At 58.3% G+C, this 55,871-nt stretch carries 57 protein-coding genes and 4 pseudogenes (1 of these 61 running past the window's edge); 34 read left to right on the top strand and 27 right to left on the bottom strand.

The features are described from left to right. Positions 1–730, top strand: a 730-nt coding sequence (locus tag ACXAGF_RS22325) for a BID domain-containing protein (protein ID WP_475019756.1), incomplete at its 5' end; no start/stop codon positions are given. Positions 731–788: 58 nt separating this feature from the next. On the opposite strand, the gene ACXAGF_RS22330 is transcribed toward ACXAGF_RS22325, so the two are convergent. Next, positions 789–1,169, bottom strand: a complete 381-nt coding sequence (locus ACXAGF_RS22330) for a transporter substrate-binding domain-containing protein (RefSeq protein WP_475019757.1) — start codon at positions 1,167–1,169, stop codon at positions 789–791. 129 nt (positions 1,170–1,298) lie between these two features. Further along, the gene (locus ACXAGF_RS22335) at positions 1,299–1,847 is read right to left on the bottom strand and encodes a MarR family winged helix-turn-helix transcriptional regulator (RefSeq protein WP_475019758.1); all 549 of its coding nucleotides are present in this window, start codon (positions 1,845–1,847) and stop codon (positions 1,299–1,301) included. Between the two features lie 78 nt (positions 1,848–1,925). On the opposite strand from ACXAGF_RS22335, the gene ACXAGF_RS22340 reads away from it, so the two are divergent. Beyond that, on the top strand, positions 1,926–2,372 hold the full coding sequence (locus ACXAGF_RS22340) for a tautomerase family protein (protein WP_475019759.1): 447 nt from the start codon (positions 1,926–1,928) through the stop codon (positions 2,370–2,372). A gap of 23 nt (positions 2,373–2,395) precedes the next feature. Further along, positions 2,396–4,063: an MFS transporter gene (locus tag ACXAGF_RS22345; protein WP_475019760.1), complete on the top strand. Its 1,668-nt coding sequence runs from the start codon at positions 2,396–2,398 to the stop codon at positions 4,061–4,063. 223 nt (positions 4,064–4,286) lie between these two features. On the opposite strand, the pseudogene ACXAGF_RS22350 reads toward ACXAGF_RS22345, so the two are convergent. Further along, positions 4,287–4,412: pseudogene (locus tag ACXAGF_RS22350) on the bottom strand (IS630 family transposase); the annotation flags it as partial. 37 nt (positions 4,413–4,449) lie between these two features. Further along, entirely contained in the window at positions 4,450–5,265 is an 816-nt protein-coding gene (locus ACXAGF_RS22355; protein ID WP_475019761.1) for a hypothetical protein, read from the bottom strand. Positions 5,266–5,453: 188 nt separating this feature from the next. Here ACXAGF_RS22355 and ACXAGF_RS22360 point away from each other — a divergent pair, with 188 nt between their 5' ends. After that, entirely contained in the window at positions 5,454–5,582 is a 129-nt protein-coding gene (locus ACXAGF_RS22360; protein WP_475019762.1) for a hypothetical protein, read from the top strand. A 462-nt stretch (positions 5,583–6,044) separates the two neighbouring features. Here ACXAGF_RS22360 and ACXAGF_RS22365 read toward each other — a convergent pair. The 3 genes and pseudogenes from ACXAGF_RS22365 to ACXAGF_RS22375 form a co-directional block, all read right to left on the bottom strand. Then, positions 6,045–6,254 (bottom strand): annotated as a pseudogene (locus ACXAGF_RS22365) (hypothetical protein); the annotation flags it as partial. Further along, the gene (locus tag ACXAGF_RS22370; protein WP_475020008.1) at positions 6,220–6,351 is read right to left on the bottom strand and encodes a hypothetical protein; all 132 of its coding nucleotides are present in this window, start codon (positions 6,349–6,351) and stop codon (positions 6,220–6,222) included. The gene ACXAGF_RS22370 and the pseudogene ACXAGF_RS22365, both read right to left, overlap by 35 nt. A gap of 124 nt (positions 6,352–6,475) precedes the next feature. Further along, positions 6,476–7,174 (bottom strand): annotated as a pseudogene (locus tag ACXAGF_RS22375) (IS6 family transposase). A gap of 61 nt (positions 7,175–7,235) precedes the next feature. Here ACXAGF_RS22375 and ACXAGF_RS22380 point away from each other — a divergent pair. Continuing rightward, positions 7,236–7,457 carry an OST-HTH/LOTUS domain-containing protein gene (locus tag ACXAGF_RS22380; RefSeq protein WP_475019763.1) on the top strand — a complete coding sequence of 74 codons (222 nt, stop codon included), beginning with the start codon at positions 7,236–7,238 and terminating at the stop codon, positions 7,455–7,457. A gap of 146 nt (positions 7,458–7,603) precedes the next feature. Here the strand turns inward: ACXAGF_RS22380 and ACXAGF_RS22385 are convergent, their stop codons facing one another. From ACXAGF_RS22385 to ACXAGF_RS22395, 3 genes are all read right to left on the bottom strand, one after another. Beyond that, a complete protein-coding gene (locus ACXAGF_RS22385) occupies positions 7,604–8,728 on the bottom strand; it encodes an NAD/NADP octopine/nopaline dehydrogenase family protein (RefSeq protein ID WP_475019764.1) in 1,125 nt (374 codons plus the stop codon). Between the two features lie 50 nt (positions 8,729–8,778). Then, a complete protein-coding gene (locus ACXAGF_RS22390; protein ID WP_475019765.1) occupies positions 8,779–9,813 on the bottom strand; it encodes a pyridoxal phosphate-dependent aminotransferase in 1,035 nt (344 codons plus the stop codon). 314 nt (positions 9,814–10,127) lie between these two features. Continuing rightward, complete coding sequence (locus tag ACXAGF_RS22395) at positions 10,128–11,474, bottom strand: MATE family efflux transporter (RefSeq protein WP_475019766.1); 1,347 nt, start codon at positions 11,472–11,474, stop codon at positions 10,128–10,130. A gap of 337 nt (positions 11,475–11,811) precedes the next feature. Here ACXAGF_RS22395 and ACXAGF_RS22400 point away from each other — a divergent pair, with 337 nt between their 5' ends. Next, positions 11,812–12,741: a LysR substrate-binding domain-containing protein gene (locus ACXAGF_RS22400; RefSeq protein ID WP_475019767.1), complete on the top strand. Its 930-nt coding sequence runs from the start codon at positions 11,812–11,814 to the stop codon at positions 12,739–12,741. A gap of 35 nt (positions 12,742–12,776) precedes the next feature. Here the strand turns inward: ACXAGF_RS22400 and ACXAGF_RS22405 are convergent, their stop codons facing one another. Further along, the gene (locus tag ACXAGF_RS22405) at positions 12,777–13,043 is read right to left on the bottom strand and encodes a helix-turn-helix transcriptional regulator (RefSeq protein ID WP_475019768.1); all 267 of its coding nucleotides are present in this window, start codon (positions 13,041–13,043) and stop codon (positions 12,777–12,779) included. Positions 13,044–13,934: 891 nt separating this feature from the next. Between ACXAGF_RS22405 and ACXAGF_RS22410 the strand changes: the two genes are divergently transcribed. From ACXAGF_RS22410 to ACXAGF_RS22420, 3 genes are read left to right on the top strand one after another with little or no spacing between them, the layout of a single operon-like run. Then, on the top strand, positions 13,935–14,189 hold the full coding sequence (locus ACXAGF_RS22410) for a type II toxin-antitoxin system Phd/YefM family antitoxin (RefSeq protein WP_475019769.1): 255 nt from the start codon (positions 13,935–13,937) through the stop codon (positions 14,187–14,189). Next, positions 14,189–14,596, top strand: coding sequence for a PIN domain-containing protein (locus ACXAGF_RS22415; RefSeq protein ID WP_475019770.1), 408 nt, complete (start codon positions 14,189–14,191; stop codon positions 14,594–14,596). The genes ACXAGF_RS22410 and ACXAGF_RS22415 overlap by 1 nt, the downstream gene beginning before the upstream one ends. Positions 14,597–14,652: 56 nt before the next feature. Further along, the gene (locus tag ACXAGF_RS22420; RefSeq protein ID WP_475019771.1) at positions 14,653–15,702 is read left to right on the top strand and encodes a site-specific integrase; all 1,050 of its coding nucleotides are present in this window, start codon (positions 14,653–14,655) and stop codon (positions 15,700–15,702) included. A gap of 36 nt (positions 15,703–15,738) precedes the next feature. Here the strand turns inward: ACXAGF_RS22420 and ACXAGF_RS22425 are convergent, their stop codons facing one another. The 5 genes and pseudogenes from ACXAGF_RS22425 to repA all read right to left on the bottom strand — a co-directional run bounded on the left by ACXAGF_RS22425 (position 15,739) and on the right by repA (position 21,162). Further along, positions 15,739–16,266: an NUDIX hydrolase gene (locus ACXAGF_RS22425; protein ID WP_475019990.1), complete on the bottom strand. Its 528-nt coding sequence runs from the start codon at positions 16,264–16,266 to the stop codon at positions 15,739–15,741. Positions 16,267–16,517: 251 nt separating this feature from the next. After that, positions 16,518–17,478: pseudogene (locus ACXAGF_RS22430) on the bottom strand (3'-5' exonuclease). Between the two features lie 52 nt (positions 17,479–17,530). After that, complete coding sequence (gene repC, locus ACXAGF_RS22435) at positions 17,531–18,745, bottom strand: plasmid replication protein RepC (protein WP_475019772.1); 1,215 nt, start codon at positions 18,743–18,745, stop codon at positions 17,531–17,533. A 157-nt stretch (positions 18,746–18,902) separates the two neighbouring features. After that, positions 18,903–19,883 carry a plasmid partitioning protein RepB gene (gene repB, locus ACXAGF_RS22440; RefSeq protein ID WP_475019773.1) on the bottom strand — a complete coding sequence of 327 codons (981 nt, stop codon included), beginning with the start codon at positions 19,881–19,883 and terminating at the stop codon, positions 18,903–18,905. 55 nt (positions 19,884–19,938) lie between these two features. After that, positions 19,939–21,162: a plasmid partitioning protein RepA gene (gene repA, locus ACXAGF_RS22445; RefSeq protein ID WP_475019774.1), complete on the bottom strand. Its 1,224-nt coding sequence runs from the start codon at positions 21,160–21,162 to the stop codon at positions 19,939–19,941. 379 nt (positions 21,163–21,541) lie between these two features. Between repA and traI the strand changes: the two genes are divergently transcribed. The 12 genes from traI to ACXAGF_RS22505 all read left to right on the top strand — a co-directional run bounded on the left by traI (position 21,542) and on the right by ACXAGF_RS22505 (position 32,451). Continuing rightward, complete coding sequence (gene traI, locus ACXAGF_RS22450) at positions 21,542–22,168, top strand: acyl-homoserine-lactone synthase (RefSeq protein WP_475019775.1); 627 nt, start codon at positions 21,542–21,544, stop codon at positions 22,166–22,168. Between the two features lie 10 nt (positions 22,169–22,178). Next, complete coding sequence (trbB, locus tag ACXAGF_RS22455; protein ID WP_475019776.1) at positions 22,179–23,156, top strand: P-type conjugative transfer ATPase TrbB; 978 nt, start codon at positions 22,179–22,181, stop codon at positions 23,154–23,156. Then, complete coding sequence (locus ACXAGF_RS22460; RefSeq protein ID WP_475019777.1) at positions 23,146–23,520, top strand: TrbC/VirB2 family protein; 375 nt, start codon at positions 23,146–23,148, stop codon at positions 23,518–23,520. Before trbB ends, ACXAGF_RS22460 begins: the two co-directional genes overlap by 11 nt. Then, positions 23,513–23,812: a conjugal transfer protein TrbD gene (locus ACXAGF_RS22465; RefSeq protein ID WP_475019778.1), complete on the top strand. Its 300-nt coding sequence runs from the start codon at positions 23,513–23,515 to the stop codon at positions 23,810–23,812. The genes ACXAGF_RS22460 and ACXAGF_RS22465 overlap by 8 nt, the downstream gene beginning before the upstream one ends. A gap of 10 nt (positions 23,813–23,822) precedes the next feature. Then, a complete protein-coding gene (locus ACXAGF_RS22470) occupies positions 23,823–26,276 on the top strand; it encodes a conjugal transfer protein TrbE (protein ID WP_475019779.1) in 2,454 nt (817 codons plus the stop codon). Next, positions 26,251–27,051 (top strand): P-type conjugative transfer protein TrbJ, encoded by an 801-nt coding sequence (gene trbJ / locus ACXAGF_RS22475; RefSeq protein WP_475019780.1) that lies wholly within the window; start codon positions 26,251–26,253, stop codon positions 27,049–27,051. Before ACXAGF_RS22470 ends, trbJ begins: the two co-directional genes overlap by 26 nt. A gap of 4 nt (positions 27,052–27,055) precedes the next feature. Beyond that, entirely contained in the window at positions 27,056–28,237 is a 1,182-nt protein-coding gene (gene trbL / locus ACXAGF_RS22480) for a P-type conjugative transfer protein TrbL (protein ID WP_475019781.1), read from the top strand. Positions 28,238–28,256: 19 nt separating this feature from the next. Next, positions 28,257–28,919 (top strand): conjugal transfer protein TrbF, encoded by a 663-nt coding sequence (locus ACXAGF_RS22485; RefSeq protein WP_475019782.1) that lies wholly within the window; start codon positions 28,257–28,259, stop codon positions 28,917–28,919. 16 nt (positions 28,920–28,935) lie between these two features. Beyond that, complete coding sequence (trbG, locus tag ACXAGF_RS22490) at positions 28,936–29,733, top strand: P-type conjugative transfer protein TrbG (protein WP_475019783.1); 798 nt, start codon at positions 28,936–28,938, stop codon at positions 29,731–29,733. Between the two features lie 3 nt (positions 29,734–29,736). Further along, on the top strand, positions 29,737–30,171 hold the full coding sequence (trbH, locus tag ACXAGF_RS22495; RefSeq protein ID WP_475019784.1) for a conjugal transfer protein TrbH: 435 nt from the start codon (positions 29,737–29,739) through the stop codon (positions 30,169–30,171). 13 nt (positions 30,172–30,184) lie between these two features. Further along, positions 30,185–31,483: an IncP-type conjugal transfer protein TrbI gene (gene trbI / locus ACXAGF_RS22500; RefSeq protein WP_475019785.1), complete on the top strand. Its 1,299-nt coding sequence runs from the start codon at positions 30,185–30,187 to the stop codon at positions 31,481–31,483. A gap of 263 nt (positions 31,484–31,746) precedes the next feature. After that, a complete protein-coding gene (locus ACXAGF_RS22505; RefSeq protein WP_475019786.1) occupies positions 31,747–32,451 on the top strand; it encodes an autoinducer binding domain-containing protein in 705 nt (234 codons plus the stop codon). Positions 32,452–32,499: 48 nt separating this feature from the next. On the opposite strand, the gene ACXAGF_RS22510 is transcribed toward ACXAGF_RS22505, so the two are convergent. From ACXAGF_RS22510 to ACXAGF_RS22525, 4 genes are all read right to left on the bottom strand, one after another. Next, positions 32,500–33,435: a HEPN domain-containing protein gene (locus ACXAGF_RS22510; protein WP_475019787.1), complete on the bottom strand. Its 936-nt coding sequence runs from the start codon at positions 33,433–33,435 to the stop codon at positions 32,500–32,502. Positions 33,436–33,530: 95 nt separating this feature from the next. Further along, positions 33,531–34,028: an RES family NAD+ phosphorylase gene (locus ACXAGF_RS22515; protein ID WP_475019788.1), complete on the bottom strand. Its 498-nt coding sequence runs from the start codon at positions 34,026–34,028 to the stop codon at positions 33,531–33,533. Between the two features lie 8 nt (positions 34,029–34,036). Then, a complete protein-coding gene (locus ACXAGF_RS22520) occupies positions 34,037–34,387 on the bottom strand; it encodes an antitoxin Xre/MbcA/ParS toxin-binding domain-containing protein (protein ID WP_475019991.1) in 351 nt (116 codons plus the stop codon). A 185-nt stretch (positions 34,388–34,572) separates the two neighbouring features. After that, positions 34,573–35,031 carry a helix-turn-helix domain-containing protein gene (locus tag ACXAGF_RS22525; protein ID WP_475019789.1) on the bottom strand — a complete coding sequence of 153 codons (459 nt, stop codon included), beginning with the start codon at positions 35,029–35,031 and terminating at the stop codon, positions 34,573–34,575. An 873-nt stretch (positions 35,032–35,904) separates the two neighbouring features. Here ACXAGF_RS22525 and ACXAGF_RS22530 point away from each other — a divergent pair. Continuing rightward, positions 35,905–36,924: a C45 family autoproteolytic acyltransferase/hydolase gene (locus ACXAGF_RS22530; protein ID WP_475019992.1), complete on the top strand. Its 1,020-nt coding sequence runs from the start codon at positions 35,905–35,907 to the stop codon at positions 36,922–36,924. On the opposite strand, the gene ACXAGF_RS22535 is transcribed toward ACXAGF_RS22530, so the two are convergent. Beyond that, complete coding sequence (locus tag ACXAGF_RS22535; protein WP_475019790.1) at positions 36,921–38,084, bottom strand: hypothetical protein; 1,164 nt, start codon at positions 38,082–38,084, stop codon at positions 36,921–36,923. The genes ACXAGF_RS22530 and ACXAGF_RS22535 overlap by 4 nt on opposite strands. A 105-nt stretch (positions 38,085–38,189) precedes the next feature. Here ACXAGF_RS22535 and alr point away from each other — a divergent pair, with 105 nt between their 5' ends. From alr to ACXAGF_RS22550, 3 genes are read left to right on the top strand one after another with little or no spacing between them, the layout of a single operon-like run. After that, a complete protein-coding gene (gene alr / locus ACXAGF_RS22540) occupies positions 38,190–39,311 on the top strand; it encodes an alanine racemase (protein WP_475019791.1) in 1,122 nt (373 codons plus the stop codon). Continuing rightward, complete coding sequence (locus ACXAGF_RS22545) at positions 39,308–40,159, top strand: DMT family transporter (RefSeq protein WP_475019792.1); 852 nt, start codon at positions 39,308–39,310, stop codon at positions 40,157–40,159. The genes alr and ACXAGF_RS22545 overlap by 4 nt, the downstream gene beginning before the upstream one ends. A 10-nt stretch (positions 40,160–40,169) precedes the next feature. Then, positions 40,170–41,057: a TIGR01459 family HAD-type hydrolase gene (locus ACXAGF_RS22550; RefSeq protein ID WP_475019793.1), complete on the top strand. Its 888-nt coding sequence runs from the start codon at positions 40,170–40,172 to the stop codon at positions 41,055–41,057. Positions 41,058–41,069: 12 nt separating this feature from the next. Here the strand turns inward: ACXAGF_RS22550 and ACXAGF_RS22555 are convergent, their stop codons facing one another. Beyond that, positions 41,070–41,867 carry an IclR family transcriptional regulator gene (locus tag ACXAGF_RS22555; RefSeq protein ID WP_475019794.1) on the bottom strand — a complete coding sequence of 266 codons (798 nt, stop codon included), beginning with the start codon at positions 41,865–41,867 and terminating at the stop codon, positions 41,070–41,072. A 59-nt stretch (positions 41,868–41,926) separates the two neighbouring features. Beyond that, positions 41,927–43,261 carry an MmgE/PrpD family protein gene (locus tag ACXAGF_RS22560; RefSeq protein ID WP_475019795.1) on the bottom strand — a complete coding sequence of 445 codons (1,335 nt, stop codon included), beginning with the start codon at positions 43,259–43,261 and terminating at the stop codon, positions 41,927–41,929. 147 nt (positions 43,262–43,408) lie between these two features. On the opposite strand from ACXAGF_RS22560, the gene ACXAGF_RS22565 reads away from it, so the two are divergent. Genes ACXAGF_RS22565 through ACXAGF_RS22605 form a run of 9 tightly spaced genes read left to right on the top strand, consistent with a single transcriptional unit; the run spans position 43,409 to position 50,966 of the window. Beyond that, a complete protein-coding gene (locus tag ACXAGF_RS22565; RefSeq protein ID WP_475019796.1) occupies positions 43,409–43,717 on the top strand; it encodes a (2Fe-2S)-binding protein in 309 nt (102 codons plus the stop codon). Then, positions 43,714–45,105, top strand: coding sequence for an FAD/NAD(P)-dependent oxidoreductase (locus ACXAGF_RS22570; RefSeq protein ID WP_475019797.1), 1,392 nt, complete (start codon positions 43,714–43,716; stop codon positions 45,103–45,105). Before ACXAGF_RS22565 ends, ACXAGF_RS22570 begins: the two co-directional genes overlap by 4 nt. Next, positions 45,092–46,273: an NAD(P)/FAD-dependent oxidoreductase gene (locus ACXAGF_RS22575; protein ID WP_475019798.1), complete on the top strand. Its 1,182-nt coding sequence runs from the start codon at positions 45,092–45,094 to the stop codon at positions 46,271–46,273. The genes ACXAGF_RS22570 and ACXAGF_RS22575 overlap by 14 nt, the downstream gene beginning before the upstream one ends. Before the next feature lie 29 nt (positions 46,274–46,302). Next, the gene (locus tag ACXAGF_RS22580; protein ID WP_475019799.1) at positions 46,303–47,166 is read left to right on the top strand and encodes a substrate-binding periplasmic protein; all 864 of its coding nucleotides are present in this window, start codon (positions 46,303–46,305) and stop codon (positions 47,164–47,166) included. Between the two features lie 52 nt (positions 47,167–47,218). Beyond that, positions 47,219–47,989 (top strand): amino acid ABC transporter ATP-binding protein, encoded by a 771-nt coding sequence (locus ACXAGF_RS22585; RefSeq protein WP_475019800.1) that lies wholly within the window; start codon positions 47,219–47,221, stop codon positions 47,987–47,989. Then, positions 47,986–48,633, top strand: a complete 648-nt coding sequence (locus ACXAGF_RS22590) for an amino acid ABC transporter permease (RefSeq protein WP_475019801.1) — start codon at positions 47,986–47,988, stop codon at positions 48,631–48,633. The genes ACXAGF_RS22585 and ACXAGF_RS22590 overlap by 4 nt, the downstream gene beginning before the upstream one ends. A gap of 1 nt (position 48,634) precedes the next feature. Next, complete coding sequence (locus ACXAGF_RS22595; RefSeq protein ID WP_475019802.1) at positions 48,635–49,369, top strand: amino acid ABC transporter permease; 735 nt, start codon at positions 48,635–48,637, stop codon at positions 49,367–49,369. Beyond that, entirely contained in the window at positions 49,366–50,361 is a 996-nt protein-coding gene (locus ACXAGF_RS22600) for a dihydroxyacetone kinase subunit DhaK (protein WP_475019803.1), read from the top strand. Before ACXAGF_RS22595 ends, ACXAGF_RS22600 begins: the two co-directional genes overlap by 4 nt. Further along, the gene (locus tag ACXAGF_RS22605; RefSeq protein ID WP_475019804.1) at positions 50,358–50,966 is read left to right on the top strand and encodes a dihydroxyacetone kinase subunit L; all 609 of its coding nucleotides are present in this window, start codon (positions 50,358–50,360) and stop codon (positions 50,964–50,966) included. The genes ACXAGF_RS22600 and ACXAGF_RS22605 overlap by 4 nt, the downstream gene beginning before the upstream one ends. An 87-nt stretch (positions 50,967–51,053) precedes the next feature. Here ACXAGF_RS22605 and ACXAGF_RS22610 read toward each other — a convergent pair whose 3' ends face one another. The 4 genes from ACXAGF_RS22610 to traA all read right to left on the bottom strand — a co-directional run. Further along, entirely contained in the window at positions 51,054–51,140 is an 87-nt protein-coding gene (locus ACXAGF_RS22610) for a hypothetical protein (protein WP_475019993.1), read from the bottom strand. Positions 51,141–51,223: 83 nt separating this feature from the next. Next, positions 51,224–52,384, bottom strand: coding sequence for a conjugal transfer protein TraB (locus tag ACXAGF_RS22615; protein WP_475019805.1), 1,161 nt, complete (start codon positions 52,382–52,384; stop codon positions 51,224–51,226). Further along, entirely contained in the window at positions 52,374–52,940 is a 567-nt protein-coding gene (gene traF / locus ACXAGF_RS22620; protein ID WP_475019806.1) for a conjugative transfer signal peptidase TraF, read from the bottom strand. Before traF ends, ACXAGF_RS22615 begins: the two co-directional genes overlap by 11 nt. Next, positions 52,937–55,871, bottom strand: the 3' portion of a protein-coding gene (gene traA, locus ACXAGF_RS22625; RefSeq protein WP_475019807.1) for a Ti-type conjugative transfer relaxase TraA. It continues 374 nt past the right edge of the window; 2,935 of the gene's 3,309 nt are visible here — the last part of the coding sequence; the start codon falls outside the window, past its right edge — the gene reads right to left on this strand; the stop codon is at positions 52,937–52,939. The genes traF and traA overlap by 4 nt, the downstream gene beginning before the upstream one ends.

Below are 55,871 nucleotides of genomic sequence, written 5' to 3' on the forward strand. Positions count from 1 at the left end.
GATCACGAACTATGCACGCAGCATCGAGGATATCGCGCGCGAAAAGGCAAAGCCGGACTTCGACCAAGCGATGGAAGCGGTGCGGTCGGTGGGCCGAAAGGTCTATGTCGACCCGGAAAGTGCTGCGGTCAGAATCGGATCGGCGATCGTCGAGGCGGGGGCAGGCGGGCAGACACTTGCGAACTCCTTTGCCGAGCATCCGGAACGGTTCGGAGCGCTCCGCGGCAAGGCAGGGCTGTTTGGCGACAACGGGGACCGCAAAGCGGCGCGTCACTTCGCCAAAGCACTCGGTCATCACATCGCTTCGGCGGCCAAAACCTGGACGTGGCGGCTTGAGGCGGAACGTCAGTCTGAAATCTGGCAGCGCAACAATAGAGACCTGGTCGAAGTTCCCGGTCTCACAAATCGCTGTGAAGACATCCTCAAGCAGTTCGACGCGTTGCCGCAGGCTGAAAAGCCGAAGTTCCTCGCGGAGCTCTCGGGCACGCCGGAAGGGCGGCAGGTGCTTGAGGAGACCAAGACCATCGCCCATGCCCTTCAGCAGCGCTTCGGCAGTTCGGACCCGCGTGAGTTCAGGAAAGAGCTTGATCGGCTGGGATTGAAGGATGGGGCGATGATCGAGCGCGTCAAGGACGTCGCCCGCCTCGTCGATCGGACGCAGCGGACGGAGCTCAGCCGGAAGTACGAGCTGACACGAGGATTGAAGAAGGGGCTGGGTTTGAGCATGTGAGCGCACCAAGGCAGAAGCCCCATCGGGTCTTCGTCTTCGAGAAGCTCGCTTGCCTCCTTCAGTAGGACCGGTTCCTTGCCGGCGGCGGCGCGCATGTCGTTAAGCGCGCCGAGATGCTCGAAGTAGCTGCTCGATCGGCGAACGTGGACTTCCTTGCCTCCCAGATCGCCCCAACTTGACACCGGCTCGGCGGATGGGCCTGTTGCAAGCACCTCGGAGACGCCCGTGGCGAAGGGGCCATGAAATCAACGGTCTGCAACCGCTCCGGCGTGATCGTCAAAATGGCCGCGACGATGTCCCCCTTCCCGCTAATAAGTGCGGGCAGAAGCTGATAGCGTTGCGTCGGCACATAGGCCACGAGGATGCGCTCGATCTCCTCCTTGCGGTCCTTGTTGATCCATTGCTCCAGCGTGGTGCCCATCTCGACCGCCGTGTCCAACTGTTCGCCACCGTCAATGAGGTAGCTGATTATCAGCCAAGGGCTTCAGCTACCGTTAACCTGACATCACCCCGCCCCGAGTTAGCCGTATCGACGCTCGCGACGAGAGTTTTTTGCAGAGACGCCTAGTTACGAAGTACGCCTCCGCCGACGGGGAGTTGCTTCCGCTTGTATATCGCGTAGCGTCAGCATCTGAAACTTCTCAAGCGCCTCAATGAGTGGATCGCCGCCACCCTGCTTCGAGAACATTTCTTTGGCCGATTCTCGAATACGGTCTTGAGCAACGCGCCAGCTCGCCGTTGCATCTTTAAGCTTTTGTTTTCCAGCCGCGCTCAACAGAATGGTTTTCTCGCGCAAATCTTCAGTATTCTGGAATTGCACCCATCCCGCAGAATCAAGGACTTTAACGTTTCGCGAGATCGTAGTTTTGTCGAGAGCCGATTCCTCGGCAAGTTCGTAGAATGTTGCTGATCCAAGCCGGTCAAGCGCGCGCAAGAGGGAGAACTGAGTCAACAGGATACCATCGCCTTTGAGAGCTTCGTCATATAGGCGAGTCAGAGCCCTTGCTGATCGTCTGAGTTGAGTTCCGTAGCAATCAGTGAACATGTTTACTCCATGGGTTTTCATGAAGATAGCTGATTGCGGATGCATATGCAACGATAATGGTTGCATGTACATTGAAAGTGTATATCATCAACGCCCATCAAGGGCTTCGTGCAAGCAGTTTGATGCATATACATCGTTATGGAGGACTTTATGCCAACCTATTCCGTCATATCTGCAAACGTTCAACTCTCACCGGATCAGGAAGCGGAAATCTCCGCGGCCATCACGACAGCGCACCACGAGCATACCGCCGCGCCCGGCTTTTTTGCGCAAACGATTTTTTGCCCAGTCGGAGAGAAACGGCACTATATTGGCGGCAAACTAAACAATACCCGGCATATTTTTGTTCATGGAATGATCCGTGATGGTCGTTCCGTCGAGGTAAAGGCCGGGTTGATGACCGAGATCGCTGAGCGCGTCCGTACGATCGCAGGTGTAGGGCCTGAAGACATTTGGGTTTACCTGCAAGACATTGCGGCGACGCAAATGATGGAGTTCGGCCGTATCCTTCCTCAACCGGGCGCGGAAGCGGAGTGGCGCAAGGGCATCACCCCCGCAAAACTCGAGGCTTTCGCGAAAGCTGGCGTCATCGTCTAGTAGCTGTCAAAGGGGAGGAAAACATGACAATAGCAGACACCGCACCAGCTGAACGCTGGGCACCGCTTAAAGCAAGTGAGCGGAAGGTCATTTTCGCATCGTCGCTAGGAACGGTCTTCGAGTGGTACGATTTCTATCTGTACGGCTCGCTGGCGGCTATCATCAGCCATCAATTTTTCTCAGCCGTCAACGAGACTGCTGCGTTTATTTTCGCATTGCTTGCCTTCGCTGCGGGCTTTGCCGTCAGACCGTTCGGCGCGCTGTTTTTCGGCCGCTTTGGCGATACGATCGGCAGGAAGCACACCTTTCTGGTCACAATCATACTGATGGGCATTTCGACCTTCGCAGTCGGCTTGCTGCCTGGATATGCCACGATAGGCATCGCCGCACCGATCCTTCTGGTAGTGCTGCGCTTGATCCAAGGGCTTGCCATGGGTGGCGAATACGGAGGAGCGGTCATCTACGTCGCCGAACACGCACCGAACGGAAAACGAGGACTCCATACAGCGTGGATTCAAACCACTGCTACATTGGGCTTCCTGCTTTCGCTCGCCGTCATCCTCATTGTCCGGACCTGGCTGGGTGAAGAAGCTTTCGCAAACTGGGGATGGCGCATTCCCTTCCTGTTCTCGATTTTCCTCCTTGGAATATCAGTTTGGATTCGCATGTCCCTTCATGAATCACCGATCTTCCTGAAGATGAAGGCCGAGGGCAAGGCATCGAAGGCGCCAATCAAGGAGACCTTCTCCTCAAAGGAAAATGTGAAGTACATTCTGATCGCGTTGTTTGGCATGGTCGCTGGACAGTCCGTCATCTGGTACTCGGGGCAATTCTATGCACTGTTCTTCCTCACGCAGACGCTGAAGGTGGACGCCGTGACAGCCAGCCTGTTTATTGGTGCGGCATTGATCGTCGGAACGCCGATTATCCTGCTGTGCGGTTGGATGTCCGACAAAATTGGCAGAAAGCCAATCTTGGTCGCCGGCTTCCTGTTATCGGCCGTATTCTATATGCCGCTGTTCGGCCAGTTGACCGCTGCGGTCAACCCAAGGCTCGCCACCGCGATTGAAACCGCACCAGTTGTCGTCGTTGCCGACCCCAACTCTTGCTCGTTCCAGTTCAATCCAGTCGGCACGTCCGCGTTCACCAGTTCTTGCGATATCGTAAAATCGTTTCTCGCCAAAGCGTCGGTCAACTATACGAATGAACCGGCAGAAGCGGGGCACGTCGCGCATGTGCTGATCGGTGATGAGCGCATCGAAGCTTTCGAGGCCCGCGGACTAGACGCAGCAGCCCTCAAGGCAAGAACAGCAGAATTTGCCGGCAACCTTTCGGCAAAGCTCGCGGATGTCGGCTATCCGGCGAAAGCTAACCCAGCTGAAATTAATTATGTGAAGACATTCGCCGTCTTGTTCTGCCTGGTTTCACTGGTAGCAATGGTTTACGGCCCCCTGGCTGCGACGCTTGTGGAGCTTTTCCCAACGCGAATCCGCTACACCGCAATGTCTCTGCCCTATCATCTCGGCAATGGCTGGTTCGGTGGCTTCCTGCCAACAATGGCATTCGCGATGGTGGCCGCCACCGGGAATATCTACTTCGGTCTCTGGTATCCGATCGCTATTGCGTCGATGTCCTTCCTGGTCGCGATCTTCTTCCTGCCGGAAACGTCAAAGCGAAGCCTTGACGAATAAGCCAACAGGCGTGTCGGGCTCAGGCCCGTCACGCCCATTAGCCCGTAAGGGATAATCGGAGTCACGAGAATCGTCGCCGGAACGACAAACTGGTTTAAGTGGCTATGAGGGTGTCACTAAATGATTTGACAAATTGACTGATTGATTGAGTACGATGGCAACTGAGGTAAATGAGGTCAGCATGTGGCGATCCGCAGCGTTAGATGTGCTCGTTGAACGAGCGGTAGAGCAGGCTCGCGCCTGCCATCTCGATCGCGTCATGAACGCCTGCAGCCTTGTGGGCGGGTAAGTTGTCCATCACGACGATGTCGCCCTCCGCCAGGGTCAGGACCAGCACCTGCTCGACATAGCGGCCCATTGGATGAAGATGAATGCCGCGGCACCCGCTATTTCCACTTTTCGGCCCATGATCTCAATTCCTGTTTTGCTTTCTCCGGCCACTGCTTCACAGGCGGTTGAACAACGATTTTCTTTTCGTAAGGCTTCCAGGCAGCAAAGGCCTGTCGATCCTTGGCGGACAGGAAGAGCAACGCCTCCTCTTCCCCGCACATGTGCGGCGTACAGGTGGTTCCAACGTAATCGTCGCTCTTGAACTCGCCGCTCCCTATTCCAGTGATGATTTCCTGAAAGGCCTTGAGATCAGCGCCGAGGAGCGTCTTGAGCGTTGCCGCGATTTCGGAGTTCTGCAAAGCGTCAGAGGGATGCTGAAATGAACGCTCCCTGAGTGCCTGCCAGCCCGAATTGTCCTCTGCTACAAACGGCACGATCCCCAACTCCTTGAGACCGTCGGCGGGGGTCCAAGACCATTGCTCACGGCCCTTCCCAGGGATGTCCGGGGTCGAGAACACGACCTTATCTTCAAAGACCTCGTGTTCAATATACGCGCACGCATCGATCGGGCCATCGAAACGCGGCTTGCTGCCAGGCGGGAAGGACGCGACGAACGGAGTACCGTCGCACATATTTCCCCCATTGGAACTGCTGCCGATCAACGCCGGAACACCGCTCACAATGATCAGGTCATCGAACAGGAGAATGGCATTCCGGTGTATTTCTCGGCCATCGATTTTGAGGGCGCGCTCGGGATATTCACCCTCGATGCGGACGGTATGTCCGAACAGGCGTTCAACATCGATCGCCTTCGCCGGCTGAATTCCAGCGGGCAAAGCCGCAATCGCCACTATTAGAGCACTCCGTTTCATGCAGTCTCCAACGCAATCAGCGGTAGACCTGTAGCGTACCGCTGACGCAAGAGCAATTCGCGTCGTAGCAAGCCGACAACGATCATTGTTCCTTTGGAGGGATCGGTGCCAGATCATCCGGCCGCTGCGCTAAGCGCGACTGCATCCGTCAACCATTCTCTCATTCGAAAACTGGCTGGAAGATCAAGATGGCGACGTTCTCGGCGTTCGGAACCGGAGCCTTCCCCGAGCAACTCTTGGCCTATGACGGCAAATTTTTCGCCTCGGTCGATGTCGAAATGGACGGCCTCGATTTTAAAGTCGGCGTTCCCGACTGACAAAAGAAAAGGCTGCCCCTCGGTTGGCAGCCTTTAATGTCGCGCAACATTCATCAGCTTTTCTTTGTGATCTTGATCGATGAGATACAATCGTTCCAGAAAAAGAATGCACTGACGCGATTGCCCAACAGGTTGGCGTCTTCCGCAGGAGACTGAAACACGAGACGCTTGCCCTCGTAGTGGTGATGTCATGTCTGGATGGCGCCCGTTTGGCAATGTGGCTTTGGATGATGATTGAGCTTTGCGGGTCGGGTGCAGTCATGTCTCCGGCCTGTTTGCGCGGCACAATGGACCGCTGGCCCTGATGTTGTCCGCCTGAACCGATCCCTATCACGTTGACGCGCTGTTGATGCGCAAGACATCACCACGGGTTCTTCGGTTCGTGCGGTCCATTCCGCTTTCGCTGTCACATCATGTCATCGTCACTCCGCCAACTGTTTTGCCCGAAGGGCACTGTCGTGATCAGGTCGAGGCTGCGACCTCAGCGCTGCCGCCGGTGAAGTTGCCCGGCTGGAAGTCCATGTTCCTCGCCATGATCACCCAGGCGATGCGGGCGATCTTGTTGGCGAGCGCGACAGCTACAAGCTTGAACGGCTTCTCCGCCAGTAAGCCTCGCGCCCAATTCGCCAAGGGTGTGTCACTGCTCCCCTTCCTCATACGATAAAGCGCGGCGGGAGATGCGCAAGACAACCTGCCCATCGGCATCAACGCCGTGAACCTGGAAAACACTCTTTGCTATATCGAGGCCGATCGTCGTAATCTCTCCCATGGTGGGTGGCTCCTCTCAAGGTTTGCAACAACCTATTCTGGCACACTCGATGCCGTCGGAGGGCGCCATCCACCACATCACGTTGTTCATCGACAGGCGCAATGAGAGTTGCGTGGACCAAAAATCAGGACAGCGCGCCGGTCACAGCCCTCCAATGGGCCAATGCGCGGACGCGATAGAGATATGTGGAAAGAGCTGAGCGTCTCGGTGGTGCGACGAAGAGGTTTCGGACTGCCGAGAAGACGGACAGGAAGCGTTGCAATCCGCCTGGCGACCGAAATCCCTGCATGGCCCGCTCTCGTTTTCGCAAAGGCAGATGCGAGTTCTCGGCGCGATTGTTCAGGCCCTTATGCGATCGATGCTCGACAGCCGACATGGCATCGTGCCGCGCCATAGGAGCGAAGCTTGTCAGTGACGATGCGCTTTGGCAGGCATCCCTGCTTCTTCATCAACCTGATCAGGAGACGCTTGGCAGCCTTGGTGTTGCGCCGGCTCTCTGGACGATCTCGTCGAGAACGTAGCCTTCCTGATCGACCGCGCGCCACAGCCAGTGCTTCCTCCCGCCAATCGTCACGACCACTTCATCCAGATGCCACACATCGCTGGCCCTTGGCGGTTTCCGCCGCAAACGGCCAGCATAATCCGGGCCGAACTTCTTCGCCCAGCACCGGACCGTTTCTTAAGAGACGACAATGCCTCGCTCCAGCAGCATCTCTTCCACCAGACGTAGGCTCAGCGGAAATCGAACGTACAGCCAGACCGCATGGGCAATGACAGCGGGCGGGAAACGATGACGCTTATAACTGACAGTGGCTTGGATCATGGCTGCTGATTAGCAGCCAAGGGCTTCAGCTACCGTTAACCTGACATCACCCGCGCTCGATATGCTGGTCAAGGCCGTAACCGCCTCGGCCGATGAAGACGGACGCGCCAATCTTGCTCGCGTCGGCGCACATCTGGCAAAGCAAGCACCGGATTTCGACGCTCGTAATTATGGCTTTCCTCGTCTTAGCGACCTTGCCGAAGCGTCTGGCATCGTCGACGTCGAGCGGACCGGCGAGAACCCCAAAATCGTCATGGTGAGACTGAGGAAAGATCGCCGCTGATGTACTGAGGCGGATCTGCGCATCGGCGGACAAAAAAGTCACCTGGCATTTCATCCTCGGTGCATGTATTCGCTAAAAATCAGGTGTTGCGCCGGGATTTTCAGCCCATATGGTGCGGACATTTCCCGACGCTGTCGATTTGGCAGTTACAAATGCCCAATTGGCTCACGGTAGTCATAAAGCTGGCTGGACCGGACGTCACCGTTGTTGACAAGGTGAAGCAAGTCCCTCTTGGTCATGTGATTGATACCCAGCCGCTTCAAAGTGCGGCCCGTCTCGAAGTAGTTGATGCCGTTGATGACCGAGGCAAGTTCCACGACAGCGCGCATTGTCGGAACCTTAACGCCGACCAATGCCGCAAGATCGCACCAGGGCACCAGGACGTACGGGATATCTTCGGCGATAAACCTATCATGCATGCTGGCAGGTGCGGCTTTTGTGGCGTTGTGCACCTTTGTGTGATATGCGAAGTCCGACATTCGCTCGTAGTTGCCGCCATAGAATCCCGTCAATTCTTCCAAGACCGTCGGCAGCTCGAAGCCGAATGCCTCGCAAATTTTCAAACGCTCCCTGTCGGCGGTCTCAACGACATTCCCGACTGAGGGCGAAATCCCGTCCCGGTAGAAATAGAAGTCGCCTTTGGTGCTCTCGATCCATCCGGTGTTAAGAATCGCGGGAATGGCGTGAAGCACGCCGTTCGTGCAAAACATCCCTATCTCTAGGATGTTTTTGTACCAGTGGAGCGGGACGCCCAATATATCCGCTGCTATTTTCCGGTCTGGCGTGCTGATATTCGCTGGAAATGATGCGATAGGCAGATTAGCTTTGATGCCGGTTACGATAATCTCGCCGTCGCTCATCCGTGAGGCATATGTCGATCCGTTTGCTTCAAGAATGAGCCTTGCGTTCAATCTGCCGAAAGCGGCCAATGTGAAGAAATTGCCACTCATTACCGCAATGGTGTGGTTGCTCAGGTCAAATCTCTCCAGTTCCGCCACGATGTCCTCGTGACCATAGGAGGGGACGCCTACGATAAGGAAGCGGGAGAAGTTCACTGCTGCTGCCATATCCGTCGTCGTTGCGGGGTGAAATACGCCCTCGATCTTCATGCGCGCCGTTAGGCCGCCCTTGTCGCGAATCGCATCGATATTGCGCCGATGCTTCGGATGGCCGTAAAGAAGCACATCGATCCCCCGACGGGACAAATCGGCAGCGAAAGCGCAACCGCAGTTTCCAGCACCGATTACAGAAACAGAATAGTTCGCATTCATCTCATTTTCCTTGTGAAACGCATTGTTTGAAAGGTTTACGAAGAAAGGTGCTATTCGCCGGCAGAAAGCTGCAGGCGGTTTTCGATTGCGCACGCGGCTTGCAAAGCCTCGCATACGCGGTCCAAGTCGGCCTCGGTCGGAACGGTAATGCGAAGCCAGTTCGCGATTTCCGGATAGTCAAACCTGCGGACAAGGATTTGGTAGGTTTCCAAACATGCCTGAAGATCTGCGCCGGAAACGGCCGGATGGCTGGCGAAAATGAAGTTCCCGTGCGGCTCGACTACATGAAAGCCGAGAGCGACCAGGTGCTTTTGCAACTCGTCACGCACCCGCAGCATCCGAACTGAAAATGCCTCGAACTCGTTGGCGCCGTCTAGGGCGCGAGCGGCCAAGGACTGGGCGACGACATTCACATTGTAAACGTCTTTCGACCGATCCAAAGCGGACACCATCTCTGCTGAGGCGATGCAATAGCCGATGCGCAACCCCGCGAGGCCGTAGTATTTGGAGAAACTGCGAACCACCGCCATGTTCGACAGTTTGCCAGCGACATTCAGCTGCCTGCTTTCAAAATCGCCGTAGCAATTGTCCCAGATCACGAAGTTATCCGAAGCCGTTGATATTTCGTCGATGAGGCCCGCTGTTCCCGTCGAGCCGGTAATCGCGTTGGGGGAGTCGATTACCGACAAGCCCGAAAACGATCTTAGATCTGCACGATTCAAGCCGCTAACATAGCGGTTAACGCCGAAATTCAGGCGTGAAGCCAGGATATCGTAGACCTTGTACCCGACTTGCGGCAGATTAATTTCACTGTGGGTTTGCCGTAGAATAGCAAAAATATCGGCGAGAACGCCGTCCGATCCGTTACCCACATATATGTTGGAAACACTGACCTCGTATAGCTTTGCCAGTCTGTCCCGTAGCTCTGCCGAGAAAGGGTCGGGGTAAGATGTGTATTTTATGCTTCGGTCGCCGCCTAACGCATAATCCATCCAATCAGAGCTGATAAAATGGTTCTCGTTTCTATGTAAGCAGATCCAACCGGAATCATCGACAACCTTTCCCGCATCATATGATTTCGCCACGAAAAACCGCCCTTCTTGGAAAGTTGACTTTGGATACTTAGTCTTCCAGAAGCGATTTTGATCAATACATGATCGGCGGGAGGTTCATTCCATTTGGTTATGGAAGATGATCGTCACCAATGTGAGAGCGGTGGTGTGCCCGGTATTCCTGGGTTCTGCCTCCGCATTGCAGATTTCGCTGCGAACATGAACGGGCTAGTAAGCAGCTCCAATTGGAGCGCCTACTAGCCCGTGCAAGGTGGTTTTTGACATGTCCATCGTTGCGGATGAATCTGCCGGGTCACTCGGCTACCTAGCGTGCCCCTGAAGGCGACTTATACGTTGCCGAACGTCACGGCACGAAGGCGCGGAAGCGCCAGCATCAAGCTTACACCACGCGAAATCAGGAAAATGTGCAGCGCGAGCCAGAGCCCATAATTGGCCAGGTAGTGGCCTAGGACGACGAGCGCCGCTATGTAAACGGCAAATGACAGCAACATCATGTTTCGGAGCGTCGAAGACCACGTTGCTCCGAGATAGATTCCGTCCATCTGAAAGGCGAGAACACCGGTCAGGCCTGTGGCGGCCGCGAGCGGTAGATATTTTATCGCCTCGTCTCTTACCTCCTTTGAAGTCGTGATCAGATTGATGAGTTCAGTCCCCCATACGATGGCAATCACGCTGAACACTGCAGCCAAAACACCGCCCCAAACTGTCGTCAATTTGACCGCCTTATCAAAGGCCGGACGATAGCGCGCTCCTACTGCCCGACCCGCCAATTGCTCGACCGCGGCTGCGAATCCATCAAGAAAGAAGCCCGCGATGACCAGGAAGTGCATGAGGATGGCGTTTGCTGCGATTTCGACGGTCCCAAGGTGGGCGCCCTGCCTGGCGAAAAGGGCAAAGGCGCCCATGAGCACAAACGTGCGGATCAGGATGTCCCGGTTGAAGCCCATCAAACGCTTAACCGCCCTGCGATCGAGCAGGTCGCTCAAGGAAACCGGCACAATGCGCCTAAAGCCACTAAGCACAATTGCGATGCCGAGTATTGCTGCAGCGGTCTCTGCCGCAACGGCTGCCCAAGCGACACCGCTAACCCCCAGGTTGAGAAAGAGTCCCCACCATACCGACAGGCATATGTTGAGGACGTTTATCAGCACCTGGAGCCCCAAGGCGATCCGTGCTTCCCCTTTTCCGAGCAAATATCCGAGGATGACGTAATTCAGGAGGGAAAGGGGCGCGGCCAGCAAGCGAATTCGGATATAGGTGCGCATTGCCGCGTTAACCGCGTCAGATGCTCCCATAAACCATGTCCCCGCTAGCGCGATAATAGGGGCGGCAACGGCCAGCACAACGCCGCAGAGAAGCCCCAAGCCGGAGGCGCGCCAGAAAATCTGCTGCTCGTCTGCCGAATTGCGCGCACCGTATGCTTGCGCGATAAGACCTGTCGTGCCGGCCCGTAAGAAGTTGAAACTGGTGAACACCAAATCGAAGATGACGGCGCCGGCGGCTAGTCCGCCCAGCATTGCCACGTTATTGAGCTGTCCGACGACCGCCGTGTCCACCAGCCCGAGGAGAGGGGTGGTCAGGTAGGCTATCGTCATCGGCGCAGCTATGGCCAACACGACCTTATTCGTTACTTCAAATGCGCGGTCTTCCGACCGGTCATCCGTATGCATCATGGCCACAGTCCTATTATTTGTTGCAACGCATCTCACGGCGCGCGTCTCGGCACGCTCCATTTTTTTAGCAGTTCGTGAAAAACAGAACGCCTCAATTTCGGCTCCAACGAATTCGGGAAAGTTCTTCCTTGTTCAGCAGCTTGCACACATGAGAAAGTTGTGAAACCTATGGGCGGCAGATCTTTGGATTATCGACCTATTAGTGTTCCGACACCCATTCCTGTCTTCCGGCTTTGAGTCCAAAGCAAAAGCGCTTTGAACAGGTCTCGTTTAAAGGGCGGAATCAATACGAGATTGAGTACACATTCATTCCATTCAGTTATACAAAGAGGGCTAAGTGCGAATCCGGCAGATTGAGCTATTTCGTTTGGTTGTTCGCCATGGAACGCTGACAGCCGCTGCAGACGCCTTGTCCATTACCCAGCCTGCTGCGAGCAAACTTCTCGCCCAGCTCGAAAGCCATGTAGGACTGGAGTTATTTGAACGGACGAAGCGCCGTTTGATTTTGACACGGGAAGGTGAAGTATTTGCAGCCGAGGTTGAGCGCACCTGGGAAAGCATTCAGCGGCTTCAGCGCACCGCAGTCGATATTAGGCAACTGAAATTTGGGCGTTTGAACATCGCGGCGATGCCGAGTGTGGCGGGTTCATTCCTGCCTGCGATTGTCACGAAATTCTCGGCAAAAAAGAAGAATGTCTCGGTTTCAGTGCATGCGCGCACCTCCGACCGCATTCATGAGTGGGCGACTGCTGGTCAAATTGACATCGGTTTCACCCACAGCCGTGCTATTCACCCGCTGGTTTCAAGCGAGCTTCTCGTAAGAATTCCGGAGGTCTGCATCATGCCATCAAGTCATCGATTGGCGCTTGAGGAAAGCATCCAGCCCGGAGATCTGCAGGATGAGGAATTCGTCCGAATCGGCGATATCGGTGACATTACGGAAGCCGATCAGGTCTTTATGGACGCCCAAATCCGCCGAAAATTGAATCTGGAAACACCGATGGCCTTTGTGGCCTGTGACCTTGTTGCTAATGGAGCTGGCGTCTCTCTCGTAGACCAACTTACTGCGGTAAGCTACGGAAAACCTGGACTGGTATTTCGTCCATTCAAACCAAATCTCTATTCAGAGATCTGGTGCGTTCGGCCTAAAATGCTTAGGCCATCTGGCATCGCTGACGAGTTCCTACGCGCTGTCCACGATGGTATAGGAACAATCCTGCGGAACATGGATATTCGAGCCGAGCTTTGCGCTGGAAGGCCTCGATGAGAAGTCGCCCACACCTCGGGGCAACATAGTAGCACTTAGAATGTCGACAAACGCTTTGCCATCCACTCGACCATCATAGAGCTGCTATCGGCAGCATATCGCTCGTCGAGCACTTCGGACTGCACGATGCGGTCTGCCCGGAAATGGCGAAAATACCCGCGAAGCTCGCACCATGCAGCGATCAAGGTGACATCAACATAGTAGACCGTGGCGATCGGCCAGATAACACGTCGTAATCGGCGCTGCTGCTCATCAATGTAGGTGATGGCGATCTTGTGACATGCCCGGATGGCATTGCGCACATCGAGCAGCTCGATCCCTTCGGGACGAACCGCATCCCCTTCCTACACGTAGAACCTGCGGGATACGAGGTAAGAACGCAGCTCTTTAGGGATGGTGTGCTGAAGCTTGTTCAGCACACTCTCGGCCGCTTCCTGCAATATCGCGAATCCGATGAACGAGTTTGGCGCCTACGGTGATGGCCTCGATTTCCTCCATCGTGAACATCAGGGGCGGGAGATCAAACCCTTTGCGCAGCATATAACCAAGCCCCGGTTCACCCTCGATCGGGATGCGTCGCGCCGGTCTTTTCGACGGTTCCGGCTTCCGACTTCGCAATGCCGCTCTTTTCGGTCATTGGCGCACGTCCTGCGCCGGCGCTGTCGCGGTGATCATGCAAGACCGTCGAATAGGCGCTCTCAGCTCTTGTCAATCCGGACTTCCCGACGACAAACGTCGCCGAACCCGTTCTTTCCCTCAATCGTGATCGTCCATTCCACCGGGCCCGCCGGGACCGCCAGCAACCGGCCCAGACGGGCGCGGAGTCGCCGAGAATCATCCAGAAGAGCGTTAAAAACCGCATCCTCCTCGCTCGCCTCAGCGCTGCGCTGCCGCGGTCCATTCGGGCAGACGAAATGCGGGCGCAGCGTCTGAGGCAGGGGTTGGCGAGCGAATCCATGTCCAAGAATGTACACTGGATGTGCAGTTTAGGTCACCATTGGCGACATCAAGCGCACAGCCTGTCGTCACTTAATAATGACCGATAAACTTGCCTTATCGGACGTATTTTGATACGCGTTTCCTGGCCTGCTGTTGCGCATAAAAACCACGTTCTCGCAGGGGGATCGCCCTTCCCGCCGCTAGCTAATACGGCTATATCTGGCTAGACAGCCTAGCTAGAATGGAGCAAATGCATGGAATGGCAACTCCAGGACGCCAAGAACCAGTTCTCGAAGGTCGTTCAAAAGGCGCGCCACGAGGGGCCTCAGATCGTCACGCTGCGCGGCGAGCGCACGGCCGTCATTCTGTCCGCCAGCGACTATGATGCTCTGCGCGCCGGCCGGCCGACCCTGGTTGACGACCTGCTCGGCGGCCCGGCCTGGGACGATGCGCTTGCCGATGCGGTTGAAGCGCGCGACAACACACCAAGCCGCAGCGTTGCCTTCTAATGTATCTGATCGACACCAGCATCGTCTCGGAGGCGCGGCGTGGGACGCCGCAGGCGGTATCATGGCTCCGCTCCGTCGATCCCCGCAGCATCCACCTCAGTGCGCTGACGCTCTGCGAGATCATGCGCGGCATCGCGCTGAGACAGAAATCGGACCCGGAGGCTGCCGCTCACCTGACCGAATGGCTGCGCAAGCTGCGCCACGACCATGGCGACCGCATCCTGCCGGTGACCGACCAGATAGCCGTCGAATGGGGCCGCATCGCTGCGCTCCGCCCGCTCGGCGATATCGACGGGTTGATCGCCGCGACCGCGATTGTCCACGACCTGATCCTGGTCACACGCAACGTCGAGGATTTCGAGGCTAGCGACGTATTCGTGATCAATCCGTGGGAGACACCTGCGTGAGCGGCCCGGTGACAGGCCCAAAGCCGCCCACGGGTGATCTGTCAGAACCGTCCGGGGTGGCCACCGATGCACAGGATGGTGCTCTCCCCTCCCCTCCCCCGCCCCAGGAGCCCCGCCTGCCCGCGCATTTGCAGGATCTCACCGATCGCGCCCGCGGCTATGTCGAGGCGTCGAGTTCTGCCAATACGCGCCGGGCCTACGCCTCCGACTGGAAGCATTTCACCGCCTGGTGCCGGCGTCAGGGCCTTTCGCCCCTGCCCCCGGATCCGCAGGTTGTCGGCCTTTACATCACGGCCTGCGCATCGGGAACCGCACAACGTGGCCGGAAGGCAAACACCGTCTCCACGATCGAGCGACGCCTTTCGGCGATCAGCTGGAGCTGTGCCCAACGCGGCATGCCGCTCGAGCGCAAGGATCGCCATATCGCCACGGTGATGGCCGGTATCCGCAACACCCACGCCGCCCCGCCCCGGCAGAAGGAGGCGATCCTGCCGGAAGACCTGATCGCCATGCTGGAGACGCTCGACAGGGGAACCCTGCGCGGAATGCGGGACCGCGCCATGTTGCTCGTCGGTTTCGCGGGCGGCCTGCGCCGTTCGGAGATTGTCGGGCTGGACCTTGGACGGGACCAGACCGAGGACGGGCGCGGCTGGATCGAGATCTTCGACAAGGGGCTACTGGTCACGCTACGCGGCAAGACCGGCTGGCGCGAGGTCGAAATTGGCCGTGGGTCGTCGAATGCAACCTGCCCGGTCGTCGCTGTCGAGAGTTGGATCCGGTTCGCCCGGATCGCAAAGGGCCCCCTCTTCCGCCGTGTCCGCGGCGAGGGCAAGGACGTCGGAGCGAACAGGTTGAACGACCGTGAGGTCGCCCGCCTTGTCAAGAAGGCGGCCCTTGCCGCCGGCGTTCGCGGTGATCTTGGCGAAGGCGAACGGGCCGAAAAGTTCTCGGGCCACTCCCTGCGCGCCGGTCTTGCCACCTCGGCCGAAGTCGACGAGCGCTATGTCCAGAAGCAGTTGGGCCACTCCTCCGCGGAAATGACCCGAAAGTACCAGCGCCGGCGCGACCGGTTTCGTGTCAATCTCACCAAGGCATCCGGACTTTAGAGCCCCCTCCCCGCCTGTCGCATCGCCCACGAAGTGTCAGCTGCGGGGTTCTCTGGCTTTCGGCCTGAAGTTGACCAGCAGGGATTTCAGCTCGACTTCACGAACGCGCCAGGCCGCCTCGATCGGACTTACCCAGTTAAAAACGCGTTGTCCTCGTTCTTTGAAATCGGTCACAATCTCTGTCACTTCGATCTGAAACATTTCCACTACGCAGGGCGCAACATCGCCATCATCGAGTTCTTTGAGATAGGTGTAGCTGCCCACCGACTTCTTTTTCACCTTGCCGCGCACACCGGCTTCTTCCCACGCTTCGATTGCAGCCGATTCGTACGGCTTCTTACCCTTCATCAGCCATCCCTTGGGGATGACCCATCGCCGACTTTCGCGCGAGGTGATGACCAGGACTTCAATCTCGGCGCCATCCTCCTTGTAGCGGAAGCAAAGAGCACCGCATTGATGACGAAAAGCTTTGCCGAACAGTTTGTCCGGGGCTTGAGCAAGCTGTTGGAGCAGTGTCTGCGGATTGCCCGTCTCGGGCTTGCTGCCTCGTTTCCCTGACTTCATGATTAGGGAGGTTGCCAAATTTTCCCTGCTCTCTCAATTGCCTACAATATAAGATGACAGATTTATGACAGTCGATCCGATCGGGTCGTTGCCTGGAGACGGCCAGCAGAAGCCGAGGGAAGCGCCATGCCAGGGCAATATCAGGAGGAACGAGAAGGAGAGCAATCCCGGTGCGACAAGAAGGCGGTCAGTCCGGATTGCGAACGCCTTCATCGTGCCTGCTCACGGCGAAGGCGTCTATCATTGCCCATTCAGGTCTTGAACCGATCGAACGCTGTCAGATGCTTCATCCGCGGCTGGGCGTCATAACGGTAGATATCCGCACGTAGCCACGAAAGTTCTGTTTCAAGGTCCGCATCGGCAACTTCGATCCACCAGGCCTTCGGACGGCCATCGCTGCCATCGGACCAGCGATATCCCCTGCCCTTCAGTTGGTCCTTCAGATCAAAGGGGGCATTCTCAGCGTAGATCCGGATTCGCGAACGCTGACTAGCGCGGTACAACTCGGCGAATGCCGACCCAGCCGGGTTCTCAGTCTTTCGATCGAGCACCTCCAGCAGTGCGAAGCAGTCATCCACTGCCCGGTGCCCCTCATGAAAATACCCGGCCTGGCCGATGAGATAGCCGAGCTTGGTTCCCTCAAAACCACGCGCTTGCCAGTCGACCTCAGAAACCGAGCACGCCCACGCCTTGTGCTCAAACGTTGCGGTCAACGCCTCGCAAAAACGGGCGGTCGAAGGCCGCGTTGTGGGCGATGACCAGGTCTGCCGGTGCTATCAATGCCCCCAGCCGGTCAAGGTCGATCCTTTGTCCGGCGACCATGGCGTCAGTGATGCCTGTGAGCCTTGTGATATCCGCCGGGATCGGTCCTTTAGGCTGCTGCAGCCCGCCGTAGATGTCCGTCACCTCGCCGATCCGACCGCTCTCATCGAAACTGAAGGCGACGACGCCGATTTCGATGACCTCGTCCTTGCGCGGATTGAGCCCTGTGGTCTCGGTATCGACGATTACCCCGTGCAGAGGAAAGCCTGGCTCTGGCAACCGGGCAACGGGCCGTGGTTGAAGCTTCGTCAGGATCCGATAGCGGCCGGTCGCCTCCAGACGACGGACCATCTCATCCTCGGAGATGGTCAATCCCGCCGATGGCTCCTGGCATGTGCGTTTGTCCGCAATCGGCGCTGCTTCATCAAACATGTCGAACTGCACTTTCATTCGAGCCCCCTCAATTCCGGTCCACCCTCAAGCCTTTGCAATGCAGGATCGCTCAGCCCGTACTCTGCACCGGCTTTCCGTTCAACCGCAGCAGTGCCATCAGCATTGGCCCGAGCGAAAACTCCCCTCGTGCTGCCTTCCGTGTCAGATCTCGCAGGTATCCGCCAGCAGAGTTGATGTGCCCTGCCCGCTCGAGAATACAGGCCACCGCAACGGCCGCGTTCTCGGACCCCATGACCTCGCAGGCCTCCTGGTAGGCGGATGGGCTGATCCCCAGCATCGAGCGGACAGTCACGGCCGCAGACATCAGCTCGCGCCAGTTCGATATTGCCCCACCCTGGGCGTACATGGCGATCTCCGGGCAGGCCCGAAGCACCATACCCAACGGAAATGCCTTTATGGCCTCCCGCACCGTTTCATTGGGTGGCACCGCCGGCGCCCCCTGCTCATCTCGAGAGCTAGGTTCAAGTTCATTGCTGGATTCGGTATTTGAATTCTGTATGTGCTGACGGCATTCAGCACCATTGGTGTCGCTTTTTTGAGAAATAAGTTGGACTTCCAACAAGTTGATGACTTCTTCGTGCAGAAGCGTCAGCTCTTCGAGGCATTCTGCCAGTTCCCGCTCGGCTTTTGCCCGTGAAAGGCGGGCGAGAGCCGCCACGAAATGGTCCTCGACCATGCCCCAGTCGCCGGAGGCTCCCTCTTCGACGGCAGCTGTGATCAGCTTGCGGATATCTCGCCTGCAAATCGAGATCCGCTCCCTGACGACTTTCAGCCGACGGCGTTCTTCCTCAACCTGTTGCGCCATCTGGGCAAGCTCTTCGCAACGCGCCAGAAGCGGCGCGAGGCTGAAGCCGTAGGCCGCCTCGATCGCACCGTCCCTGCCCTTGCGCGCGTAGCGCTTGCCGTTGGGGCTATCATTGCGATGGATCAGGCCAGCATCGACCAGAAGCGCCAGGTTCTCCCGTAGCGTCGAACCCGCAATACCGTTCGCGCGCGCAGCGAGCTGTGCGTTTGAGGGAAAGACGATAAGGTTCTTCTCATCGCTGAGATCTGTCTCGGGGTAGAACGAGAGCAACGCATTCAGGACCGCGAGCGCCCTGTCTCTCAACCCCAGGAGCGTGCGCGCATCGCAGGCGTCCCGATAGACCTTCCACTTGTCGGCGGATTTGCCTTCCTTGATCCTGGCCGACTCGAACTGCCCTTTCACCAGGGCAAGCGTCATCGGCCGCCGCCCGAAGGGCGTCGTCACATTTCCACTCTGCATCTTCCTTCACCTTCCTATAGGCAAAAGAAATCCGCTCACCAAAAACGGTGCCAAAGACTCTTGACTGCGATTCGTGGAAATGCGATTCTCAGGCTGCTAAACGATGAGAGAGGCTTCCACGATGGTTACCGTCTGGGGGCCTTTTTCTTTTGCGTAACTAGTCTCCATTGCTTTGGTTGGTGGACAGGAACTCGGCATAGAGCCGGTCCAGATTCTCAGCCAGATATGCTCCGAACCGAGTGGCATTCTTCGACTTCATCGAGAGCGAGAATGCCTTCCCAGAATTCGTGAACTGCGCCGAGACCATCTTGTCAGCCGGAAGCCAACTGCCCTTGGCTTGGGCCGATGTCTTCTTGACGGGTTTTCCGGTCTTGTTGAGTGCCTCGAAGAGCTTGTTGAAGCGCTCGTCGCTGCCAAGCGAAGCGAAGGAGGCTTCCTCTACAATCTCTTTGACTCTGCCTTCATTGGCACTCTTTCCTACGAGCAACGACAACTCCAACCACCGTTCACGTCCGACTGCAGGTGTCGGGCCGATCGCTTCGATCACGGGGGAGGGTATCCGATCGGTCACTGACATCATCTTGGAGACCGCCGCGGCATTGGCGGCCAGGGATGAAGAAATGACGGAACGATCATAGCCCAAACTGTCCAGACGGCGCGCAAACAGTGCACGCTCGATGAAGGTCAGATTTGCACGCGCCGAATTCTCCTGGCCCTGCGCGATCACGTGGGTGCGGTCGTCAAGCTTCTTGACGACTGCCTTTACCTTTCGTCCGAGCTCCCTTGCCACGCGCACCCGGCGGTGGCCAAAAACAATCTGATAACGGTCGGCAGCTATCGGATGCGGCCGGACAAGGATCGGGGTGTCCTGACCCCGTTCCAGAATTGCCTGTTTGAGCTCTTCGAATTGTTCGTGATCGTCGTCCATCCGATCAGATACAAAAGAACCGTCGACGGAATCGGGATCAAGCTCGATGACCGCCTCTCCCTCCAGGAATTTTTCGGCCTGTTTCGACAACTCATCCAGCGAACGAACCATGCTGCGCGAGGCGCCACGCATCGGGTAGGACTGAACCGGCTCGAGTTGAGTGGGTTCAGTATCATCTACCAGTCCCGCCAAAAGATTTTTTCTCGCCATTGCCTGCTCCGACTACTGCAATCGACTGAACTTAAAAGAGAAATTGCCCTTTTTGTCAGCTGACAACTTTCCGTCCCCACGATTCGTGCACGAGATCCGCGATTTCGGCATTGACCGCATTCAGAGATTCCATTGCACGCTCGTACGTAGAGCGCGTCATCTGGTTCTTTTCGACCTCATAAAGCGTCTGCTTGGTGATCCCTGCGTCCGATATTGCGGTGGACTTCAGCATCTGGTTCTTCAGGACGAACTGATGGAACAGTGTCTGCATGAAGCCGACCATCTGCGCCTGTGGCCCGTCCATGGGTTCATAGCGCGTGATCAAGTAGCGGTACCATTCAAGATTGACCTCAGCTCCTGCGTCTCGGATCGGCTTGAGAATGCCGCCCAGCATCAGAAGGAACTGCCCCATCGACATGACATCCAGCATTTGGGGATGGATCGTGATCAGGACGCTGGTCGCCGCGGTCAATGCGGTGATGGTCAGGTAACCGAGTTGCGGCGGGCAATCGATTACGACGACATCGTAGCGATCGTCGACTTCAGCCAGCGCACGCGAGATGCGCGTAAAGAACGTCCTGCCGTCGTTGTTGTTCTTGTTCGCCATCGCGAGCGGCGTGTCGTACTCGAACTCCTGGAGCTCCAGATTGGCCGGCACGATATCGAGGCCGGGAAAATTGGTTGAGTGAATGATGTCCGTGATCGAGCGCCGTTCGCCATCGTAGCGAATTGCTTCGTATAGCGAGCGCGTCAGATCCAGCTCGGGTTGAAAGCCATGCAGCGACGACAGAGAAGCCTGCGGATCGAGGTCGACCGCCAGTACACGATGGCCGGTCAATGCCATGTACTGGGCAAGGTGCGCGGCAGTGGTCGTCTTGCCAGAACCACCCTTGAAGTTGACGACGGCAATCACCTGCAGCTTTTCGCCTTCGCGACGATGGGGGACGTAGGTTCTCGAATCCGAGCGCCCGTGTCGCTCCAGATAATGGCGCAAGTCAGCAATCTGCTCGGCACCGTAAGACCGCCTGCCGGATGAGGAGGTCTGGGGGAGGGGACCTTTCCCCTCAAGATGAAGCTTTTTCAGTGTGCTCTGCGAAACGCCCAGGTATTGAGACACCTCTGCCAGTGAAAACTGGCGAAGACCCTTCTTTGCATTGGGCGGGTATTGCTGCACACTCAGCAGATGCAGCTTCTTGGAGATCAAATCGCCCTGTTCAAGGATCATCTCCTCGAAGTGCATGGGCCGCATTGCACCCATAGTCGGCGTATTAGCGTTCATTGTGGGAGAGCTCCCGAATAACGGTTTTTGGCGGTTGTCAGCTATCTAAGCGTTATTCTGTCCGATTCTCAGGAGACCTGGCAAGCAATATAGGGTTAACGAGGCCCCAGTGAACTATTGTCGATTCCAGCGCGAACTGGATGGAAATTCCATTTTATCGTTTTATTTCCGGTACATAGGGGACATAAGCCGTCGCAGCAACGTAGAGAACTCCCCTGTGAATCCTACAATTAGAATGCGAGCATGTACCCTCCCAAAGGTGCCTTTGGCCTGTGTTATGGCCCGACTCACCCGTCCGCACCGCTGTAAGATCCTACAACTACACCCCGATTCGGATTTGTGCTGATTTCCCGTCCGCACAACAACGACGGGGAATTTCATGCAAATTATCGCGATCTCGGCACCACAGGATACCGTCGCAGCACAGCTGCTCCATGAACAGCACAGGCTTCGGGCCAGGGTGTTTTCGGGTCGTTTGGGTTGGGAGGTCCACGTCGAAAACGGCCTCGAGAAAGATCGCTTCGATGGCCTCGGGCCGACTTATATCCTCGCCGTTCAGACTGGTGGCCAGGTAGCGGGATGCGCGCGGTTGCTGCCGGCGACCGGTCCCACAATGGTAAATGACATCTTCCCGTCGCTTCTCCCGGACAGAACGCTCCGATCTCATTCGGCAATGGTCGAGAGTTCGCGGTTCTGCGTCGACACCAACGTGGGAGAGGGTAGGGGCTCGAGCACAATCCACGAAGCGACACGCGCCATGTTTGCAGGCATCGTCGAGTGGTCGATCGCAAACGGGTTCACCGAGATCGTTACAGTCACCGACCTCCGGTTCGAGAGAATTCTATCCCGGGTCGGCTGGCCACTCCAGCGACTTGGAGCACCGAGGAGAATCGGCCTCACGACCGCCGTCGCAGGAACGCTTCCTGCAGACCAGGGCACATTCCTGAGCCTACGGCCAACCAATTACAGTTCTCTCATCACCGTTCCCCTGGGTCAGGCCGCGTAAGGAGAAGCGTGTGCCCCAGCTTCGCTCTCACCCAAGGCTCGTGCGCAAGCTTCAGGAAGCCCTTGGCGACCAGATCTGCGTCGCGCTCGATGACAGCAATGTCGTCGAGATCATGCTCAACCCTGACGGTAGGCTCTTTATCGAAAGACTCGGCCTTGGCATGGCACCTGCCGGCGAAATGTCCTCGACCGCTGCCGAAATGGTAATTGGCACGGTAGCCCATGCGCTCCAATCCGAGGTCGATACGGTCCAGCCGATCATATCCGGTGAACTGCCAATTGGAGGTCATCGGTTCGAAGGTCTGCTGCCCCCGATCGTAGGGAAACCCACCTTCACGATCCGGCGCCGAGCGTCACGCCTCATTGCGCTTGATGAATACGTCCGGAGCGGCGTCATGACGACGGTGCAAGCCGGCACCATCAGGAGCGCAATCTGTTCACGCCTCAATATCATCATCTCTGGCGGAACCGGGTCGGGCAAGACAACGCTCGCCAACGCGGTGATCGACGAGATCGTCAAAAGTGCGCCGGAGGACCGGCTTGTTATCCTTGAAGACACGGCCGAGATCCAATGCACCGCCGAAAATGCGGTTCTCCTCCACACCAGCGATGTCATCGACATGGCTCGCTTGCTGAAAAGCACGATGCGCCTGCGACCCGATCGCATTGTCGTTGGAGAGGTGCGCGACGGGGCGGCCTTGACCTTGTTAAAGGCATGGAACACCGGCCACCCAGGCGGTGTGGCGACAATCCACTCAAATACGGCGACCTCTGCCTTGAGGCGCCTTGAACAACTGACCGCCGAGGCCAGCCAGCAGCCAATGCATGACGTGATTGGCGAGGCCGTCGATCTCATCGTGTCCATCGAGCGCACGCCTCGCGGTCGCCGGGTCCGCGACGTCATCCATGTCGAACGTTTCGTGGGCGGCCAGTACGAAATCCAATCAGACCAGCCCGCTGACGAACAGGAGGCGAGTCATGTTGCGTAAGAAATTTCCAATCGGCCTCACAGTGCCGATCCTGTTCCCATCCGTCACACCGGCCTTGGCAAGCTCTGGCGGCAGTCTGCCCTGGGAAGGCCCGCTCGAGAGAATTCAGGAGTCGATCACCGGCCCGGTCGCTGGCTACATTGCACTTGCAGCTGTCGCCATTGCGGGCGGCATGCTCATCTTCGGCGGAGAACTCAACGACTTCGCTCGGCGTCTGATGTATGTGGTCCTGGTCGCCGGGATCCTGCTCGGGGCCACGACCATCGTCGGCCTCTTTGGCGCAACCGGCGCTTCCATTGGCTTACCGGGCGAACAAACCTCCACCCTTCGGCCCTTCAGGGCAGGGGAGGGGACAGATGGCTGAGTACGTCTGCGGACTGAACCGAAACCGCATACATCGCGCGCTATCACGCCCGAACCTCCTTATGGGAGCCGACCGAGAGCTGGTCCTGATCACCGGATTGGCGGCCGTCATCCTGATCTTCGTCGTCCTGACGGTCTATTCAGCGCTTTTCGGAGTTGCAGTCTGGATCGTCGTCATCGGGATCCTTCGCATGATGGCGAAGGCCGACCCGCTGATGCGCCAGGTCTACGTGCGGCACATATCCTACAACCCCTATTACATGCCGACCACGACGCCGTGGCGGAAGTTCTGAGGCGAGGGCCATGGCACCTCTCAAGCGCTTCAGAACCACCGAGCCATCGTTCGCGGACATCGTCCCCTATGCCGGGCTCGTCGAAAATGGCGTTATGCTCTTGAAAGACGGAAGTCTGATGGCCGGCTGGTATTTTGCCGGCCCCGACACCGAAAGTGCGACGGACGCCGAGCGCAACGAGCTCTCGCGGCAGATCAACGCGATCCTTTCGCGACTGGGTAGCGGTTGGATGATCCAGGTCGAGGCCGTCCGGGTACCAACACTCGACTATCCAACCGAAGACCGGTGCCATTTCCCCGATCCCGTGACCCGGGCGATCGATGCCGAGCGGCGGGCGCATTTTGGTCGGGAGCAGGGCCATTTCGAGAGCAAGCACGCCCTCATTCTGACCTACCGGCCGCCCGAACCCAGGAAGACGGCACTGGGAAGGTATGTCTATTCCGACAGCGAGAGCCGCAAGAAATCCTATGCGGACACCGTGCTCCTTGTGTTCCAGAACGCGATCCGCGAGATCGAGCAGTATCTGGCAAATACCGTCTCGATCGCCCGTATGAAAACACGAGAAGTCTCCGAAAGGGGAGGGGATAGAACGGCTCGCTATGACGAGCTTCTTCAGTTCATCCGCTTCTGCATAACGGGAGAAACCCACCCGATCCGAGTGCCTGACGTGCCGATGTACCTCGACTGCATCGCGACGGCAGAGTTGGAGCACGGACTGACGCCGAAGGTCGAGAACCGCTTTCTCGGCGTTGTTGCAATCGACGGCCTGCCGGCCGAAAGCTGGCCTGGCATCTTGAACAGCCTCGACTTGATGCCGCTGACCTATCGCTGGTCATCGCGCTTCATTTTCTTGGATGCTGAAGAAGCGCGCCAAAAGCTGGAGCGGACACGCAAGAAGTGGCAGCAGAAGGTGCGTCCGTTCTTCGACCAGCTTTTTCAGACGCACAGCCGGTCGGTCGATCAGGATGCCATGACCATGGTCGCCGAGACCGAGGATGCGATTGCCAAAGCATCATCGCAGCTGGTCGCATACGGCTACTATACGCCTGTTGTTGTCCTTTTCGACGAGGATCGCGAAGCCTTGCAGGAAAAGGCCGAGGCCATCAGGCGGCTAGTGCAGGCCGAAGGGTTCGGCGCCAGGATCGAGACGCTGAATGCGACAGATGCCTTCCTCGGCAGCCTGCCGGGCAACTGGTACGCCAATATCCGCGAGCCGCTGATCAATACCAGCAACCTTGCAGATCTCGTACCACTCAACTCAGTCTGGTCCGGCAACCCAGCCGCCCCATGTCCGTTCTATCCAGCAAACTCGCCTCCGCTCATGCAGGTCGCCAGCGGATCGACGCCGTTCCGTTTGAACCTGCACGTGGACGACGTAGGCCACACTCTGATCTTCGGTCCGACCGGATCGGGCAAGTCGACGCTTCTAGCGCTCATCGCAGCCCAGTTCAGACGGTATGAGTTCGCTCAGATATTTGCATTCGACAAAGGCAATTCACTTCTGCCGCTAACGATGGCCGCCGGCGGAGACCACTACGAGATCGGAGGCGATCTGGAAGGAGAGGGCAGGGCGCTCGCATTCTGCCCACTGTTCGACCTTTCGAACGATGGGGACCGGACCTGGGCAAGCGAGTGGATCGAAACGCTTGTCGCGCTGCAGGGTGTGACAATTACGCCCGACCACAGGAACGCCATTTCTCGCCAAGTCGGCCTGATGGCAACGGCACCCGGCCGATCACTTTCCGACTTCGTCAGCGGAGTGCAAATGCGCGAGATCAAGGACGCACTCCATCATTATACCGTCGATGGCCCCATGGGGCAGTTGCTCGATGCCGAGGAGGATGGCCTGACGCTTCGCTCCTTCCAGTGCTTCGAAATCGAGCACCTCATGAATCTCGGCGAACGCAATCTGGTGCCCGTGCTGACCTATCTGTTCCGACGGATCGAGAAGCGGCTCGACGGCTCGCCCAGCATTATCCTTCTCGACGAAGCCTGGCTGATGCTCGGTCACCCGGTCTTTCGCGGCAAGATCCGCGAGTGGCTGAAGGTGTTGCGAAAGGCAAATTGCGCGGTCGTGCTCGCAACCCAGTCGATTTCTGACGCCGAGCGATCCGGGATCATTGACGTCCTGAAGGAATCCTGCCCGACGAAGATCTGCCTACCGAACGGCGCAGCCCGAGAGCCTGGCACCAGAGAATTTTATGAGCGGATCGGCTTCAACGAACGCCAGATCGAGATCGTCTGCGGTGCGATACCGAAGCGCGAGTACTACGTCGCGACCCCAGACGGCCGGCGACTTTTCGACATGTCGCTTGGCCCCGTCGCTCTGAGTTTTGTCGGGGCGTCCGGAAAAGACGACCTGAAACGCATTCGCGCACTGAAGGCCGAGCATGGCCGAGACTGGCCGATCAAATGGCTTGAATTGAGAGGAGTTCGTGATGTCGCATCGCTGTCCTTTACGTAAACTCATCGTCGCTTTGTTCGCCAGCACGCTCTCACTCTCACCGGCCGCGACAGGCTGGGCCGGATCGGCAACGGGTGCGGCAACTGAGTGGACGCAACTTGCCAACAATGCGCAGCTCGTCGACATCCTGAAGAGCTCCGGCCTTCAGGTTGATAACCAGATTACCCAGATCGGCCAGCTAGCGGAGCAAATCCAAAACCAGCTGAAAATCTACGAAAATATGCTGCAGAACACTGCGCAGCTTTCCGATCACGTATGGGGGAAGGTCGAGAGCGACCTCCACAGGCTCCGCGATATCGTCGATCAAGGGCAAAGCATCTCGTTTTCGATGGGGAATGCCGACGACATCTTGCAGCAGCGGTTCAAGAGCTATTCGGACCTTAAAACCGACCTGCCGAATTCCGAGAGCTTTTCTTCGAGCTACCAGAGCTGGTCGGACACAAACCGTGACACCATCGCCAGCACGTTGAGGGCCGCAAGCCTGACGGCCGATCAGTTCGACAGCGAGGAAAGCACAATGAACTCATTGCGCAGCATGTCGGAATCTTCTGACGGACAGATGAAAGCGCTTCAGGTCGGCCATGAGATTGCCGCCCAGCAGGTCGCGCAGATGCAAAAGCTCCGCGGTCTCGTTTCGCAACAGATGACCATGATGGGTACGTGGCTTCAATCGGAACAGACAGACAAGGATTTGGCCCAAAAACGTCGAGAAGAATTCTTCAAGTCGACCGTGCCTTCGACCTCCGGCGGCGAAAAAATGAAGATCGAGTGGTGACCGAATGACATCGACTCTTCACCGGCTACGGGCCCTCGCGATCTTGACCGCCACGATGGCTCTTGCAAACCAGCCTGCACTCGCTCAGGAAGGCTCGCTCCTCACCTCGATTCAGAACCAGATCACGACGGCTGCGAAAGGCTGGGAAACAACGGTCATGGACGCGGCGAAATCCCTGTTCTGGATCCTCGCCACGATAGAGATCGGTATTGCCGCGGTCTGGCTTGCCTTACAGGCTGCCTCTCTCGACAGCTGGTTCGCCGAACTGGTCAGGCGGATAATGTTTATTGGCTTCTTTGCATTCGTCCTCGTGCAGGGGCCGGCGTTTGCGAAGGCAGTCGTGGACAGCCTCTTTCAGATTGGCGCAGGGGACGGCACGGCCTCGCCAGCAGATGTCTTCAATGCAGGGATCGCTGTCGCGGCGAGAATGTCAGAAAAAGTGCAGTTTGGTCTCTTCGAGGACAACGCGCTAGCGATATCGGCGGCTTTTGCGATGGTCGTGACAGTTGTCGCATTCTCCCTTGTCGCTGCAATTTTTGTTTCGGTCATGATCGAGATGTATCTCGGCCTGCTTGCGGGGATGGTGATGCTCGGTCTCGGCGGCTCGTCATATACTAAGGATTTCGCGATCCGATACCTCGTGTATGCCTTCTCGGTCGGTATGAAGCTCATGGCTCTGGTCATGATATCCCGAATAGGTTCCGCGGTTCTCGTTGGACTTGCCAACCAACCCGACATTGGCGACCAGTTCCAAGTCGTTCTTTCAATCGCCGGTTTGGCCGTCGTTGTCTTTATCATAGCTATGTATGTGCCCAGCATCATTCAGGGAGTTGTGCAGGGTGCTTCCGTCACCGGGGGGATGGAGACTATTCGCCACGGCGGTCAAGCGGCATCGTTTGCGGCCGGCGCCGTAGCGCTGGCCACCGGGGCAGCTGGAGTAGGAGCTGCAGCCGCGAAGTCGGCTCGGGCGGCAGGATCCTCAACGGCAGGCGCCACGCTCAGAGGGTTTGGAGCCGCGATTGGTTCCGGTTCGAGAGCTTCTGGATCGGCAGCCAAGGAGAAGGCAATCGGATCGCCAGGCGCCTATGCCGGCTCGCTCCTCGGTTTGGCCAACGCGAAACTTGCCAGCAGCGGAAGTGGCCAAAGAGGGAAAACGCCGCCCCCAGAACGAACCGACCAACTGTAACTCACGAGGCAACTTCGCAATGGCTGCAAATCGCGCCCCTGAAAGCCCGTACCTTGCCGCCCGTCAAGAGTGGACGGAGAGATATGGATCCTACGTCCAGGCTGCACGGGCCTGGAGAGTTGTCGGGATAATCAGCCTGCTCATGGCTATGGTCGGCTTCACCTACGCGATGTACCTCAGCACGCAGGTCAGGTTTGTCCCCTACATTGTCGAAGTTGACCGACTCGGAAGCTCGGCGACGTCCGGGTTCCCCGAACAGATCGAGTATGCCGACGCCCGGGTGGTTCGAGCGACGCTTGGAAACTTCGTAACGAGCTTTCGATCAATCACGCCTGACGCGGTCGTGCAGAAGCAGTACATCGATCGAACCTATGCCCTGCTGCGCACCTCCGATCCATCCACGCAAAAAGTCAATGCGTGGTTTCGAGGGAACTCGCCCTTCGAGAAGGCCAAGACTTCGACGGTCTCCATCGAGATCAACAACATCGTAGCGCTCTCGAACCAAACCCACCAAATCGACTGGACCGAGTATGAGCGCGACCGAAAAGGCAAGGAAACGGGAATTCGCCGGTTCCGCGGCATCGCTACGGTCGTTCTGACTCCTCCGCAGGATGAGGCCATCATTCGCTTCAACCCGATCGGTCTCTATGTTCAGGATTTCGACTGGACCGCACAGCTTTAAGGGCAGGGATACAGACATGCACAAAGAATTCATTGCGGCCGTCGGCTGCATGGTCGGGCTCGTCCTTGCGGACGGTGCGGTTGCGCAAAGCATGACATTTAACGAGGTGAAGGGAACCAGCATCTCACGAAAGTGGCGTGACACGTCGGGTCTCGTCACGACGGGGCCAGATGGAAAAGTCAACTTTCTCTATGGTCAGACGCAGCCCTCTGTCGTGTGTTCCCCGCTCCAGGTTTGCGACATTGAACTTCAGGGTGGCGAGATTGTCCGCGATGTCCTCGTCGGCGACACCGTTCGCTGGAAGGTCGAGCCGGCGACCTCCGGCGCAACCGGAGGCCAGGCCGTCCACCTCATCGTCAAGCCGTCTGAAGCCGGCCTTGTCACCTCGATGGTGGTGACCACGTCCCGCCGCACATATCATATTCAGTTGAAGTCTCACCCGAGCCAGTACATGGCGCGGGTCGGCTTCGAATATCCGGAGGACACGACGGCAAAGTTCGCCCACATCAACGGGCGCCTCGAGGAGGGAACGGCGCCGGACAAGTTGAACTTTTCCTATACCGTGCGCGGCAGCGCTCCCTTTAGACCCAAGCGGGTCTATTCCGACGGCACGAAGACGTACATCCAGTTCTCGAAAGCGATCTCTGGACAAGACGCACCCGTTCTCTTTGTGGTCACCGGCGGGCAGAACCGCATCGTCAACTATCGAATGAAGAACGACATGATGACTGTCGACTATGCGGTCGACAAAGCGATCCTCGTTTCTGGCGTCGGATGGCGTCAGCGAAAAGTCACCATCCAGCGAGGAAGATGATCCATGCGAAAGCCTGCTCTTCTCGGGATCATCACCCTTCTGTTGTCGGGCTGCCAAACTGCCGATGAGGCACTGACTACGAACTCCATGCCAGCTGTGACCGGACCAGCGGCAAGCGCCATCGCAAGCGATATGGCAAGCCATCTTGCTGAAAAGATTGGCCCCGCGGGCACGACGCCGATCAAGCTGCAGAAGGAGGCGACGGAGTACGCGTCAGCCCTTGAGGCGGCGTTGAAGGGTTGGGGCTATATGGTCATCACCGATGGGCCGGCAGGCAAAGACCAGAACCCGATCGAGGTTTCCTATTCGTTGGACAGCTTTGATGGCCAGATACTTGCCCACCTTGCGACGCCATCCATCGCACTGGGGCGCACCTATGCGCTCACTGCCGGCGGGGCGACACCCTCTAGTCCCCTTTCAATAATGCAGCGAAACTGAGCTGGAACAGCCGATGGTTCAATCACTCCAACTTGGTAGCCCAATCAACAACGATGGCCAGCAGGGGATACGTCGGCTCAATCGGTTGCCCATCGCAATCGCCATCGCCATTGTCGTCCTTTTCCTTGGTGTAGTTGTCGTCGGTCTTTCCTGGCGTGGCCTCTCCTTTAACGGAGACCACGAATTCGATCGCGCTTCGAGCCCACCTGCGGCGAGTTTTGGGGAGCAGCTGAAACGCGGGGTCACAGACGGCATCATTGGAGAGCCCGAGAAGCCGGAAATCTTCCAGCCAACGCCCGTCATCGTTCAAAAGGTGGAGAAACAGGAGCCGGCCGTCGATCGCGGGGCCCCTCGGCAGGAGCATCACTCGCGGCTCGAGCCTGAGGAGGAGTGGAAGGCCAGGTTGAAGAGGGAGCAGGACGAACAGGTTATCCGTGAAGCCCAACGGCAAAGGATGGCTCGGCTGCAGGCCAAAGCCACTGCATTGGACTCACCATTGGAGATTGATGTCTCCGACTTGGCTGAAAGCTCGAACATTATCGAGAAAGGGCGACAATCCGCGGCCGTGACATCCAACAGCGCCTCCGATCTCTACGCGGCTGCCATGAGGTCAGGCTTCCCCGGACAAAACCTGGATCCGAACGGACAATCCACCAAGGAGGATTTCTTCAACCAGGACATCCAGGATCTGGGATACCTGCCGAACCGGGTCGTCCCTCAGATGTCTGTCTATGAGCTCAAGCGAGGATCAGTAATTCCCGCGACCTTGATAACAGGCCTCAATTCGGACCTCCCGGGGCGCATCTCCGCGCAGGTAAGCCAGAATGTGTACGACAGTGCCACCGGTGATCGTCTCTTGATCCCACAAGGCACCAAACTGTTCGGTCGATACGATTCCAAAGCCTCATTCGGTCAAGAGCGGGTTCTGGTGATCTGGACGGACCTTATTTTCCCGAACGGCGCCACCTTGCAGATCGGCGGGATGGCTGGCACGGATACCGAAGGCAATGGTGGGTTCAAGGACAAGGTCAACCGCCATCACTGGCGCACCTTTGGGTCAGCGGCACTAGTTGCCCTGATTGGGGCGGGAATCGATATGTCGATGCCCGAGAGTTCGACATTGGCCACGCAGGACACCGCCTCGGATGCAGCTCGAAGAAACTTTGCGGAGGTCTTTGGGCGCGTTGCGGAGCAAACCATCGCCAGAAATCTGAACGTTCAGCCCACACTACGAATTCGTCCTGGCTACAATTTCAATATCCTGGTCGATCAGGATATAGTATTTCCTCATTCGTATATGCGTTCATTCTGATAATGCTCATTTCTGGCTCCAAGACAGGCCATGTCTCGCATTTGATTGTGACATTACTGCAACGAAAACTCTGTTTATTCTCCTTTGCACGTGGACCGCATGTCAACGAACCTTGTTCTGATCGTCAAACCTGCGCAAAGTTCAATACAACTAAACCGGGCATATCAGGCTCACAGAGGCGATTTTACGACGAGCGCGTGTAACTAGTACGATCAGTTGCGGCGTTGCACGACAGAGGGAAAAAGCAGTAACGGAGATTGGCCGTGAATGGACATTTTCGCTCTCTCATCGACATGGTTGAAGCCGCTCCCGATCAGTGGGCGGTAAGAAGCGCCCTGAACAATTTTGCCAATGCATGTGGATACGAGCGGTTCGCATACCTTCAAACTGAGGGCGCGGAAATCCGCACATTCAACACCTATCCGGCTGAGTGGGAAGCAATATATCTGCGCAACCAATATTCCCGTATTGATCCTGTTGTTGCCGAAGCGAAGCGAAGGATGGCAATGTTCTCCTGGACCGCTGAAAGCTGGCCCGCCAGGGGATCATCTCAAATTCGGCTGTTCCGCGATCACGCCATCGATCACGGCGTGCGCTCGGGGATCACGGTACCGGTAGAGGGAGGCTTTGGATCTACGATCATGCTGACCTTCGCTTCACACACTACCCAATCCCGCTCGGCGATATCACTGGATCCCCTTAAAACGGTTCAGGCTGTGCTTGCCGTTCACTATCGGCTACGAAACCTGGCGGGAGCGATCGTCCGTGGCCCAAAGCGAATGCTATCGCCGCGAGAAGTGCTATGTCTTTCATGGTCCACCAAAGGCAAGGGTGCACCTGAAATTGCCGAGCTCACTGGAATAAAGCAACGCACGGTCCAGCACTATTTGGACAACGCCCGCAGGAAACTCGAAGCAGCCACAATTCCACAACTTGTGGCTATTGCCAAAGACCACGACCTGATCTGATCTTTTGTCGGGGGTCTTCAACGCTGGGACATCATAGGTGCTCGCGATCTACGCTGATAGCCGCTCTCGACAAATTGCGTGAACCAGATTCTGCAGTACCTTCACCCTTTCAACGAGCCACGCGAGTTCCTCGGTTCCAATCGCGTACTTCGAGGAGTAACGCGCTTCAACATAGGCTCGAGACAGCAGTTCGAAGCAGCGGCGCGAAAATCGGCTATCTCGTGGCCAAGCGGTGACGAGGCGAGTATCGATACCTTCGGCCTGGGAGCGCAGGAGCTTAATTCGGTGAGACTTTGGGCTGTAAAGCGTAAGCGTGAGTAGGGAACAATGGTAGGCGCGCTCAGCTGCTTGGTGGAGCATAAAAGCTCCGTCGCGCCAGATGTCTCTCTCCAACAACAGTTCAGCAGCTGCCAGTGCTTCGCAAGACGCTTTATACCACTGCTCGAAATGCTTCCTCGCTTCACCAAGCTTCTCCTCCACCGTCAGCGGCTTCGGCTGTGCCAACGGCTGCCCTGGCGTCTCGTAGAGGATAATGCCGTCCTTTGCGATATCGACGAAGAAGGGGCGACCTCGGGAAAGCTGATCGTTGACGTCCTGCAAGGTGTGTACGATCGGGACGACCGGCGTCTCGATCCGGCGGGCGATCTTTTCCTTCAGGAGCCGTTCTTCGAAACCCTCCCACACGTCGCCTTCGTCAGCAAAGGACCTGGTGTTGACCACGATCAAAAGATCGTAGTCGGAGCGATAGCCGCTCAAGCGATCCTCGACCCAGTCACCGCGGGCGTAGGAGCCGTAGAGGATGACCTTGAGGATCTTGCCGCTGCTTCTCTTTCCGGAAAGCTTGGTCGCCTGAAACTGCCCAACCTCATCAAACAGGATCTCAATTGTGCGAGCAAGTTCGCGACGCTTCCTGTCCGGCAGGTGATCGATGTGTTCCGTCAGGGTCAAGTCAGCGTCAAAGCCTTCGGTGTGAATCGCTTCCATGGTAACGGGTCCAGCGTGATTGCGCACCTGAAGCTTTTACGCGAGTGCGCTTCCGCCTACAATTAGAAGATTGTGCAATGGCTTCATGCCCAAGGTTATCTCGAAAGGCGGCGCTCGTCGTCAATCAGGGTCAGGCGAGAAGGCGGGACGTCGCTCCAGTTCCACAAAACGAGGTTAAGATCGTCACTCGTCGCGCCCGGTGCAAAGCTCCTGACAATCAGTCCGTGGTAGCCGGCAGCGGCCAGCCGCCGCGCGAAAACCTGTGTCCTTGCCTCTCCTGAGGCCTGCATCTGGTCACGCCATGTTGGATCGGCAATCGCAATGGCATCCATACCCTCTTCTGCGAGCGCCACACCGTTACGGCTGTCAAAGACGCGCGCAATGTCGGCCTCATAGGAGACCAGCGTCGTGGGCTGCAGATTGCCGACCTGATTGGCCTCCCTCAGAGCCGTCATGACCGAAAGCGAAGTATAGAGCGCAGGCATGCCTTTCGAGTTGAACCGGCCCCCATAGAGTTCGGCACCACGACCTGACATTGGTTCGCGCGCATAAACCGGGTTCAGTGCGCGATAAAGTTTTCCCTGATAGTGCATGGGGCGGGCTACGCGTGGACGCCCGCATCGACTGCATCGATATAGTCGAGCACCTCGTCCGCACGACCGTTCCGGACCAGTTGCATCGCCGTTTGACCGGAAAATCCGGACAGCGGCTCCGAACGGTACCAAGCGTAAGCGAGCAGGGCCGAGCCGAAACGCGGCTCGACCTTGTTGACGACTTCAACCATTTCCCGCAAGCGCCTCTGTGTCCTGTCCGAGCGAATGCGGTCCTTGCGTTGGACCGCGTCCTTCCCAAGTCCGGCAGTGCGGGCGACCTCCTCGCTGGTCGTGCGGAAGGCGTCCGCTATCTTGCGCGGTGCGAAGAGCCCATCGTCAGCATATTGTGCAAGCCCCATGAAGCACCTCCAATTGAATTTCTGCCGCCAATAATGACGCAATATAGCGTCAAACCAAGAGGCTTTCAATCCGGGGGGCGAACGCATCCAAAAATTGTTGAGCTTCAGAGCCTTGGCTTCCAACGCTACTGTCAATGCGCCGTCGTCGCCACAGAAACGACAAGGGACGTCAGCTCTCCGCACGGTCACGTCCGGTTCCTATAACTCGCTCCTGCCAAAGGATTCGACCAGCGCGACAATTTAGACCGCGTCCTCTGGGGCAACGCCAAAAATGCATCGACAAGCCGCTGGCCTTCAGTTGTCGCAACAAAATCCTGGCGGACATCTGCCTTTTGAATGAAGTCCTGCGTGTTGCCCTTGCCCGGAACAGGCAGCTTCTCAAAGAAATGTGTCATCGGAACATCCAGGACATCCGCGATCGCATAAAGAACGGAGGCACTCACACGATTAGCGCCGCTCTCGTATTTCTGAATCTGCTGAAAGGACACGCCGATACCTGCCCCAAGAGCCGTCTGCGACAAGCGCAGTTGCAGGCGCCTGACGCGGATACGGTTTCCGACCTCTCGATCGACCGGGTGCAGCTTGGCATTGTCAATGTCTGTGCTGGACGAGGCCAAAACCTGCGCCGTAGCTCGTTGCGCCATCTTCCGCAGCTCCTACACAACCCCAGGCGACTAGGCTGCCTGGCGCGATGATAAAAGTCGGGGAATTGGAAAGCCGATTGACAGGCCCCCGTGACCTTTAGCCCGAAGGGCCTCTTGCATACGTCACAGGTTCCCCGACCCTTGCGGATCGCAGAAGTGGCACGACTTGCGCGCGTTTAGCAATTCAATCGGGGTTTCCACGCCCCAAGGCAACCAGGATTGCCTCGAACCGAATATATATCGAAACAACTCTTAATTGCAAATGCCTGTAGGCCAGAGAGCCTGCGCTAGTTCTCGCGTGGCGCCTGTTCCGTCTCGGTCAGCTGAACAACCATGCTTAAAAGATGGTGCAAGAGCTGAAGGTCATCGCGCCCAGGGTACCGCTGCGAGATCTCCTGGACGATCCGCAGAAGAGCGCTTGCCTCTTCGTGCACGAAAGTCTTGACCAATTGCTCTGCGTCCGGGCCATCCGTGAGCGATTTTCCTCGACCGCCCATGGCGCTACCCGACCGGGTCAGGTTTCAAGGACGGCCTGTGATAGGTCGATCTACTCGCCAAACGGCAGGTCACCTTGCAAAGCAGGGCCCTCGATTCCCACCAGCTTTTGACTACCTTGTATCGTCGATCTTCATGGTGAGACATTACGGCCTTTTCCTTGTTTCTGGCCGGCATAGGCCTCAACATTATGGAGAGGGGTGGCTTGGCGAAGAACTGTAGAATCCTACAGGGCGGCAGGGACCAGGCGCGCGCTCTATTCAAGGTAGTGTGAAACTTTCGTACAGCGCCAACTTGCAAGCGGATAGACGTCACCAGCGGAAAATCCATATTGTGGATTAAAGGACACCGAGAGCTTGCAGTATGAACACAGGAAGAATGCCGTCCCTCATCTTGCGGGGAGATCCTTACTCACGTGGAAGGCAACATGGCGAGACACTGTCAGTTGCGATCCACGCGTCCCTTGCTCGGCTCGAACGATCGTCAATGAACACCAACCGGTCTCGAGCTGAGCGTCTTGCGGCACGATCCTGGCAGAAGCTCAAAGCGTTCGCGCCGGATATAGCAGACGAAATTGAGGGCATTGCTGACGGGAGCTGCGTGTCGCTTCTCAACCTTTATCTCCTCTCTTGCTTCGAGTTCCTGGATGCCACGCCGCCTGGCGGTTGCACGACGTTTGCCACGACGAGCGGCAGCGCTGCCGTCATCGGTCAGAACTGGGATGCTCCCCCAGGGACCGAAAAAGATCTCGTTGTGCTCCTCCATCAGGACAAGGACCGTGGTTCAGCCATGGTGGCCTCTCCGGGGACTCTTGGCTGGGTGGGCATGAACACTAGCGGTCTGGCCCTCGTGACCAACGATCTCATCGTCGATACTGCCGCCCAGGGAATTCCAAGTCTTGTTGTCCGGCGCATGCTCCTGGAGGAACGCAACGTTTCCGAGGCATTGGCGAGGTTGCAACGGACTGATCATCTTTCCGGCCGCTGTTATCTTTTAGGCGATTCAATCGGGAAAGTCGCCGGATGCGAGATATCGCCATCGATTGGCTGCGTTGCACTGGCGGGAGACCAATTCGTTCATACCAATCATCCCGTTGCTCCCCCGATCGCCATTATGGAAGACATCGAAGCCGTGGCCCGCATCTACCCATCCAGTCGCGAGCGGCTGCGCTCGGCCAAGAATATTGATCTCAAACAAATCACCAGCGCCCAGCGCCTCCTGCGCGATACATCGGGTGCGCCAGATTCCATTTGTAAAACCGCCTCGGCACGCGAGCCGACCCAGACCGCATTCTCGGTGATTTTCGAGTGCAAGGACCGGCGCGTCTCGATCTGCCTCGGGCGCCCGGATCGGGGCGTTTACCACTCAATTGACTTTGCCCATCAGATTGTTGCCTAGGCGGTCGCAACGTCTCTCATGCCGTACTGGCGAGCGTATTGCGCAAATCTGGATGCCAGCTCAGCGGCTCTGTCTTCACATTCATCCGGACGGAACATACGGCACTCATATCCCATAGCTTCCCTCATTATTTCGGAACTCGCTTCTGTAATTCGCACAGTTCCGTCATCGTCAACGCTATCGATCCCGTCGTAGCGTTGACACTGGCGATTGATTTCGATCGCCTCTTCCAACGTCAGTCCGCATGGAAGGTCGATCAGGGGGCCGGACTTCGTCAAGCGTACGGGGTAGCCGCCAACAAGCCCGAGCGGTCCCGGCCCATGGACCACCTGACCCGCGCCGGCGGCCACTGCATGCAGCATCGCGGTTGCCGACGAAGCTGTGACTGATTGCCCGGCAAGCCCTTTGATACGTCGGAATCGCCCAGCAACAAGCGAGAACAGCCGATCGTGGGCAAGTTCGGATTGCGGAACCTCTTTGCCATCTGCGTAGATCGTCAAATGATACGGAGCACCGTCAGTGCACCCCGTACTCGGCATGCGATAGCTCAGATAGTGGTGGGCGAAAAATCGAACGTCGATCGCCGCGGGACTGCGTTTGAGCATGTGGGCCGCGGCAAGACGAATACCCGGGACTGCATTTGCAATATTGCCGATGCCGACGGCAGGCGCCAGCCCTTCTGCGGCCAGAGATGCATTGACGACATCCGGGTAAGAGGCATTTACGACCGTTGCGCGGCTATCGGCCAATCTCACCGCCTTCATCAGTCGACGCGTGAGAACCTGATGCATGGGCGTCCACACACCGCCCCTTGCCATGTCCAGGCGCTTGTAAGCCTCAGCCGGCAGTTTGGTGATGACCCACCAGCTATGAAGCGTGGTGGCATTGAAGATGACGTCGGGATTCAGCCGGACCAAGCGGTCGGCAGTCTGATCGACATTCATCAGGTCGACAGGCAATATCGACACCGTCGTCTCCTCGCAACCGAGGTTCATCGCCGTGTAGCGAGCCAGATTGACTCGATGCATCGTCCGCTCGGGCGTTCTCGTGCCCACGATCAGGGAGTAGCCACGCCTGCTCTGAAGCAGGAAATCCAGAACGGCACCACCAAGAACCCCGCTGCCGACAATGAAAATGGTCTTCCGCTTCTCCCTGGCCATGAGGAGCCCTCCCAGACTATTCGCCAACACGATTCAGCAATCTATAGTTGTATATTGAATCAATTTTCGCTATATTGCAATCAGATTCCTTATCAGGGGTTGCAAATGAAAGTGCGGGCGCATCATGAGCGGGAACCCGAACTACGCATCGATCTGAATGCGATCGCCACAAACTTCCGCTATCTCAAGACCCTTGTCGGATCAGGAACAGACGTTGCGGCGGTGGTCAAAAGTGACGCATACGGCCTTGGCGCGAACCTTGTCGTTCCGGCGCTTTTGGATGCTGGATGTCACACATTCTTCGTCGCCGATCTTCGTGAGGCAATTCAGATCCGCGCAAGGTTTCCAAAATTGGTCCAGCTGAACATCCTCGCTGGAGCTGAAGAATGCGACATCGAGATCTATCAGTCTTACCGGCTGACACCCGTCTGCGGTCGCTTGCGGGAGGCACTCGCAGCCCGAAGGCTCCCAATGCTCATGGTGAGCATTGACACAGGCTTCTCGCGCTTTGGCCTTACGTTTGCCGAGGTCCGGGCATTTGCGCATATGGCTCGCCGCCGGCCAGACCTCGTGATCAGCCATCTCGCTTGTGCCGACGAGATACTCAACACAACGAACCGTCTGCAACGCGACCGGTTCGTTGGGATGTGTCAAATGCTCCAGCCAGACAAGAAGAGCCTCGCAGCTTCAGCAGCAGTCTGGCTCGGTCCGCGCTATCATTTCGATCTCGTGCGAGCGGGATCGGCTCTTTTCGGTCTGAACAATGCCGGTATTAAGCCAAATCTGCTGCGGCCCGTCGTGCAACTCTTCGCAAGGCTTGCAGAAGTCAGGACCGTCCATTACGGCGAAATCGTCGGCTACGCAGCAAGTTTCCGCGCCACCCGGTCGATGCGCATAGGGATCGTCGCCCTCGGCTACGCACATGGACTTCCATGGTCGGCGGGGAATGCCGTTTCCGCAATGATTGGCTCCCATCGAGCGCCGGTCGTCGGCCGAGTTGCGATGGAATATGTGGCTCTCGATTTGAGTGACGTCCCATCAAGGCTGTGCACCGAGGGACAGGCCGTCGAGTTTGTTGGGCCAAGCCTGCCAGTCGAGACGATGGCAAAAGCGGTCCATACCGTCCCTCAAGAGCTCCTCGTGAGGCTTGGAACGAACTGCCCCCATCACTATGCCGATCTGGTCGACACCCTCGCAGGCGGGCAGGCAAACCCTGAAGATCCATGAACGCTCGCCAGCTCGGTCCCATCTATGTGGTTTCAGCTGCCACGCTTTGGAGCACTGCGGGACTGTTCATGGGGTTTCTCACGCCGATGAACGTCTGGGCAATCCTCTTCTGGCGCAGCCTCCTTGGCGCGCTCGCAGTTCTGGCCGTGGCAGCATTCCTATGGCGCGATCCGTTCAAAGCGGCCGCAATGGACCGGGCGGGTGCCATTGCGACACTCTTTTCAGCAACCGGAATGCTGGCCTTCGTCCCGGCACTTCAGCTGACATCGGTTGCCAACGTTGCAATGATCCACGCTTCGCTTCCGCTCGTTGCGGCCGTCGCCTCGAGCCTCTTTCTGCGAGAAAGACCCACCCGGGCAACGCTGGTTCTCTCTGGGGTCATCCTGCTTGGGACGCTTTTCATCTTTGCAGGCACAGGGTGCTCCACAGCTGGCCAGCTTGGCAACCTCCTTGCCCTTCTCATGACAATATCAATGGCCGCCATGACCGTTTCACTGCGAGCCGGCAGCGGCAGTATCCTTTGGGTCATCGCAGCATCCAATTGCGCCGTGACCGCAGTGGCCATATGGCTTGCACCCGCTGTGAGCGTCAGCATCAAAGAGTTTTCGACGCTGCTATGCTTTGCAATCGTGCAGATGGCGGGTGGACTGGTCCTCTACAGCCTCGGCGCGAGACTACTTCCAAGTGGTGAAGTGGCACTCCTATCACTTGTCGAGGCGCCCCTGTCACCGCTCTGGGTCTGGCTGTTTTTCGACCAACGTCCCGCAACCTCCAGCATGCTAGGAGGCAGCGTCATCATCGTCGCGATAGTCGCCCACCTTCTGCCGCAGCAATCGTGGCGTCGCTAGGAGGACCGCAATGCCACTAGCCCCGATGGTGCGACTTTGCGACATCGCCGAAACCTATCAAGGGATCATCCTTGACCTTTTTGGAACGATACATGACGGTGCCAGACCGCTGGAAGGCGCTATCGATGCACTTCATCGGCTGCGATCGAAAGGCATTGTGGTTTGTCTCTTGTCCAATTCCCCGCGAAGGAGTGAGGAAGTGGCGATGCGCCTTGCCGAAATGGGCTTCACGCAGGATCTCTACGCTGGTCTCGTTACATCTGGCGAGCTCGTCTTCGAGGCGCTGACCTCTCGTGCGGAACGCTTGCACGGCGATCTCGGCAATTACTTCCACATGGGCCCCGCCGAACTGAGCCATCTTCTTTCTGGCTCCGGACGAACTCTGACCCGGTCGATCAAGAATGCGCGTTTCGTGCTTGCAACCGGAATGGTGGAGACTGCAGAGGAGCTCGAGTGCACGCTTGGTCAAGCTCTTTCGAGGGGCCTTGAGATGGTGTGCGCAAACCCTGACCGGACCGTCCTGCTGGGTGACACACTGATTGATTGCGCGGGCACCCTCGCCTGTCGATACCAACAGCTGGGTGGAACGGTTGTCTATCATGGAAAGCCTTACCGGCCAGCCTATGAGCATGCCCTTCGCCTTCTCGGCGTGCCATCGCGTATGGTTCTTGCAATCGGAGACAGTCTCGAGACGGACATTGCCGGTGCAAACAACCTGGGAATCGACGCAGCGCTCGTGTTATCCGGGTTGCACAAGGAGGTTCTTCGGCAAGGATCACCCGCTTGGGGACGATTGCAACAACTGTGTAGGGCAAGCGGCGCTTACCCGAAATTCGTCTTGCCCGCATTTTCCTGGATATGGAAGAGCGTTGGGCCGGCTTCAGGTCTACCTGCCTGATAACCGTCCGGACTAGGAGAGCCTCGGCTCGTCCAGGGGATTGAGGCCGGCCTCGATCTTGCGAACTTCGTCCTTCAGCATCTCGACCAGACGGGGAAGGCGATCGTCCGTAAGGCGCGCGCTTGTCAGGTTGATCGCGATTGCGGCGACCGCATCCCTTCCAGGCGGCAGGATTGGCACTGCTACAGCAGAGATCCCGGCCACAAGCGCGCCGCGATCCACTGCATAGCCATTCTGGCGAATTTCGATCAAGGCGTCAGTGACCGCTCTTTCTGTCAGCTTGCCAAACTGCTTGTAAAGGGGTGCATTCGCCTTCACGACCACCTCAGCCTCCGTGGGTGGCAAAAAAGCCAGAATTGCTTGGCTCGCGGGCCCGACACCCATCGGGATCTGCCCTCCGGTATGACCTGTCAGGCTGTCGACCACGTAGGTTCCTTGCTGACGGTCGACGCAGACGGAATTGAACCCTGCTCGAGCCATCAGGAAAACGGAATCGCCAGTCTCTGAGGATAGTCGCAAAAGGGCAGGGCGTGCGAGGGTCCTCAAGCCTGTACCGTCTGCTGCTGCCGCTCCCATGGCAAACAGGGCCAGTCCAAGACGGTAGCGCCTTGTTTCACGTTCCCTCTCAACCAGGCCATGGCGTTCAAGCGCAGTTACAATTCGATGCACTGTTGGCTGTTTCAGCCCCATGACTTCGCCAACCATGGACATGGTCGCGCCACTCTGGCCGACTTCGCCAAGAAACTTCAAGATCGCGACCGCTCTGTCCAACAACTGGGTCCCCGTTGCCGCGATCTCATCCTTCGCCATATCAACCTCACACGTCTGCCAACTGACCAATTAGGTCAGATGGCAGCTTTGTAGAATGACTATGACGGGTTGCAAAGGCCATTGAACAGCGGCTCCGTTGGCGCATCGTCCAATAGCGAGCGGATGGCCACAGCGATCGCTTCCGATTGCGTTTGTGACATCGGCCTGCGCAATGTCAGCGCCAAAAACTTGTCGCCAAGCTCCTTATCACTCATGGGATTGCCAGGATCACCTTTCGGTATCTCGATCTCCAGGCTCGCCGATCTTCCCCTGGCCGAGATGGAAACGCTGGCCGGCGTAGTCGCCGGAAAGGCTCCAGCATAGCGTGGGCTCGCGGCCAGCCGAACTCGCGAAGAAAGTGCGAGCGTATCATTGTCGACGAGGTGCCCATCTTCCAGCGGCATCAGCGCAGCCGTCCCCCGAAGAAGCGCAACGGCAACGCAGAACGGAATGCTATATTGCGCAGCCTCGTGCGAAGCCGGTGCGGCCTGGTTCGGCAACGACAACGCGCGGGCGAACGTCTCGACAACGACCGCGTCAATCTCAAGGGCCGATACACCAAGACGTTCCTTCAGCTGCACCGCCGCATCGATCGCAGCATGAGCCCATCGGCAGCAGCTGTAGCGCTTGAAATAGGATTGCTCGATTGCCCAGCTCTCCCCAAGACCCTGAATGAGCCGCTTCTGGTCGTAGAGCGAAACCTCATCGAGTATATCGAGCGGGCCTTTATGACCTGCGGCCGCGAGCGCCACCGATTGTACGCCACTGGCGCTCGCCCAGGGAATGCCCTCCTTGACCGTGTGACCGAGCCGGGTCCAACCGGTGCCGAACTGACCGGTTGCGGTCTGGCCGGCGATGGCCATGGCATGGGCTGCTACCGGCTCGGGAAGCTGCATGAGCCAGCTTGTGGCTGCCGCCACGCCATATCCGCACCAAAGACCCGTGTCGGTGGTTCTGAGACTATTGATGTCACGCGAGGCGGCCGCACGAACGGCAACTTCATATCCGATTGCAATTGCCGACAACAATTTATGGCCCGTGGTCTCCTGGCTTTCGCGCAAGGCCAGCACCGCTGGAACGATGGCTGCGGCGGGATGGCCGGCCGCCGCACGATGCCCGTCGTCCAGGTCGAGACTTGATGCAAAGGCCGCGTTTACGAAGGCGGCTCCGGACGGCGTCAATCGTTTGTTGGAAAACCAGATCGGCGATGAGCCAAGGCCCCATATTCCCGGCCCGGCCAATTGAGACGCCCGACCCGCCGGGGTCGCTGCGCCGCATGCAGCAACCCCGAGCGTGTCGAGCAGTGTTCTGCATGAGGCCTCAAGCTGCTTTCCCGAAACCTTGGTGACGGAGCTGGAAAAGGCAGCAAGCTGCTGAGTGACGGTATTCGACATAAGTATCCTTTCGACTGCTACCACAGGTCGTTCTCAACTTTCGAGCACGTGTAGCTAGAGTTTCTGCCATATGGATGATTCAAAAATTGACTTCCATATTATGGATTACTAGCCTGCAACTATCAACTGCACGAAGGAGAAAGCAGGTTGCAGGGAACCCACGCGAAAGGGCTGAGGCGACTTGGTCGCCCACTGTCGGCTCAAATTGAACTGATGGTCGATGGCCACAGAATTTCAGCACACGAGGGCGAGACCGTTCTCACCGCACTGAATGCCGAACTCGGTCATATCCGAAGCTTCGAATTCCGCGACGAGAAGCGAGCCGGTTTCTGCAACATGGGTGCCTGCCAGGACTGCTGGCTGTGGACCGCAACCGGAGAACGCATCCGCGCGTGCTCAACCCTTGTCGAAGACGGCATGCGCCTTTGCACGAACGCATCTGGACTGGTCCGATGACGGATGATCGCCCAATCGTCATTGTCGGCGCTGGACCTGCGGGTGTCAGCGCGGCGCGAACGCTGGTGGCTGCCGGGCACAGGCCGGTTGTCGTCGACGAGGGAATGTGCCCGGGCGGCCAGATCTTTCGCCGTCCAACGGATGCGTTGAAGCGGAGTGAGGCGAAGCTCTACGGCTTGGATGCCCGCCGCGCACGGCGGCTGCAGGATACATTTGCGTCATTGCAGTCCTCGATCACCTACCACCCCGAGACGGCGGTCTGGGCGGTCGAACCGGGCCTTGCTCATCTCGTGCGTGGCAACAGGACCAGCCGCCAACCATGGTGCCGGCTCATTCTAGCAACCGGGGCCATGGACCGCATCATGCCGACGACGGGTTGGACTGCACCGGGTGTATTCACCCTGGGCGCTGCCCAGATCGCGCTCAAGGCGCAGGCCTCGGTCATTGGAAGGAACGTCATATTTCTGGGCAGCGGCCCGCTGCTTTATCTGGTCGCCTACCAATACGCTCGTGCCGGCGCACGTGTTGTCGCAGTGCTGGAAACCGGGCAGCCTTTCCGACACGTTCCCGACCTTCTGGCGCTAGCGTCCGGAGGGATAACCCTCGCAAGAGGCATCTATTACATTGGCTGGCTCAAAGCGAACGGCGTCCCGATAAGGACAGGTGTCGAACCGCTCGAGATCCTGCATGGACCTGATGGCAGAGCCAGCGGATTGCGCTATCGCTGCAACGGGGATGTGAGTGAATCGACCCTGAACTGCGACGCTGTTGCGATCGGCTATGGCCTGAAGGCCGAGACACAACTTGCAGACCTGCTTGGCGTCAACTTCCATTACGATCAGCAGCAAGCCCAGTGGTTGCCGACAACTGATCGCGATGGCCGTAGTTCGGTTGCCGGCGTTTACCTTGCCGGAGACGGGGTCTCAATCCGTGGAAGCGTGATCGCTTCGATTGCTGGTGAACTCGCGGCCCGGGCGCTCTTGTCGGACATGGGAGCCAGTCAATCTCGACACGTCGCATCGTTGCGCCGGAAAATCGAGCGGGCGGTGCGATTTCGAAAGGTATTGGACACGGTATTTGCGTTTCCCGTCGCTCAAGTGAAAGAAATACCAGATGAGGCCGTCATCTGCCGCTGCGAAGGACTGACTGCTGGTGCCGTGCGCCACATCGTGCGGCTGTCCGGGGAAAGCGACATCAATCGCGTAAAGGCATTTTCACGCCTCGGCATGGGACGCTGCCAGGGCCGGGTCTGCGGCCCGGCCGCGGCCGAATTGATTGCATCTGTTGCATCGACCGAGGTCAGTCATGTTGGCCGGCTTCGGGGGCAAGCTCCGATAAAGCCGCTCGTCCTTGCGACGCTGGCAGGAGGCCGCGATGACAGTCTTTGACCTTGCCGTCATCGGCGGTGGGCTCGCCGGCTGTTCAGCGGCATTTCACGCAAGAAAGAAAGGGGCATCCGTCGTTCTCCTCGAACGCGGTCGGTGCGGGGGACAGGCGAGCGGCGTCAATTATGGCGGTGTACGCCAGCAGGGGCGCCACCCCGCGGAGTTGCCACTTGCAAAGCGCAGTCGGGGAATATGGGGCGAACTGGACAACCTGGTTGGCTGCAGCTGCGAGTTTGTCGCGACCGGCCACTTGAAACTCGCCCGGAACGACCAGGACATGGTCGAACTTGTCGCCCACCAGGCGGTCGCGGCAAATCACGGCATTACCCTCGAAATTCTTGACCGCGCGAACTTGCGTCATCGCTTCCCTTACATCGATGACCGCTATTCAGGTGCCTCGCTCTGCGCTGAGGACGGGCAGGCAAATCCACGGCTGGCCGCTCCGGCTTTTGCGCGTGCGGCCCGACAACTGGGTGCAGTTGTGCGCGAAGGATGCCCGGTCGAAGACGCAGCTCTATCGCCGGACGGGTTCGAGATCCTTGTCGCAGGGGACAACAGGCCGATCCGAGCCCGCCGTCTGGTCAACACTGCAGGAGCCTGGGGCGCAAAAATTGCAGGATGGTTCGGCGACAATGTCAAGGAAGAGGTGATGGCACCAAACATGTGCGTCACCGAACCGATCGGGCCGCTGATCGGTCCCAACCTCGGAATCTGCGGAGGCGGCCTCTATGTGAGGCAGGCGGCCGGACACGGAAGCATAATCTTCGGTTCCGGTCTCGGAATCGCGGACAGGGACAGCCTTCGGGCAAGACCGCTTGCGGCCGTGACCATGGAGGCGGCCAAGGCGGTGATCGACATGATCCCGGCGCTCGCAAATGTTCTAGTCGTCCGCAGCTGGACCGGCATCGAAGGCAGGATGCCCGATGGCTTGCCGGTCGTCGGGCCCAGTCCGACAACCTCCAATCTCTACCACGCGTTCGGCTTTTCCGGTCACGGTTTTCAGCTCGGACCCGCCGTCGGTGCGGTCCTGGCCGAGCTTGCCATCGACGGCAGCTCGCCGACGTCGCTCGCAGGGCTGTCCATGACCAGGTTCAGCAAGATCCCAGATCCAGCGGCGGTCAACCCGTCGCCGGCCAAACCCAGTCGATCTCACAGGAAGGAAGGGGAATGACGACAATGAGAGTAACGAAACGGACAGTCATGATCGGTAGTGCAGCAGCTTTTCTGGCGGGGCTGAGCCTGGCGTCATCGCGGGCAGACGACACCACAAAATACAAGCTTGTCGAGGTTGGCACGTTGTCGGTGGCAATCACAGGCGACATGCCGGGACTTGTGGCACGCGACGGCAAACTTGTCGGTTATGACGGGGAGATCCTGCAGATTGCAGCCGATCGCCTTGGCCTTTCCATAAAGCCGGTACCGATGGAATGGTCGGGAGCGATTGCCGGCGTCCAGACCGGTCGTGTCGACATCATCGGCGGCAACGTAGCCTGGACAGAGCAAAGGGCCGCCACTCTGGCCCTGACCGATCCAACCGGCTATTTCCAGAACGGGATCACGTCCAAGACGGAGACAGGTTGGCATGCCCTGTCCGATCTTGAAGACAAGAAGGTCGGCTCGATCACAGGCTTTTCCTTCCTGCCCGAGCTCCGGCGCATCTCCGGCCTGGAACTGGCGCTTTATGACAGCTCGGATGCAGCATTGCGTGACCTGACGACAGGGCGCATCCAGGCGCTGGTCGGCGACCCGCCGGTGATCGACTATGCGATCTCGAAGAATCCCGACTGGGGGCTGGCCAATCTGCCCTTCACGGACAACAACCCTGATTTCCCGCTACTGACAGGGGTTGGCCGGCAATACGTTTTCGGTCTGTCGAAAGAAAACGAGGCACTTGCCGACGCGCTCAGTGCCGAAATTCGCAAGCTTTGGGACACCTGCGAGGTCAAGGTTATCGGCCAGAAATACGGTAACATCAGCGAGGCAAATTTCACGCCTTCGCCACAGAACTTTCGTGCTGGCATCGACCGCCCGGAAACCTGGAAGCCGCCCGTCTGCGGACAATAAATGTCCCTTGCGACCGGCTCGCCGGTCGCACTTTTCCTGCGTGGAGGCGCTCATGCCTGACGACACTCTTCTCACTGTAGAAAAACTCAACAAATCCTACGGCAATCTCGCCGTGCTGAAGGAAGTCTCCTTCTCACTTCGACGTGGCGAACGCATCGCATTGATCGGGCCAAGTGGTTCTGGAAAATCCACCTGCCTGCGCGCTGTAAATTATCTGGCTCCCCCGACAAGCGGGGAGATCAGGCTCGACGGCCAGTTGGTCGGCCGGCATCCGAGCGGGCGGCAGCTCACGGATGCAGAGCTAGCGCCCCAGCGCGCAGATATCGGGATGGTTTTTCAGCATTTTCATCTTTGGCCGCACCTCGATGTCCGGACAAACGTGGCGCTTCAGCCCAGAATAGTACGAGGTCTGTCCGCTTCGGCAGCCGCCGAACTGGCCGACGAACTGCTTGCCAAGGTTCACCTTTCCCACAAGGCGTCGGCGTTTCCGGGGCAGCTCTCTGGCGGGCAGCAGCAACGGGTAGCGATTGCCCGAGCGCTCGCCCAACGCCCCAAGCTTCTGCTTTTTGACGAACCTACTTCGGCGCTCGACCCCGAGCTCGTAGGAGAGGTGCTGAATGTCATCAAGGAGCTGGCAAGCGAAGGGCGCTCCATGATGCTCGTCACCCACGAAATTGCCTTCGCGCGCGAAGTCGCCGATCGCATCCTGTTTATGGACGGGGGAGCTGTCGTCGAGGAAGGGTCCGCCCGCGAACTTCTGGACCGTCCAAAGGAGCCGCGGCTCCAGCGCTTTCTCTCGAGCCTGTCAGGTAGCTGCCAATGACCCCCCATTTGTTGGAGCGAATTGTCGACGCGCTCCTGTCAGGCGCCATCGTCACCGTGGAGGTGAGTGCCGGCGCATTGGCTGTCGCGCTCGCGCTCGGCCTTGTTCTTGCAACGATCGAGCATCTGACATCCAATCGCATCGCAGTCCTTGCAATTCGCATCTATGTCGAAACGCTCCGAAACATTCCGAGCCTCACCTTTCTCTTTCTGCTCTATTTTGGACTGGCCGCCACTGGCGTGCGATTGTCGTCCATGACGGCGGCGGTGGTGGGCCTTGGACTGATCGGCAGCGCTGTCGTCACCGACATCTATCTTGCGGGCTTTCGGTCTGTGTCGAAGGGTCAGAGTGAGGCTGCGGCTGCGATTGGCCTTCGTCCCCTCATTGCTTTCCGCCTGGTGATCCTGCCACAGGGTTTGCGCCTGTCGTTACCTCCGCTTGGAAACTATGCCGTAGGCCTCGTCAAGGATACCTCTCTCGTGGCTGCCATCGCCGCCCCGGAGGTGATGTTCAATGCTCGGCAGATAGTGAACGAGACATTCGCCACTGCCGCAGTCTACAGCGCAGCGGCCCTTTTTTATCTTGCGCTCACCTTTGTCGTCGGTCAGGCGTTTACGCTCGCCGAACGCCGGCTGGAGTATTGATATGACTTTCCTGGAAACCATGGCCGCCAATCTCGCCGACTGGGGTCCACGGCTGCTTGACGCGCTTTGGACAAGCCTGGCCTTGACCATGGCGGCGTTTTGCCTGGCATTCCTGATCGGTTTGATGATCGAATACCTTCGGACCCGCACCAGGATGCTTCCTCGAACCATTGCCAGTTCCTACGTCGTCATAGCCCGTGGCGTACCGGTCCTTGTCGTCCTCTATCTCTTGTACTTCGGATTACCCGGCGTCGGGATTGTGCTCGAGGCCTTCGCTGCCGGAGCCTTGGGGCTTGCGATTGTCTACGGCGCATATCTGTCTGAAGTGTTTCGAGCTGGCCTTGGCATCATCGCGGCGGGTCAGCGCGAGGCGGCCCTCGCGGCTGGCCTTACGCCCGCCCAGACGTTTCGCCACGTGCTGCTGCCGCAGGCAATCCGCCACATTCAGGCACCACTGCTCGTGAACCTTATTTCTCTTCTCAAGGACAGTTCGATCTGTGCGCTGATCGCTGTTCCGGAACTGACTCTGACTTCGCGCGCGATCATGTCGGAAAGTTTCTTGCCTTTGCACATCTTTGCGCTCACCGCGGGATTGTACTTCACCATTGCCTGGTCTGCCTCGCTTGCGGTTCGGGCGCTGGAGCGGCGTATGGCGTCGAAAGGGAGCCCATCCAGTTCAAATCTCAAAAAGCCTCGCTGGCTTCGTCATTTTGAGCACCAAAGGAGCACGTCTTGAAGAAATTTATGAATAGCCCTTCGAATTATGTCGACGAAAGTCTGTCGGGATTGGTCGCAGCTCACCCAGATCTGGTACGGGCGGGCCAGACCGGTCGAACCATCATCCGGCGCAACGGCGTGAGAAGAGGCAAGGTTGGCATCGCCACCGGTGGCGGATCGGGCCATCTGCCGCTCTTTTGCGGCTACATCGGACATGGGCTTCTGGATAGCTGCGCTGTCGGCAACGTCTTCGAAGGGCCGACACTACAGTCCTGCATAGATGCGATTGATATGGCTGACGCTGGTGCCGGCGTCTTGCTCCTTTATGGAAACTACGGTGGTGATCGGATGAACTTCGAGATGGCTGCAAAAATGACCAGCGCTACGGCAGTGCGCAGTGTGCTTGGTACGGACGACATCGCCAGTGCTCCCCGTTCGGAGCGCCACAAGCGACGAGGCGTTGCGGGCCTTGTCCTTGCCTTCAAGACCGCTGGTGCTGCGGCAGAAGCAGGCGCTTCACTCGAGGAAGTCGCGCAGATTGCCGAGAAGACCGTAGCCTCGACACACTCGATAGGGGTTGCATGGTCCGGCTGCCGCTTGCCGGCTGCCAGTGCGCCGCTTGCGGACATGGGCCCTGACGACGTTGAACTTGGAATCGGAATTCATGGAGAACCTGGAATCTGGCGGAAGCCAATGGGACCGGCCGATACACTGGTGGATGAAATGATCGAAAGACTGATTGAGGATCGAGAGATACAGGGTGCGGCCGGTCCAGCCGTTCTACTCGTGAACAACCTTGGCGCCACGCCGGTCGATGAACTCTACATCGCCGTCCGGCGCGCGCACGAAGTGCTGTCGGCAAAGGGGATCTCGTTGTCGCATTCCTTTGTCGGTTCCTTTGCAACATCGATGGAAATGGCCGGTCTGTCGATCAGCGTATGCTTTGTCGATCAGGATATTGAACCGCTGTTCACTGCGCCCGCAGCATCGCCCTTCTGGAGAGTCCAATGACCGTAACATGCCAAGGCATCGTCCATGTTGCGGCCCAATTCGCCGACGCGGCTCGATCTATGGAACAGGACTTGAACCTGGCTGATAGCCGTCTTGGCGACGGTGACACCGGGACCATGCTGGTACGCCTGTTGACAGCGGTCGAGGCAGCGCAGCCCGCATGCGACACCCTGGGCGAGACCTTCATGTCGATGGCGAAGGCGGCAGCTGGCAGCACGGGATCAAGTCTCGGAACGCTCGTCAGCGCTGCGCTATTGGCGATGGGCCAGTTCTGTGGCGACCGCTCAAGCCTGCCGCTCACCGACCTGTCGCAAATGTTGAAGGCCGCGCGAGATGAAATGCTCTCACTGGGGCGCTCGGAACTTGGTGACAAGACAATCATTGACAGCCTAGACGCGATCATAATCATGATCGAATCCTGCTCAACACCAGCCGAGATTGCTTCGGGGGCGAAATCGGCGTCGCAAGATGCCATTCAGGCGTTCAGGGGCAAGCCATGTCGGGTTGGCCGTGCCCGCTTGTGGCCAGAACGCAGCAGGGACCTTGACGATCCCGGAATGTTGGCCCTTGCGGGAATGCTTACAGTCATTGGCATCGAAGAGTGAGCCTCGCGTGCCGTTCCCAAATACAGCCATGCACATCCCAATCGCTCTTCAAAAAAGGAGGATGATCATGGCCGCCACATCACGCAGCTACACGCCTGCGCAAGCGGGTTTTGGCACCAGCATTAGACGATCTCCGCATCTCACCGTTATGGCAAGCGGATCATCAGACCCCACCGCCGTGACGAATTGCTGGTCGATCGCCGCTTAAACGGGGGGCCGCACACTCCTTGACCAATGCAGCATCGGAGCTCCGTGATTCAGGTGTTGAATGAAAGGACGAAAGGCAGGTTGAACAGGCGAGCCCAAGCGTCAGTGCTCGCCCGTTGAATTTCGACGATCGACGTCCCGGCGGTCCACCAGCCGTTCCCAACCGCGACGATGACATCGGGATGATGGAGAACGGACTGAAGGACAGGCCAGACGAGAAGTTGCTCGTAGCAGATCAGCGGTGCGATCGTGATATCCTCAACCGACGCGACTGCGGCACCGATGATATGCGCCCTGGCTCCGCCATCCTCACCAGTAAGAGCCAGCCAAGGCTGCCACATGGATCCTGGTACGGGCATCCGCTCGCGGTAAAGAATATCACTGCCTGCGGCGGAAATCCTCACCAGTACATTGTCATATCCTCCCTCATCGACGATCGCCGCGCCGGCGATCACGGTAATCCCTGCTTCAGCAAGGTTCGCCTGCCAAAAGCGGCTGACGGTCGGGGTAAGGAAGCCCATGGCGCTTTCCGGCAGCACCACCGTCGTTCCGGATGGGTGACGTCGGACGAGTTCGACAATCGCCTCTTGCCGAGCAAGACTGGTGTCGCGCCCAAGTGAGGCTCCGAATTGCAGATCGACACCTCGCCACGACCGATCTGGGTTCGGCGTCGTCCACTCAGCGGCGGACCAGAGCCATAAGCCCGTCATGGCCATGGCTGCAGCCGGCCGATGACGCGTCGTCATGAGCGCCAGGCCGGCTGCCATCGCAGCCAGACCCCACCACCCCCTGCCTGAAAATACAACGCCTGCCGCTGTGATCGGATGCGCCCATCCCATAATTCCAAACGGGGGAACGGCCATTACAAGACATACGACCAAGTAGCGAATCGGTTTCTGCAACCTGGCGCGGCTCGTCCATAGCGCCGAATGCACGATGACGAAGGCGATCGAGGCCATGAGCCAAAGCAGCAGACCCGCCCAGACATCTGTCGAATAGAAGTTTGCAACGCCTTGTGGCAAGCCACGCGATGCGGCGAGGAAGTAGGCGGCGGATACGGCGGCCGCCTGCCAGCGTGTTCTGGCGAGCGACCAGACTGCGGGGAAAGCAGCGGCCACCGGAAGAAGGAGAACATTCCCGTTCCAGGCAACCCAGCCAGCAGCTGCAGAGGCCGCAATGAGCAACGCCGCGCGGGCAAGGTCACGGTGCATAGGCAAAGACCTCCTGCGCCAGTCCGAGGACATTTTCGATCGGGAGAGGACCGAAGTATCTGGAGTCAAAGGACCCTGGAAAACCGGAATGAAGAAACACGGTACCGGGCGGAACCACGCCGCCCTCATATCGCATCAAACGGCGCCCTCGTCCGTCAAACAGCATGACCTGCGAGTGAGGGAGTTGCTTGCCGTCGATGTGCACCGCGCGGTCTACCGCAACGACCTGACCGGACGTTGCCACGACGGTCTTTATCAGCGGGGCGACGCCGAATGTACAAAGCCCGTGACGAAGGTAACCGCGCCTGCGCGCCTCGCGCATGAGGTCAGTTGCAGGTGGGCATATGAAGATGCGATCGCCGTTGCGGATCGACCGATTCAGATGGAGTACTCGCCAGAGACCTGTCGGTTCGCTCGGGGTGAGGTTGACCCGGAAGCCGATCATTCCTAGAGCGGCAATCCCGACGAACGTCATGAGCACCGATGCGCCAAGCACAAAAAGCACCACCTTCTTCCTGGCGCGAAGCGACACGGGATTTTCAGCCGAAACCGTCATTTAAGCGTGAGCCCCTGGCTCCTGGTCTGGCGCAGCGCTTCCGAGGCTTTTTGCGCTGCCACCGTGCGCTGATGGGCCGACAGTTGCTGCACCGTCCGCATCATGTTCCAGGCCCGTTGGACCTCGTTCCTCTGACTAGCGCTCATGCCGGCAGTGACCTGCCTGAACACCTCACCGCTGGTGTCCCTGGCTGCAAGCGGAAGAAAGGTTCGCTCCCCGAAACGCTCGGCGACCGCCCTGGCAAAGCCTTCAAGCTCGGCATTCACCTGTTCGTGGGCGAGCGCGTATTGCAGACTTGCCGGAAGATCGTTGTGATCGATGGCGCCGCGCACACGTTCGAGCACGCCTGTCGCATTGGCCGACAGGGCGGGGATCTCCACCGCGACCTTCTTGCGGGCAGCCAGTTCCTCGGCATGGCTCCGCCTCTCGGCCTTGCTTCGCTGGCGGAAATAGTCACTGATACTGTCGGCGAGCGGCTTCACATTCTTCAGCGCTCGGTCTCGATCAGACTTGTCGGCGCGGCTTGCGAAGACACCGGTCCTGCCCTTGAGCGCACCGTACGCCTCCGGCTCTCCGGCGATCCTTGCGATCGTCTTTGACGCTGCCCCCTGATCCCGCAGCATTGCGTCGACATTGATCGCCTTGAAGGCGACTTCGGGCTGGGCATAGACATGATGGAAACGCATCGAGACTTCCTCCCATTGCTGCATCAGGCCCATATCGGCCGCAAGCCTGTCCTCGACAGCCTGATCGATCGATTTCGGGAAGGTGGTCATTCCTGCCACCATGGGCCGTGCCTCCTTTGCGGTATTCGCATTTGCTTTCGTTGCGGCCGTGGAGAGCCGGATCCTTACGCCGATGGCCACGAGCCGGCCGGCCAGATCGGTGAGCCTTGTTCTTTGGCGCACCGTCCATTCGAGACGGTCACGGGCGATGGTTCTGGCCACATTGACGATGTGAAGGCCGCGCGCCTCGGCAAAGCGGAGTGCCTGCCGGTAGAGGCTGCCGCCGGCATAGTCGAGCGTCGTTTCCTTGGCGTTCCTGCGCGACAGGATCTGGACCAGCCCGCCGGCCCTGGCGAAGGATCGGCGGCCGTAATGGACGCCGAGATCCTCACGGTGACGCGTCATCGCGACATAGGTGAGGTGGCGGTCCAGCGAAAGCGATGCCAGCACCTTGACCCGGTCGACGGTGGCGCCCTGGCTCTTGTGCACGGTGGTGGCATAGCCATAATCGACATTGTTGTAGAAGCGCTGCTCGACCGGGATCTGGCGGCGGTGCTCGCCATCGCCAATCTCGACAATGATGCGACCGGGTGCGGCCTCGACGACCTTGGCCAGCATGCCATTCCTGACGCCGAGCGAGCTCTCGTTCTTCAGGAAGACGATCTGGTCGCCGGCGGCAAAGCTGCGACTTCCGTCCGCGGTCCTGAATGCCGAACCGGCTTGGATGATCCCGCGCTCGATGAGCCTTGCACGCGCCAGTTCGTTCAGCATCCGCACGTCACGGCGAAGATGGGCGAGGATCAGGGAAGACTTTTCCGGATCATAGTCGCGGTCCCAATCGGCAATCAGCTTCGAGACCGCATCGGCCTTCAGCCCGGCCTCGATCATCCTGCCATTGGCGCGATAGGCCTCGACCGCCTTTCCGACATTGCCGCGGGCGAGATCGAGCGAAGCGTCGCGCATCCATTGCTCGCGCTGGCGGTAGATCGTCTCGAGCTCGGCATAGCCGATGCGATCGGCAATCGCCCGGAAGGCAGCACCGGCCTCGATCGGCTGCAGCTGTTCGGGATCACCGACAAGGACGAGCTTGGCGCCGGCCCATGTAGCGGCTTCGACGAACCGCGCCAACTGCCGCGACGACACCATGCCGGCCTCGTCGAGAACAAAGATCGTCCTGGCGTCGAGCCGGCCGCGCCCCTTGCTCCAGCCAAGCTCCCAGGAGGACAGCGTACGGGAGGAAATGCCTGCTTCCTTCTCCAGACCCTCCGCTGCCTTGCCCGCAAGCGCACCCCCGACGACCCGATAGCCGGCCGCTTCCCACGCCTCGCGCGCGGCCTTCATCATCGTCGTCTTGCCGGCGCCGGCGCGGCCGATGACGGCGGCGATCCGCTCGTTGCCGGCAACATGTCCGATCGCTGTCTTCTGCTCCTCCGACAGCCGGTGATGGCGCGCGTATGTTGCCTCAAGCACAGACTGCCGAACGCCATGCGAGGATCGCTGCGACAGCCAGGTCGCGCGATTGGCCATTTCCGCTTCCAGCCGGATCAGCTCACGCGTCGTGTACTTTGCCGGGGCGCGCAGACCGGTGCCAAAGTCGATCCTCTCCCGATCGAGACGCAAGGTCACAGGGCTCTGGAGGATGCGCGCCATCAGGCTTTGGAAGAGGCCGGCATCGTCGACGTAGCGATGCAGGATCCTTGCGATGTCGCGTTCATCGAAGACGCTCTTCTCCCGCGTGATCAGCTCGAGCACGATCTCCGGATTGCGCTGGATCCGCCTTGCGTTCTCGGCACGGCGCTGCTCCTGCAGCTCCAGCCGTTCCAGCAAAACCGGCTCTCCCGCCCCATCCGCCTTCCGCTCGATCGCCTTGGCGCCGACGCCGAGATGGATTGTCGGGGACAGGTCGATCCCCTGCTTCTCGAAGGAGCGGCCATCGACCCTGATGTCGAGACCGGCCAGTGCCAGATGGCGGTTCTGGCAAACGAACCAGCCGTCGCGGAACGCATTGAACTCATCGCGCCCACCGGCCCAGAGCTGATAGACTTTGCTGCCGGCGTCGTTGCGCAGAGACTTGCCATCGGGACCGGCAACCGCAACCTTCTTCGGCCCGAACCCGTCCTCGGTGAGCGGCCGCAAGGTGGTCATCAGATGGATGTGCGGATTACCCGGCGCGTCATGAAACACCCAGTCCGCCACCATGCCTTTG

Source organism: Mycoplana sp. ABR4_002 (assembly GCF_056159645.1).

Excerpts from the sequence above, each read along its gene's own strand:
- ACXAGF_RS22335 (WP_475019758.1), bottom strand. The coding sequence starts at position 1,847 with ATGTACATGCAACCATTATCGTTGCATATGCATCCGCAATCAGCTATC.
- ACXAGF_RS22340 (WP_475019759.1), top strand. The coding sequence starts at position 1,926 with ATGCCAACCTATTCCGTCATATCTGCAAACGTTCAACTCTCACCGGAT.
- ACXAGF_RS22345 (WP_475019760.1), top strand. The coding sequence starts at position 2,396 with ATGACAATAGCAGACACCGCACCAGCTGAACGCTGGGCACCGCTTAAA.
- ACXAGF_RS22355 (WP_475019761.1), bottom strand. The coding sequence starts at position 5,265 with ATGAAACGGAGTGCTCTAATAGTGGCGATTGCGGCTTTGCCCGCTGGA.
- ACXAGF_RS22360 (WP_475019762.1), top strand. The coding sequence starts at position 5,454 with ATGGCGACGTTCTCGGCGTTCGGAACCGGAGCCTTCCCCGAGCAACTC.
- ACXAGF_RS22370 (WP_475020008.1), bottom strand. The coding sequence starts at position 6,351 with ATGGGAGAGATTACGACGATCGGCCTCGATATAGCAAAGAGTGTTTTC.
- ACXAGF_RS22380 (WP_475019763.1), top strand. The coding sequence starts at position 7,236 with ATGCTGGTCAAGGCCGTAACCGCCTCGGCCGATGAAGACGGACGCGCC.
- ACXAGF_RS22385 (WP_475019764.1), bottom strand. The coding sequence starts at position 8,728 with ATGAATGCGAACTATTCTGTTTCTGTAATCGGTGCTGGAAACTGCGGT.
- ACXAGF_RS22395 (WP_475019766.1), bottom strand. The coding sequence starts at position 11,474 with ATGATGCATACGGATGACCGGTCGGAAGACCGCGCATTTGAAGTAACG.
- ACXAGF_RS22410 (WP_475019769.1), top strand. The coding sequence starts at position 13,935 with ATGGAATGGCAACTCCAGGACGCCAAGAACCAGTTCTCGAAGGTCGTT.
- ACXAGF_RS22415 (WP_475019770.1), top strand. The coding sequence starts at position 14,189 with ATGTATCTGATCGACACCAGCATCGTCTCGGAGGCGCGGCGTGGGACG.
- ACXAGF_RS22425 (WP_475019990.1), bottom strand. The coding sequence starts at position 16,266 with ATGAAGTCAGGGAAACGAGGCAGCAAGCCCGAGACGGGCAATCCGCAG.
- repC (WP_475019772.1), bottom strand. The coding sequence starts at position 18,745 with ATGCAGAGTGGAAATGTGACGACGCCCTTCGGGCGGCGGCCGATGACG.
- repB (WP_475019773.1), bottom strand. The coding sequence starts at position 19,883 with ATGGCGAGAAAAAATCTTTTGGCGGGACTGGTAGATGATACTGAACCC.
- repA (WP_475019774.1), bottom strand. The coding sequence starts at position 21,162 with ATGAACGCTAATACGCCGACTATGGGTGCAATGCGGCCCATGCACTTC.
- traI (WP_475019775.1), top strand. The coding sequence starts at position 21,542 with ATGCAAATTATCGCGATCTCGGCACCACAGGATACCGTCGCAGCACAG.
- ACXAGF_RS22460 (WP_475019777.1), top strand. The coding sequence starts at position 23,146 with ATGTTGCGTAAGAAATTTCCAATCGGCCTCACAGTGCCGATCCTGTTC.
- ACXAGF_RS22465 (WP_475019778.1), top strand. The coding sequence starts at position 23,513 with ATGGCTGAGTACGTCTGCGGACTGAACCGAAACCGCATACATCGCGCG.
- ACXAGF_RS22470 (WP_475019779.1), top strand. The coding sequence starts at position 23,823 with ATGGCACCTCTCAAGCGCTTCAGAACCACCGAGCCATCGTTCGCGGAC.
- trbJ (WP_475019780.1), top strand. The coding sequence starts at position 26,251 with ATGTCGCATCGCTGTCCTTTACGTAAACTCATCGTCGCTTTGTTCGCC.
- trbL (WP_475019781.1), top strand. The coding sequence starts at position 27,056 with ATGACATCGACTCTTCACCGGCTACGGGCCCTCGCGATCTTGACCGCC.
- ACXAGF_RS22485 (WP_475019782.1), top strand. The coding sequence starts at position 28,257 with ATGGCTGCAAATCGCGCCCCTGAAAGCCCGTACCTTGCCGCCCGTCAA.
- trbG (WP_475019783.1), top strand. The coding sequence starts at position 28,936 with ATGCACAAAGAATTCATTGCGGCCGTCGGCTGCATGGTCGGGCTCGTC.
- trbH (WP_475019784.1), top strand. The coding sequence starts at position 29,737 with ATGCGAAAGCCTGCTCTTCTCGGGATCATCACCCTTCTGTTGTCGGGC.
- trbI (WP_475019785.1), top strand. The coding sequence starts at position 30,185 with ATGGTTCAATCACTCCAACTTGGTAGCCCAATCAACAACGATGGCCAG.
- ACXAGF_RS22510 (WP_475019787.1), bottom strand. The coding sequence starts at position 33,435 with ATGGAAGCGATTCACACCGAAGGCTTTGACGCTGACTTGACCCTGACG.
- ACXAGF_RS22515 (WP_475019788.1), bottom strand. The coding sequence starts at position 34,028 with ATGCACTATCAGGGAAAACTTTATCGCGCACTGAACCCGGTTTATGCG.
- ACXAGF_RS22520 (WP_475019991.1), bottom strand. The coding sequence starts at position 34,387 with ATGGGGCTTGCACAATATGCTGACGATGGGCTCTTCGCACCGCGCAAG.
- ACXAGF_RS22525 (WP_475019789.1), bottom strand. The coding sequence starts at position 35,031 with ATGGCGCAACGAGCTACGGCGCAGGTTTTGGCCTCGTCCAGCACAGAC.
- ACXAGF_RS22530 (WP_475019992.1), top strand. The coding sequence starts at position 35,905 with ATGCCGTCCCTCATCTTGCGGGGAGATCCTTACTCACGTGGAAGGCAA.
- ACXAGF_RS22535 (WP_475019790.1), bottom strand. The coding sequence starts at position 38,084 with ATGGCCAGGGAGAAGCGGAAGACCATTTTCATTGTCGGCAGCGGGGTT.
- alr (WP_475019791.1), top strand. The coding sequence starts at position 38,190 with ATGAAAGTGCGGGCGCATCATGAGCGGGAACCCGAACTACGCATCGAT.
- ACXAGF_RS22545 (WP_475019792.1), top strand. The coding sequence starts at position 39,308 with ATGAACGCTCGCCAGCTCGGTCCCATCTATGTGGTTTCAGCTGCCACG.
- ACXAGF_RS22550 (WP_475019793.1), top strand. The coding sequence starts at position 40,170 with ATGCCACTAGCCCCGATGGTGCGACTTTGCGACATCGCCGAAACCTAT.
- ACXAGF_RS22555 (WP_475019794.1), bottom strand. The coding sequence starts at position 41,867 with ATGGCGAAGGATGAGATCGCGGCAACGGGGACCCAGTTGTTGGACAGA.
- ACXAGF_RS22560 (WP_475019795.1), bottom strand. The coding sequence starts at position 43,261 with ATGTCGAATACCGTCACTCAGCAGCTTGCTGCCTTTTCCAGCTCCGTC.
- ACXAGF_RS22570 (WP_475019797.1), top strand. The coding sequence starts at position 43,714 with ATGACGGATGATCGCCCAATCGTCATTGTCGGCGCTGGACCTGCGGGT.
- ACXAGF_RS22575 (WP_475019798.1), top strand. The coding sequence starts at position 45,092 with ATGACAGTCTTTGACCTTGCCGTCATCGGCGGTGGGCTCGCCGGCTGT.
- ACXAGF_RS22580 (WP_475019799.1), top strand. The coding sequence starts at position 46,303 with ATGATCGGTAGTGCAGCAGCTTTTCTGGCGGGGCTGAGCCTGGCGTCA.
- ACXAGF_RS22585 (WP_475019800.1), top strand. The coding sequence starts at position 47,219 with ATGCCTGACGACACTCTTCTCACTGTAGAAAAACTCAACAAATCCTAC.
- ACXAGF_RS22590 (WP_475019801.1), top strand. The coding sequence starts at position 47,986 with ATGACCCCCCATTTGTTGGAGCGAATTGTCGACGCGCTCCTGTCAGGC.
- ACXAGF_RS22595 (WP_475019802.1), top strand. The coding sequence starts at position 48,635 with ATGACTTTCCTGGAAACCATGGCCGCCAATCTCGCCGACTGGGGTCCA.
- ACXAGF_RS22605 (WP_475019804.1), top strand. The coding sequence starts at position 50,358 with ATGACCGTAACATGCCAAGGCATCGTCCATGTTGCGGCCCAATTCGCC.
- ACXAGF_RS22615 (WP_475019805.1), bottom strand. The coding sequence starts at position 52,384 with ATGCACCGTGACCTTGCCCGCGCGGCGTTGCTCATTGCGGCCTCTGCA.
- traF (WP_475019806.1), bottom strand. The coding sequence starts at position 52,940 with ATGACGGTTTCGGCTGAAAATCCCGTGTCGCTTCGCGCCAGGAAGAAG.